55 protein-coding genes, 1 tRNA gene and 1 pseudogene (1 of these 57 only partly in view) are annotated in these 57,129 nt (G+C 56.8%); 29 read left to right on the forward strand and 28 right to left on the reverse strand.

What is annotated here, in order from left to right:
* Positions 1 to 221 (forward strand): hypothetical protein (locus HK28_RS14265; protein ID WP_233140411.1); only part of this gene is annotated, 221 nt, incomplete at its 5' end.
* Positions 222 to 670: 449 nt separating this feature from the next.
* Here HK28_RS14265 and HK28_RS07215 read toward each other — a convergent pair.
* Positions 671 to 874 carry a hypothetical protein gene (locus HK28_RS07215; RefSeq protein ID WP_086643929.1) on the reverse strand — a complete coding sequence of 68 codons (204 nt, stop codon included), beginning with the start codon at positions 872 to 874 and terminating at the stop codon, positions 671 to 673.
* Between the two features lie 233 nt (positions 875 to 1,107).
* Between HK28_RS07215 and HK28_RS07220 the strand changes: the two genes are divergently transcribed.
* Positions 1,108 to 2,385, forward strand: a complete 1,278-nt coding sequence (locus HK28_RS07220; RefSeq protein ID WP_086643930.1) for a L,D-transpeptidase family protein — start codon at positions 1,108 to 1,110, stop codon at positions 2,383 to 2,385.
* Positions 2,386 to 2,704: 319 nt separating this feature from the next.
* Here HK28_RS07220 and HK28_RS07230 read toward each other — a convergent pair whose 3' ends face one another.
* On the reverse strand, positions 2,705 to 3,610 hold the full coding sequence (locus HK28_RS07230; RefSeq protein WP_086643932.1) for an NAD(P)/FAD-dependent oxidoreductase: 906 nt from the start codon (positions 3,608 to 3,610) through the stop codon (positions 2,705 to 2,707).
* Entirely contained in the window at positions 3,600 to 4,064 is a 465-nt protein-coding gene (locus HK28_RS07235) for an Rrf2 family transcriptional regulator (RefSeq protein ID WP_086643933.1), read from the reverse strand. The genes HK28_RS07230 and HK28_RS07235 overlap by 11 nt, the downstream gene beginning before the upstream one ends.
* A gap of 489 nt (positions 4,065 to 4,553) precedes the next feature.
* Between HK28_RS07235 and HK28_RS07240 the strand changes: the two genes are divergently transcribed.
* The 3 genes from HK28_RS07240 (at position 4,554) to prpB (ending at position 8,220) form a co-directional block, all read left to right on the forward strand.
* Positions 4,554 to 6,068 carry an MmgE/PrpD family protein gene (locus HK28_RS07240; RefSeq protein ID WP_086643934.1) on the forward strand — a complete coding sequence of 505 codons (1,515 nt, stop codon included), beginning with the start codon at positions 4,554 to 4,556 and terminating at the stop codon, positions 6,066 to 6,068.
* 71 nt (positions 6,069 to 6,139) lie between these two features.
* Complete coding sequence (gene prpC, locus HK28_RS07245) at positions 6,140 to 7,309, forward strand: 2-methylcitrate synthase (protein WP_086643935.1); 1,170 nt, start codon at positions 6,140 to 6,142, stop codon at positions 7,307 to 7,309.
* On the forward strand, positions 7,306 to 8,220 hold the full coding sequence (gene prpB, locus HK28_RS07250) for a methylisocitrate lyase (RefSeq protein WP_086643936.1): 915 nt from the start codon (positions 7,306 to 7,308) through the stop codon (positions 8,218 to 8,220). The genes prpC and prpB overlap by 4 nt, the downstream gene beginning before the upstream one ends.
* Positions 8,221 to 8,626: 406 nt before the next feature.
* Here prpB and HK28_RS07255 read toward each other — a convergent pair whose 3' ends face one another.
* Genes HK28_RS07255 through msrB form a run of 4 tightly spaced genes read right to left on the reverse strand, consistent with a single transcriptional unit; the run spans position 8,627 to position 11,006 of the window.
* Positions 8,627 to 9,268, reverse strand: a complete 642-nt coding sequence (locus tag HK28_RS07255; RefSeq protein WP_086643937.1) for an NrsF family protein — start codon at positions 9,266 to 9,268, stop codon at positions 8,627 to 8,629.
* A complete protein-coding gene (locus HK28_RS07260; protein ID WP_233140412.1) occupies positions 9,258 to 9,788 on the reverse strand; it encodes a sigma-70 family RNA polymerase sigma factor in 531 nt (176 codons plus the stop codon). The genes HK28_RS07255 and HK28_RS07260 overlap by 11 nt, the downstream gene beginning before the upstream one ends.
* A 39-nt stretch (positions 9,789 to 9,827) precedes the next feature.
* Positions 9,828 to 10,529, reverse strand: a complete 702-nt coding sequence (gene msrA / locus HK28_RS07265; RefSeq protein ID WP_086643939.1) for a peptide-methionine (S)-S-oxide reductase MsrA — start codon at positions 10,527 to 10,529, stop codon at positions 9,828 to 9,830.
* Positions 10,530 to 10,541: 12 nt separating this feature from the next.
* Positions 10,542 to 11,006: a peptide-methionine (R)-S-oxide reductase MsrB gene (gene msrB, locus HK28_RS07270; RefSeq protein WP_086643940.1), complete on the reverse strand. Its 465-nt coding sequence runs from the start codon at positions 11,004 to 11,006 to the stop codon at positions 10,542 to 10,544.
* A 157-nt stretch (positions 11,007 to 11,163) separates the two neighbouring features.
* Here msrB and HK28_RS07275 point away from each other — a divergent pair, with 157 nt between their 5' ends.
* The 5 genes from HK28_RS07275 (at position 11,164) to HK28_RS07295 (ending at position 14,679) form a co-directional block, all read left to right on the forward strand.
* A complete protein-coding gene (locus HK28_RS07275; protein WP_086643941.1) occupies positions 11,164 to 11,787 on the forward strand; it encodes a cytochrome b/b6 domain-containing protein in 624 nt (207 codons plus the stop codon).
* Positions 11,784 to 12,533, forward strand: coding sequence for a molybdopterin-dependent oxidoreductase (locus HK28_RS07280; protein ID WP_086643942.1), 750 nt, complete (start codon positions 11,784 to 11,786; stop codon positions 12,531 to 12,533). Before HK28_RS07275 ends, HK28_RS07280 begins: the two co-directional genes overlap by 4 nt.
* A gap of 98 nt (positions 12,534 to 12,631) precedes the next feature.
* Entirely contained in the window at positions 12,632 to 12,967 is a 336-nt protein-coding gene (locus tag HK28_RS07285) for a hypothetical protein (RefSeq protein ID WP_086643943.1), read from the forward strand.
* 72 nt (positions 12,968 to 13,039) lie between these two features.
* Complete coding sequence (locus HK28_RS07290) at positions 13,040 to 14,119, forward strand: catalase family peroxidase (protein ID WP_086643944.1); 1,080 nt, start codon at positions 13,040 to 13,042, stop codon at positions 14,117 to 14,119.
* Between the two features lie 2 nt (positions 14,120 to 14,121).
* Positions 14,122 to 14,679, forward strand: a complete 558-nt coding sequence (locus HK28_RS07295; protein ID WP_086643945.1) for a cytochrome b — start codon at positions 14,122 to 14,124, stop codon at positions 14,677 to 14,679.
* A gap of 135 nt (positions 14,680 to 14,814) precedes the next feature.
* Here HK28_RS07295 and HK28_RS07300 read toward each other — a convergent pair whose 3' ends face one another.
* The 7 genes from HK28_RS07300 to HK28_RS07330 form a co-directional block, all read right to left on the reverse strand.
* Positions 14,815 to 15,927: an S-(hydroxymethyl)glutathione dehydrogenase/class III alcohol dehydrogenase gene (locus tag HK28_RS07300; RefSeq protein WP_086643946.1), complete on the reverse strand. Its 1,113-nt coding sequence runs from the start codon at positions 15,925 to 15,927 to the stop codon at positions 14,815 to 14,817.
* A 61-nt stretch (positions 15,928 to 15,988) separates the two neighbouring features.
* Complete coding sequence (gene frmR / locus HK28_RS07305) at positions 15,989 to 16,264, reverse strand: formaldehyde-responsive transcriptional repressor FrmR (RefSeq protein ID WP_086643947.1); 276 nt, start codon at positions 16,262 to 16,264, stop codon at positions 15,989 to 15,991.
* 819 nt (positions 16,265 to 17,083) lie between these two features.
* Complete coding sequence (locus HK28_RS07310) at positions 17,084 to 18,220, reverse strand: Gfo/Idh/MocA family protein (RefSeq protein ID WP_086643948.1); 1,137 nt, start codon at positions 18,218 to 18,220, stop codon at positions 17,084 to 17,086.
* A gap of 6 nt (positions 18,221 to 18,226) precedes the next feature.
* Positions 18,227 to 19,282, reverse strand: a complete 1,056-nt coding sequence (locus HK28_RS07315) for a sugar phosphate isomerase/epimerase (protein ID WP_086643949.1) — start codon at positions 19,280 to 19,282, stop codon at positions 18,227 to 18,229.
* A gap of 799 nt (positions 19,283 to 20,081) precedes the next feature.
* Positions 20,082 to 23,060, reverse strand: a complete 2,979-nt coding sequence (locus HK28_RS07320; protein ID WP_233140413.1) for a glycosyltransferase — start codon at positions 23,058 to 23,060, stop codon at positions 20,082 to 20,084.
* 134 nt (positions 23,061 to 23,194) lie between these two features.
* Positions 23,195 to 23,692, reverse strand: a complete 498-nt coding sequence (locus HK28_RS07325) for a protein-export chaperone SecB (RefSeq protein ID WP_086643951.1) — start codon at positions 23,690 to 23,692, stop codon at positions 23,195 to 23,197.
* A 97-nt stretch (positions 23,693 to 23,789) separates the two neighbouring features.
* Entirely contained in the window at positions 23,790 to 24,095 is a 306-nt protein-coding gene (locus HK28_RS07330; protein WP_086643952.1) for a hypothetical protein, read from the reverse strand.
* 180 nt (positions 24,096 to 24,275) lie between these two features.
* On the opposite strand from HK28_RS07330, the gene HK28_RS07335 reads away from it, so the two are divergent.
* The 6 genes and pseudogenes from HK28_RS07335 to HK28_RS07355 all read left to right on the forward strand — a co-directional run bounded on the left by HK28_RS07335 (position 24,276) and on the right by HK28_RS07355 (position 28,026).
* On the forward strand, positions 24,276 to 24,623 hold the full coding sequence (locus tag HK28_RS07335; protein ID WP_086643953.1) for a lipopolysaccharide assembly protein LapA domain-containing protein: 348 nt from the start codon (positions 24,276 to 24,278) through the stop codon (positions 24,621 to 24,623).
* 13 nt (positions 24,624 to 24,636) lie between these two features.
* Positions 24,637 to 25,344 (forward strand): orotidine-5'-phosphate decarboxylase, encoded by a 708-nt coding sequence (gene pyrF / locus HK28_RS07340; RefSeq protein WP_086643954.1) that lies wholly within the window; start codon positions 24,637 to 24,639, stop codon positions 25,342 to 25,344.
* Positions 25,341 to 26,030, forward strand: a complete 690-nt coding sequence (locus HK28_RS07345; protein WP_086643955.1) for a phosphoribosylanthranilate isomerase — start codon at positions 25,341 to 25,343, stop codon at positions 26,028 to 26,030. Before pyrF ends, HK28_RS07345 begins: the two co-directional genes overlap by 4 nt.
* Before the next feature lie 13 nt (positions 26,031 to 26,043).
* Positions 26,044 to 26,134, forward strand: a tRNA-Ser gene (locus HK28_RS07350).
* 86 nt (positions 26,135 to 26,220) lie between these two features.
* Positions 26,221 to 26,400: pseudogene (locus HK28_RS14490) on the forward strand (DUF6538 domain-containing protein); the annotation flags it as partial.
* A 15-nt stretch (positions 26,401 to 26,415) separates the two neighbouring features.
* Entirely contained in the window at positions 26,416 to 28,026 is a 1,611-nt protein-coding gene (locus tag HK28_RS07355; protein WP_158093415.1) for a tyrosine-type recombinase/integrase, read from the forward strand.
* A gap of 80 nt (positions 28,027 to 28,106) precedes the next feature.
* On the opposite strand, the gene HK28_RS07360 is transcribed toward HK28_RS07355, so the two are convergent.
* From HK28_RS07360 to HK28_RS13755, 6 genes are all read right to left on the reverse strand, one after another.
* Entirely contained in the window at positions 28,107 to 31,568 is a 3,462-nt protein-coding gene (locus HK28_RS07360; RefSeq protein ID WP_086643957.1) for a tape measure protein, read from the reverse strand.
* On the reverse strand, positions 31,565 to 31,969 hold the full coding sequence (locus HK28_RS07365) for a hypothetical protein (protein ID WP_086643958.1): 405 nt from the start codon (positions 31,967 to 31,969) through the stop codon (positions 31,565 to 31,567). Before HK28_RS07365 ends, HK28_RS07360 begins: the two co-directional genes overlap by 4 nt.
* Before the next feature lie 466 nt (positions 31,970 to 32,435).
* Positions 32,436 to 32,687: a hypothetical protein gene (locus tag HK28_RS07375; protein WP_086643960.1), complete on the reverse strand. Its 252-nt coding sequence runs from the start codon at positions 32,685 to 32,687 to the stop codon at positions 32,436 to 32,438.
* Complete coding sequence (locus HK28_RS07380) at positions 32,684 to 33,052, reverse strand: hypothetical protein (RefSeq protein WP_143217355.1); 369 nt, start codon at positions 33,050 to 33,052, stop codon at positions 32,684 to 32,686. Before HK28_RS07380 ends, HK28_RS07375 begins: the two co-directional genes overlap by 4 nt.
* Before the next feature lie 34 nt (positions 33,053 to 33,086).
* The gene (locus HK28_RS07385; protein WP_086643962.1) at positions 33,087 to 34,685 is read right to left on the reverse strand and encodes a hypothetical protein; all 1,599 of its coding nucleotides are present in this window, start codon (positions 34,683 to 34,685) and stop codon (positions 33,087 to 33,089) included.
* Positions 34,686 to 35,053: 368 nt separating this feature from the next.
* Positions 35,054 to 35,671, reverse strand: a complete 618-nt coding sequence (locus HK28_RS13755; RefSeq protein WP_143217356.1) for a hypothetical protein — start codon at positions 35,669 to 35,671, stop codon at positions 35,054 to 35,056.
* 435 nt (positions 35,672 to 36,106) lie between these two features.
* Between HK28_RS13755 and HK28_RS07395 the strand changes: the two genes are divergently transcribed.
* Complete coding sequence (locus tag HK28_RS07395; protein WP_086643964.1) at positions 36,107 to 36,766, forward strand: recombinase family protein; 660 nt, start codon at positions 36,107 to 36,109, stop codon at positions 36,764 to 36,766.
* 109 nt (positions 36,767 to 36,875) lie between these two features.
* Here the strand turns inward: HK28_RS07395 and HK28_RS07400 are convergent, their stop codons facing one another.
* Positions 36,876 to 37,271: a hypothetical protein gene (locus HK28_RS07400; protein ID WP_086643965.1), complete on the reverse strand. Its 396-nt coding sequence runs from the start codon at positions 37,269 to 37,271 to the stop codon at positions 36,876 to 36,878.
* Positions 37,272 to 37,316: 45 nt separating this feature from the next.
* Positions 37,317 to 37,694 carry a hypothetical protein gene (locus HK28_RS07405; protein WP_086643966.1) on the reverse strand — a complete coding sequence of 126 codons (378 nt, stop codon included), beginning with the start codon at positions 37,692 to 37,694 and terminating at the stop codon, positions 37,317 to 37,319.
* Between the two features lie 89 nt (positions 37,695 to 37,783).
* On the opposite strand from HK28_RS07405, the gene HK28_RS07410 reads away from it, so the two are divergent.
* Positions 37,784 to 38,284: a hypothetical protein gene (locus tag HK28_RS07410; protein WP_086643967.1), complete on the forward strand. Its 501-nt coding sequence runs from the start codon at positions 37,784 to 37,786 to the stop codon at positions 38,282 to 38,284.
* 30 nt (positions 38,285 to 38,314) lie between these two features.
* On the opposite strand, the gene HK28_RS07415 is transcribed toward HK28_RS07410, so the two are convergent.
* Positions 38,315 to 38,653, reverse strand: coding sequence for a DUF1493 family protein (locus HK28_RS07415; protein WP_086643968.1), 339 nt, complete (start codon positions 38,651 to 38,653; stop codon positions 38,315 to 38,317).
* Between the two features lie 284 nt (positions 38,654 to 38,937).
* Here HK28_RS07415 and HK28_RS07420 point away from each other — a divergent pair, with 284 nt between their 5' ends.
* Complete coding sequence (locus tag HK28_RS07420) at positions 38,938 to 39,525, forward strand: peptidoglycan-binding protein (RefSeq protein WP_143217357.1); 588 nt, start codon at positions 38,938 to 38,940, stop codon at positions 39,523 to 39,525.
* On the opposite strand, the gene HK28_RS07425 is transcribed toward HK28_RS07420, so the two are convergent.
* The gene (locus tag HK28_RS07425; protein WP_086643970.1) at positions 39,500 to 39,967 is read right to left on the reverse strand and encodes a hypothetical protein; all 468 of its coding nucleotides are present in this window, start codon (positions 39,965 to 39,967) and stop codon (positions 39,500 to 39,502) included. The genes HK28_RS07420 and HK28_RS07425 overlap by 26 nt on opposite strands.
* A gap of 781 nt (positions 39,968 to 40,748) precedes the next feature.
* On the opposite strand from HK28_RS07425, the gene HK28_RS13760 reads away from it, so the two are divergent.
* Positions 40,749 to 41,222: a hypothetical protein gene (locus HK28_RS13760; protein ID WP_143217358.1), complete on the forward strand. Its 474-nt coding sequence runs from the start codon at positions 40,749 to 40,751 to the stop codon at positions 41,220 to 41,222.
* A gap of 99 nt (positions 41,223 to 41,321) precedes the next feature.
* On the opposite strand, the gene HK28_RS07435 is transcribed toward HK28_RS13760, so the two are convergent.
* Complete coding sequence (locus HK28_RS07435; RefSeq protein ID WP_086643972.1) at positions 41,322 to 42,161, reverse strand: TIR domain-containing protein; 840 nt, start codon at positions 42,159 to 42,161, stop codon at positions 41,322 to 41,324.
* A 1,261-nt stretch (positions 42,162 to 43,422) separates the two neighbouring features.
* Here HK28_RS07435 and HK28_RS07445 point away from each other — a divergent pair.
* Positions 43,423 to 45,744: a TonB-dependent siderophore receptor gene (locus HK28_RS07445; protein ID WP_143217359.1), complete on the forward strand. Its 2,322-nt coding sequence runs from the start codon at positions 43,423 to 43,425 to the stop codon at positions 45,742 to 45,744.
* 111 nt (positions 45,745 to 45,855) lie between these two features.
* Here the strand turns inward: HK28_RS07445 and HK28_RS07450 are convergent, their stop codons facing one another.
* The 3 genes from HK28_RS07450 to HK28_RS07460 all read right to left on the reverse strand — a co-directional run bounded on the left by HK28_RS07450 (position 45,856) and on the right by HK28_RS07460 (position 48,494).
* The gene (locus HK28_RS07450) at positions 45,856 to 46,272 is read right to left on the reverse strand and encodes a VOC family protein (RefSeq protein ID WP_086643975.1); all 417 of its coding nucleotides are present in this window, start codon (positions 46,270 to 46,272) and stop codon (positions 45,856 to 45,858) included.
* Positions 46,273 to 46,337: 65 nt separating this feature from the next.
* Positions 46,338 to 47,267, reverse strand: a complete 930-nt coding sequence (locus tag HK28_RS07455; RefSeq protein WP_086643976.1) for a LysR family transcriptional regulator — start codon at positions 47,265 to 47,267, stop codon at positions 46,338 to 46,340.
* 9 nt (positions 47,268 to 47,276) lie between these two features.
* Positions 47,277 to 48,494 carry a Xaa-Pro peptidase family protein gene (locus tag HK28_RS07460; RefSeq protein WP_086643977.1) on the reverse strand — a complete coding sequence of 406 codons (1,218 nt, stop codon included), beginning with the start codon at positions 48,492 to 48,494 and terminating at the stop codon, positions 47,277 to 47,279.
* Between the two features lie 139 nt (positions 48,495 to 48,633).
* Between HK28_RS07460 and HK28_RS07465 the strand changes: the two genes are divergently transcribed.
* The 8 genes from HK28_RS07465 to HK28_RS07500 all read left to right on the forward strand — a co-directional run.
* Entirely contained in the window at positions 48,634 to 49,308 is a 675-nt protein-coding gene (locus HK28_RS07465; protein ID WP_158093416.1) for a GntR family transcriptional regulator, read from the forward strand.
* Positions 49,301 to 49,996, forward strand: a complete 696-nt coding sequence (locus tag HK28_RS07470) for a type 1 glutamine amidotransferase (protein ID WP_198945831.1) — start codon at positions 49,301 to 49,303, stop codon at positions 49,994 to 49,996. The genes HK28_RS07465 and HK28_RS07470 overlap by 8 nt, the downstream gene beginning before the upstream one ends.
* Entirely contained in the window at positions 49,993 to 51,027 is a 1,035-nt protein-coding gene (locus HK28_RS07475; protein ID WP_086643980.1) for an ABC transporter substrate-binding protein, read from the forward strand. Before HK28_RS07470 ends, HK28_RS07475 begins: the two co-directional genes overlap by 4 nt.
* Positions 51,027 to 52,196 (forward strand): Xaa-Pro peptidase family protein, encoded by a 1,170-nt coding sequence (locus tag HK28_RS07480; protein ID WP_086643981.1) that lies wholly within the window; start codon positions 51,027 to 51,029, stop codon positions 52,194 to 52,196. The genes HK28_RS07475 and HK28_RS07480 overlap by 1 nt, the downstream gene beginning before the upstream one ends.
* A complete protein-coding gene (locus HK28_RS07485) occupies positions 52,193 to 53,854 on the forward strand; it encodes an ABC transporter permease subunit (protein WP_086643982.1) in 1,662 nt (553 codons plus the stop codon). Before HK28_RS07480 ends, HK28_RS07485 begins: the two co-directional genes overlap by 4 nt.
* Positions 53,851 to 54,846 carry an ABC transporter ATP-binding protein gene (locus HK28_RS07490; RefSeq protein ID WP_086643983.1) on the forward strand — a complete coding sequence of 332 codons (996 nt, stop codon included), beginning with the start codon at positions 53,851 to 53,853 and terminating at the stop codon, positions 54,844 to 54,846. Before HK28_RS07485 ends, HK28_RS07490 begins: the two co-directional genes overlap by 4 nt.
* Before the next feature lie 134 nt (positions 54,847 to 54,980).
* Entirely contained in the window at positions 54,981 to 56,255 is a 1,275-nt protein-coding gene (locus HK28_RS07495; RefSeq protein ID WP_233140414.1) for a Zn-dependent hydrolase, read from the forward strand.
* A gap of 33 nt (positions 56,256 to 56,288) precedes the next feature.
* Positions 56,289 to 57,129, forward strand: partial view of a CapA family protein gene (locus HK28_RS07500; protein WP_086643985.1) — the 5' portion only. It continues 476 nt past the right edge of the window; the window shows 841 of its 1,317 coding nt (coding positions 1–841); it begins with the start codon at positions 56,289 to 56,291; the stop codon falls past the right edge of the window.

The following is a 57,129-nucleotide window of genomic DNA, read 5'->3' on the forward strand; positions in this document are numbered from 1 at the left end:
CACAACCTCTCGCTCAATTCAATACATTAATAGGTCCTGAACCTAGCCGGGTGACCAACGAACGTTATGAATCCGGTGTTCGCGCGGTATTTGCGTATGACCGCCGATTTGTTTCACGACCGATAATTCTGCCGACACGGTTAACACGCGGCGATGAATTTATACACGACGTCAACTCGCAAAGCGTCAGACTTCGTAGCGACACGGGTTATTTTACATGAGTTTGGGGCAGCCTTAACGCGCCTCGAATTTCGAGACGAGGAAACATTAATAATACAACCGCGTCCATAGGGACTGCCGGATTGGTCACCAAAACAGCGTTGTATTCCGCAGCAATGATACGGAAAAAATCAAACAAACCAGAACTCAAGACGAGACGACCGCCAACATGAGAGGGGGACGTCAACGGGCAAACAATAGTGGTTGTCTCGCAAAGCGATGATTGCGGCCACCATAGTCGCGGGGATGCACCAGGTAAACTCGATGGCTTACGAGCCACAACCGACAACAATTTAATGCACATTCGAAACAAACGATTGCAACGCGAAAGAGGCCCCAAAATTGGGGCCTCTTCCTGTTCAAACAGTCTTTGCTTTCAGTTCAATCCAACTCCCGCGACGCATGGGCCGCAATCAGCTTTTATTCAGACTGAACGACAGCCAAGCCGTTATCAGCCACGCGCTGCGGGAACAGCCGGGGCAGGAGCCGGAGCAGGAGCCGGCGCAGGCGGCGGAGCAGCCTCGACGGGGGCAGGAGCCGGCGGCGGCGTGTCGTCGGAGCAGGCCGCGAGCAGGGCAAGCGGGAGGGCGACAGCGGCGGCGGCCACCTTGCGCGTCAGTTTATGCCGGGCCGACATTTCAGAACGAGCGAACATCCGTTACTCCTTGGAGTGAATCTATGGGTGACCTGCGGATTTAGGAGCGACTCTTGGTAAAAAGTCAAACTACGATTTGTGTAGAGCGCCAGAAACAGGCGAATGCTCCGCTAAGATCGCCGAGCAGGCCATCTGACCGCTGTATTCCCGACTCTCCTCCCCGCTCACTGCTCCCAATATTTTTGAAGGCGTTCCGATACGCACGACGTAGTCCGAGCCTGATCGTGCTCGCTATGGCGTGGACGCTAGTCGCCTGCAGCACCATGCCTCAGCACGCCGATACGGAACTTGGGAACCGAATTGACGCTCCAGTCGGAGTGACCGTCGCCGGTGAGAAGCTGGATACGGAGCTGCTGCGCAGCTTCTATTCGCGCCATGATTTCGAAGCCGTGTGGCCTTCGCATGAAATGCAAGCGAACAAACTGGTTGAGGCCATCCTTCACGCTGGGGATCAGGGGCTGGATCCGGAATTGTTTCACGCATCTGCGCTGAAACATGCCGCGACGTTAACTCCGACCGATCGCGATCTGCTCTTGTCTGACGCATTCCTGTCCTACGCGGACGCGCTTGCCCGAGGCGTCGTGCACGTAGATCATCGAAAGGATTACGAGGCGCTTGCCCCGGAGCCGGTCGATGTGGCCGCGGAGCTTGACCGGGTGATGGACAGCAGCGACCCCGCAGCTGCAATCAACGCCCTTGCTCCGACAACGCGAGACTACTTGACCCTACGCAAAGCTCTACAAAAATGTCGTGCAAGCGGAGCCCGTGCAGCGTCGACCTGCCAACACAAAATCGCAGTGAATCTTGAGCGCCTTCGCTGGCTGCCACGGTCGTTGCCGCGTAACCGCGCCTGGGTAAACGTAGCTGCAGAGCAGCTTATTTTATACCGCAACGACAGACCGGTCTTCACAACCAGAATCGTTGTAGGCGAGGATATCGAGCGCAACCAAAGCCCCGAATTTCATACGGCGATCGACGCTTTCTGGGTAAATCCCCCTTGGGTCATCCCTGCGGATATCGCAAAACGGGAGATCATGCCGAAGATCAGCCGTGACCCGAATTATCTGAAGCGCAACAAGATGGTCATGCTCTCCAATGGAGAAATCGAACAGCTTCCCGGCCCGGAGGCTGGACTCGGACAACTCATGTTCAACATGCCGAACCGATTTGACGTATATCTGCATGACACGCCGGACCGATATATTTTCAATCGAGACAACCGGCGTCTGAGCCATGGCTGCATTCGCGTGCAGAATCCTCGGGACTTCGCCGCTCTGCTCATGGAACAACCCGTCGAAAAAATCGACGAGGAAATCGCGACAGGAACGACAACCAAGAAGAGCCTGCCGGAGCCAATGCCGGTATTCGTGGTCTATCTTACCGCTTTTGCGGACGCCGCCGGAAAGCTGCAACTTGTGCCTGATTTTTACAATCGAGATAATGCAATCTGGCGAGATCTTCAGCCCCGCCCACGCAAACGAAACCACACAATGCACGGAGCGAAGGTTTGACATTTTTATGATTTTATCAAATTCGAGCGCATATCCGGCGCCGATTAACGGCGCATCGCCTGCGGAAGCCTGTAGAGCTTAACCGACGCAAACGCTTACCAGCGAACGTATCTTACTGCGTGCCTGCGCACGAAAAATCGGATATTCGGCGTGAGGATCGTCCTCGAACCTCGGCCTCGCCGCAGGCGCAGGCGCAGACAGCGATTCATCGATTTTGAAAATACACCGCATTTTGTTCAAAAAAGCATCAGACAGCATTGTAGCCACTTCACTCCATCTCCAATTAGAACAAACGATTCTACGCCTACTTCGAACTCCCCTACGCGAGTGGAGCAAAAACAAGGGATTGATGTAAGAAAATGCCAGCGGTTACACCATCAGCGGCGGCCCAGCTGGCATTATGCGGAACTCGAGCGATATCACCCGCAGCGTAGACGCCAAGCACTGAGGTCTGCTTCTTTTCATCCGTCCGAATGACAGGACCCAGTGGACAGTCATCCATCACGCAACCAAGTTGTTGCGCGATCGGGCTATTCAGCCGCCATCGAGGCATCACATACAGCGCGTCAATGAGGCTTTCTTCACCGCCAAGCAATGACAGCGAATGCAACTCCCCCTGCTCAGCATTGAGCTTGCCTATCTGCTCTGCTTTGACCGAAACCTTCCGCCTTGCCAACTGCTCCAATGCGGAGACATCCAACTCACTGCTTCCGTCAAGGTAGAGGGTAGTCTGTCCCCAATCGGCGATAAGAAGCGCCTGATGGACCGACATCGTCGATGAATAGAGAACGCCCAGGCGCTTTTCCGCAAACTCATACCCGTGGCAATATGGACAGTGGAGCACACTGCGTCCCCAGCATTCCGCCAGTCCATCTATAGTCGGCAACAAATCGGAAATACCAAAAGCAAGCACCAGCTTTGACGCTGACAGCGTCTCTCCGTCGCGCGCCGTCACTTCAAACCCTTCTGGAATTGCCCGCGCGGCCTGCGCTTCCCCGCCAATCATGCGTGTCGTTGGATAACGCCGCACCTGGGCCATCGCAGCGTCGATCATAGTGGAAGGTCTGACGCCATCCTGACCAAAGAAACCGTGTGAAGCAGAGGCGAAACGGTTGCGTGGCCCGCCAGAGTCGATGACGCAAACCCGCCTGCGCGCGCGTGCAATATGGATCGCCGCAGAGAGACCAGCAAAACTTCCGCCTATGACAATCGCATCAAATTGCATGACTCTGCTCCAGATCAATAATTTTTCCGCTCGCTAACATGCGGGCATGAAAATCTTCCCTGAGTTGCGCCAGCGTTACAGCCCCAAATCGGTCAAGCAGCAGAGCCTTCGCCTCTTCCAATGCCCGCCCGAGCGCGGCGTTTACAGACTGCTCCACCAGACACTCCGGCGATTCCGTTCTGTTTCCAATGCTGAACAACTGCGGAGCGCCCAGAGAGTCGTAGACGTCGCGAAGTGTGATTTCCGTCAGTGGCCGAGCAATCTTCCACCCACCGCCATGCCCCTTTTCCGAACGCACGAAACCCGCATCACGTAATCCGGATAGAATTCTTCTGATCACGACGGGGTTGGTGTGCATTGCTCGCGCCATGAGTTCTGATGTCACGGCACTCTCCATCTCCGCCATGTGGAGCAGGACGTGAAGGATCCCAGAGAGCTTGCTATCACGTTTCATGCAACAATATATGTTGCATGAATTTTGCAGAGTCAAATGCGGTGCTCAGCCCGCAAGCCCCTCCCTCGATTTCGTGGATCTTCCAGGGATCACGTTCAACAGCGCCGTGATGCATGGCTGAGGCGGTAAGGGCACCCATGCAAGAGGCCGCCTATTGAGACGAGCCCTTTAGCCGAGGACGCCTCTCTCCCGTCTATGGTCACGACGCAGTTCATAGTGAAGCGTCCCGATCAAGAAACGATCAGGATCAATTCTCGAAAATTCTATCTGCGCGAATAAATTAATAAAATATGTGACTGCAAGATAATATTTTCAAATCACACCGCAACCGTGTGAAATAACGCCTTTCAAATGCCAAGTCGCGCAAATTCACCACTTTCGCAAAATTTGCAAAACAGACGCCGTTCCTCGCCCGAATTCGCTCGGTTGGCCATAGTCGAATTCGTCCGACCCGCCATACTCCGCCATGTTTTCTCAGACGAGGCCAACATGCATAGTTACGACATCAAGGTGCACCCCGAGAAAGATCGACTTCCGCGCGAGCAGCAACTCGCCTGGCGTATCGCCGAAGTCGCAGCCGATCCGGTCGCCGTGGAGTCTGCGGTCACCGAGATGATCATCAACCGCGTGATCGACAACGCATCGGTGGCGATCGCTTCGGTCAATCGTCACTCCGTGATGAGCGCTCGGGCCGAGGCTCTGGCGCACCAACGCCCGGGTGGGGCGACGGTGTTCGGTTGCGGGCCGGATGTGCGCGTGCACGCCGAATGGGCGGCGTGGGCCAACGGCACCGCCGTGCGTGAACTGGATTTTCACGACACCTTCCTTGCCGCCGAATACTCTCATCCGGGCGACAACATTCCCGGTATTCTGGCGGTCGCCCAACAGTGTCAGCGTTCGGGCAAGGATCTGATTCGCGGCATAGCCACCGGCTATGAAATTCAGATCGATCTCGTGCGCGGGATCTGCCTTCACAAGCACAAGATCGACCACGTGGCGCATGTCGGTCCGTCGGTCGCCGCCGGCATTGGGGCGTTATTGGGCCTCCCGAACGAGACGATCTACCAGGCGGTGCAGCATGGTCTGCACGTGACGACGGCGACCCGCCAGAGCCGCAAAGGAGAGATATCGTCATGGAAGGCCTATGCCCCGTCTCACGCGGGCAAAATGGCCGTCGAGGCTGTCGACCGCGCCATGCTGGGCGAGACGTCCCCCAGCCCTATCTACGAAGGCGAAGACGGCGTCATCGCCTGGATGCTGGACGGCGCGGATGCGCATTACGTCGTTCGCCTGCCCGAGAAAGGCGAAGCAAAACGTGCGATACTCGATAGCTACACGAAAGAGCATTCGGCCGAATATCAAAGCCAGGCCCTCATCGATCTGGCGTTCAGGCTTGGCAAGCAGGTCGGGAACTGGGACGACGTGAAAGACGTCCTGATCGAGACGAGCCATCACACGCACTACGTCATCGGCACCGGCTCCAACGATCCACAGAAATTCGACCCTACCGCTTCGCGCGAAACGCTTGATCACTCGATCATGTATATCGTCGCGGTCGCTCTGCAGGACGGCGTCTGGCACCATGTAAAATCCTACGCCCCCGAACGCGCGGCCCGCGCAGACACTGTGCGTCTGTGGAAGAAAATCCATACGGTCGAACGTCCCGAGTGGACCGAGCGCTACCACTCGACGGATCCGAACGTGAAGGCCTTTGGCGGTCGCATCACCATCACCTTTGACGATGGCTCCGTCCTGTCTGACGAGCTCGCCGTCGCCAATGCGCATCCTCTGGGCGCCACACCATGGATGCGTCCCGATTATATAAAGAAATTCCGCACTCTGACGGACGGAGTTCTCGATCCGAAGGAAATCGAGCGCTTTCTCGACGTAGCCCAGCGTCTGCCGGAATTGAGTGCGAAGGAGCTTTACGAGCTTGAAATTTCTTTGCCGGACGGGAAGCTCAAGAAAAACCCGAGAACCGGCATCTTCGGATTTGGGCAGTAATTACGTCGCGGGCCACGACCGAAAACGGGCGCTCGCAAGGGATCGAAAAAGAAAAAGGGGGACAAGCCGTCATGACGCAAACCTCTGAAGCAAAGCGTCCGAAAAAATCCGTGGCCCTGTCAGGCGTCACCGCCGGGACCACGGCGTTGTGCACCGTCGGACACAGCGGGAACGACCTGCACTACCGCGGGTATGATATAAAGGACCTCGCGGAGAACTGCGAGTATGAGGAGGTCGCGCATCTTCTCATACACGGTCATCTGCCAGACCCGGCTGAACTCTCCGCCTACAAGGCGCAACTCCGCTCTCTGCGAGGATTGCCGGATAATGTGAAGCGCACGCTGGAACAGATTCCGGCGGCCGCGCATCCCATGGATGTGATGCGGTCCGGCCTTTCCGCATTCGGGTGCGTTCTGCCCGAACGTCGGGATCAGAACCCTGTCGGCGCCCAAGAGATCGCCGATCGCTGCATCGCCTCGCTCGGTTCGATTCTTCTCTACTGGCATCACTTCGCGACCAACGGGCGGCGGATCGAGGTTGAGACCGACGATGACAGTGTGGGCGGCCATTTTCTTCACCTGCTCCATGGCGAAAAACCGCCAGAGGAATGGGTGAAGGCGATGCACGTCTCTCTCATTCTTTATGCCGAACATGAGTTCAACGCCTCGACCTTTACATGTCGGGTGATCGCCGGAACGGGTTCCGATATCTATTCCGCACTGTGCGGCGGCGTCGGCGCGCTGCGGGGTCCCAAGCATGGAGGAGCGAATGAGGTCGCGCTGGAGATACAGCAGCGTTACCAGACGCCGGACGAGGCTGAGGCGGACATTCGCAAGCGCGTCGAAAACCGTGAGGTTGTCATCGGTTTTGGACACCCGGTCTACACGATCGCCGATCCGCGCAACGAGATCATAAAGCGCACGGCATACGCCCTGTCGCGCACGCATGGCTCGATGCGTCTTTACAACGTCGCCGAACGGCTTGAGTCCGTCATGGCCGAAACCAAGAAGATGTTTCCGAACCTCGACTGGTTCAGCGCTGTTTCCTACAACATGATGCGTATTCCGACGGCGATGTTTACGCCTATTTTTGTGATCGCCCGTTCCGCCGGGTGGAGCGCGCATGTAATCGAGCAGCGTCAGGACGGCAAGATCATTCGCCCGTCCGCAGAGTATGTCGGACCAGACGACCGACCGTTCGTTCATATCCACCGGCGCGGCAATCGGGAGCAAGCAGCATGACATATCTGATCGGAAGCGAACGCGCGACCATCTCGGCGGGGAGGAAATTTCGCGAACTCCTGAACGCTCCGGGCATCCTCCGGCTACCGGGCGCTCACAACGGACAAGCCGCTCTTCAGGCGAGAGACGCGGGGTTCGACGCTCTGTATCTTTCGGGCGCGGCGATGACCGCCAGCATGGGCCTGCCGGATCTGGGAATCATCACGGTCGATCAGGTCACATTCTTTATCAAACAAATCGTGCACGCCTCCAATCTGCCGCTTCTGGTCGATGGCGACACCGGCTACGGCGAGACGCTGAACGTCATGAACATGGTTCGCGCATTCGAAGACGCCGGAGCCGGAGCCGTGCATCTGGAAGACCAGTTGCTGCCGAAAAAATGTGGGCATTTAAACGATAAAAAGCTCGCCACCCCGCACGATATGGCGATGAAAGTCAGCGCTGCACGCAAGGCCGCGCAGGATATTGTCGTGATAGCGCGTACGGACGCTGCGGCGAGCGAGGGAATGGATGGCGCTGTCGACCGGGCCAAGCTCTACATCGAAGCTGGCGCGGACGCGATTTTCCCGGAGGCCCTGACAAACGCGGAAATGTTCCGGGAATTCGCCAGACGCATGCCGGGCGTGAAACTTCTGGCCAACATGACAGAGTTCGGACGAACGCCGTTCTACACGGCAAGCGAATTCGAAGACATGGGCTACAGCATGGTGATCTGGCCGGTCAGCTCGCTACGCGTGGCGAACAAGGCGCAGGCCGATCTTTATGAAACAATCATGCGGGATGGAGGCACGGAAGCGATGCTCAGCCGCATGCAGACCCGCGAAGAACTATACAAGACGCTTCGTTATCATGATTACGAGGCGCTCGATAAAAGCATCGTCGAGACCGTCCTGCCGTCCGTAGACGCCTAGGGACTGGATATCTCGCGTACGCAGGTAAAAAACGCTGATACGACGACCGGGAGACATTGCATCGCGCGGCGGCGCCTGCGGGGCGGCCAGCGAAAAGTTGGCTATAAGACCAGTGTGTTGGAAATCTCCTTCAAAAGCGCAACATTACAAAATTCTGGCTTTGCTGCACCGGGCGAACGACCTCCGAAACGGAGCCAGTTCGTCCGGAACGGCAGTCACAGGCTCAACAACCTTACAATCCGCCAGACTACACAAATTGACTCGAAATTTCGCCCTGCCGAAGACGCCCCCCTACCTCGCATCAAGAAGCCCGCAGATGCGTCAACGATATGGGCGTTTCTATTCCCATGAAATACATCTTGCCTGGAGCGGTCAGGATAGCACTACCGGCAATCCGTTCTCGCTGCTACCAGCGCGTGAGCCACGGCAGCGCCAACCGGGTGACAAGCGAGACGACGCCACACCCAAGAGAATACCAGACCGCCACGTAGAGCGGATCGTCGAATGGGCATGCCATGACGAAGGCCAGCGCTCCCCAGGCGGCTGCAGCTGAACCAGCCGCCCATGCCGTACCACGCGGATCGACCGAGGCGCCTCGCCGGACGATTACGCCGAGCGCCAGCGCCACCGGCAGAGACAACTCGATGATCTTCCGCGCACAACGCAACCCATGTACCGGGTCCAGACGCCGCCACAGGACAATCGGGCCGACCTGAGCCGCATCGATCACCCATCCTGCGGCCAGAGCCGCGAGCACGACGTAGCCGAGCGCACGCAAACCTGGGCGTGGCGAGCGTGTCGGGTTGAGCGAGCGCAGCGTCGTCGTCGCGCCGATCACCATAATCACGGTCAGGCTTGCCGTCTTCCACCAGAAACTTGGCATACCCATTGCACGCGGCATATCCGGGCGCATCCAGCCCAGCGACAGCAGGACGACGATTTCGACAACGCAGAGCAATGCGAGAATCAGGGCTGCGCGGCGTGGGCTCTGCCGTCTGACGGGTTGCAATTCGGCCGTCAGGCGGCCGATCAGGGGGTCAGTCGACATCGGCGCCTCGCATCACTACATCGCTCAGCCGTCCCAGGCCTCGGTGAATGTTGACCTTCACCAACGCAGCGGATTGTCCGGTCCGCCTTGCGGCTTCCTCAATACTGAAGCCCTGAAGCTTCACCAGACGAATGACTTCGGCCTGAGCCGGTTTGAGCCGCGTGAGCAAGCGTTCCAGAGCATGCGCCGCCGTGACGGCGTTCTCATGGTCCATGACTGGTAGGTCGTCATTGAGAGACGTCATGTCCACCCGTCGCATCGCACGCAAACGGTCGATCCATTTATAGCGCGCGATCGCCGCGATCCATGGAGCAAAACCTTGCGCTGGGTCGAACGTGTGCCGCTTTTCATGAACCGCCAGCAGCGTATCCTGCACTGCGTCATCGACCATAGAGGGCGGCAGGCGCCTCTGGAAATAACGGCGTAGCCATGCCGACGCCTCGCGCAACACGTGGCGATAGGCGTCGGCGTCGCCATTCTGGGCGGCAGCCATCCACCGGCTCCAGTCAGCTTCGGTCACACAGCCTCCTGAATCTGGCGCGCAGCTCTTCCTGCCACGCTATCCGGCTCCGGCCAAGGTCAGGACTGGATCGTCCCGGTATACGGAACCGAACAGAGACTTGAGAGCAGCCACGCGCGGGGCGTCGTAGGCGGCGATGTAAGGGTTGTACGGATAGCGCGCGGCGAAATTCTGATGCTCGACCTCCGCCGGGTAAAACCCTTTGTCGGGCGCTACAGCGGTAGCAATTGGACCGGAAAAGGCGTGCGCGGCTTCAAGCTGGGCTATGTAGGCGCGTGCGATCACTGCCTGTTCCCGCGTTCGAGCGAAGAGAACCGAGCGGTACTGGCTGCCCTCATCGGGAAACTGGCCGTCCGCCTGCGTCGGATCCAGCGCCACTGAAAAAAAGACGCGCAGGAGGGCGCTGTAGCTCACCTGCGCAGGGTCGTATTCAACTTCGACGAATTCCGCGTGGCCTGTGCCACCGCCGCTGACAACATCGTACTCGGCCGTGCTGCGCGACCCACCGTCATACCCCACGCGCGTCGCAGTAACGCCACGCACGTGCTGGAACACGCTCTGCACGCCCCAGAAGCACCCCCCGGCGAACACCGCCGTTTCATGCCGCCCATCCGTTACGGACGTTTCTTTAAGAACAGGCGCCGGAAGCAAGATCGCCGAGCGCTCAGCCGCAGCCTGACACGCTGCGCCGAACAGTGTCGTGACCAGAATGGGAAAGACCCAGAATGTGGAGGTTTTCATGGAGACGATCCCTCAGGCCGGGGTGAAGGAGAGGGCCACGCCGTTCGTGCAATAACGCAGACCCGTCGGAGCCGGCCCGTCATCGAAAACATGACCAAGATGACCGCCGCACGTGGCGCACAGAACCTCCGTGCGTTCCATTCCCAGAGAGTCATCGGCGTGTTCCTGCACTGCTCGCGGCAATGCGCGAGTAAAGCTGGGCCAACCAGTGCCGCTATCGAACTTTGCTGCGGCGTCGAAGACCGCCGTAGCGCAACCGATGCAGGAAAAACGCCCCGGCCTGTGCTCGTCCAGGAGCGGGCTGGACCAGGGGGCTTCGGTGCCCGCTTCGCGCAACGCGTTGTATTGGGCGGATGTGAGAGCCCGGCGCCATTCGGCGTCGGTTCGCGTAACCGGAAAATGTGTCTGAGCGCGGCTGGCCTCGCCTGCGACCGACAATATCGCAGCAGCAAGGAGGAACTGGCGTCGAGCGAACATGGCGGGTCTCCGTCCATTCGGTAAGTGACGCTGCGTTCTTCGACAGATCGCGTCGACCGGTTACACCTTCGGCAACCACTTATTTTTTCGCGCGACGTAACCTTTCGGTCGCGCCCGACGAACGTGCGATCATGGCATCTGTGAAAGTTTTCCCGGTATGGCGCATCGCCCTCGTTCGCCGTCGCTCGTTACCCGCATCACGCATTGGGTCGGCGCCCTGTCCATGCTCGTAATGATCGGCAGCGGCTGGCAGATCTACAATGCTTCTCCGCTTCTGCCCTTCATCTTTCCTGCATGGGCGACATTGGGCGGATGGCTCGGCGGCGGAATTGCGTGGCATTTCGCCGCGATGTGGTCGCTGATGGGTAGCGGAGCTGTCTACCTGATCCACGGCATGGCGTCGGGGCGTCTGCGCCGTGACCTGCGGCCTCGCGCCGCGCATTTGCTGCTGCGCGATCTCGGGCTGGCCGCCCGCTTACGCCTGACACATGCACCCGCAACATACAACGCCATACAGCGCCTGCTGTACAGCTGCGTTTTGGGCGTCGTCATACTGGCGGTCGCAACGGGACTGTCTATCTGGAAACCCGTGCAACTTGGTTTTCTGGCGTGGGCTTTTGGCGGCTACGACATCGCCCGATGTCTGCATTTCGCATTGATGTGCCTGATCGTCGGTTTCCTGATCGTGCATGTCTGCCTCGCTTTGATCGTGCCTTCGACACTGTTTGGCATGGTGTTTGGGCGGCGCGTTATTGTGATCGACGAGGACGAATCCTCATGAAACGTCCAACGATCGATCATAGCCTCATCGCCTCGGAGTTACGGCGCGTAGAGAGACGATTCATGCTGAAAAGCGCGTTGTCGCTGGGCGGGCTGGCGATGCTGTCAGGCTGCGCGATCGACGACGAACCATCCGTCGAAAAGGCGCTGGCCACGATCATGGGGTTTACCGATCGTGTTCAGGCCATGATATTCAGCCGCAACCGGCTGGCCCGCGAATTCTCTACCGCGCAAATAACGCGTCCGTTTCCATTCAACGCCTATTATGATCAGGACGACATTCGCGTCGTCGATGAAACACGCTGGCGATTGGAGGTTTCCGGTCTGGTTTCTGACAAGCGCCCCTGGTCTTTGGCGCAGTTCCGGGCTCTTGAACAGCAGCGACAAATCACACGCCACATTTGCGTCGAGGGGTGGAGCGCTATCGGTTCATGGTCAGGCGTGCGGCTCTCAGCATTTCTTCAACATATTGGAGCGGACACACGGGCCAAATACGTCAAATTCGGGTGCTTCGACGATTATTCGACCAGCATCGATATGGAGACCGCCCTGCATCCTCAGACGATCATGGTTCTGGATTTCGACGACGCGTCTCTTCCGCCTGCCTATGGCGCGCCTATGAAGATCAGGATTCCAACCAAGTTGGGCTACAAAAATCCGAAATATCTCGCGTCGGTAGAAGTCACAAATATTTTCCCTGGTGGATACTGGGAGAATCAAGGTTACGACTGGTTTGGAGGATCATAAAAATATTCCTGTAACCCGATGCCTCCGCCATTCGAAGAGTATCATACGGGAGAGGGCGAACGCTTTCTCTCACGCAAAACCTGCCACGGAGAAAAAACATGTCTTTCCGTTCACTCGTTCTGGCAACGGCCGCTTCTTCGATTTTCGCGTTGGGCGGCGTCGCTCACGCACAAACCCCGGCTGCTGCTGCCCCCATGTCTCCCGGAACCGTGATTCCTGACGGCGCGACGACTGGCAACATGGCGCGATCCAAAATAATGCCTGCCGGAGTTGGACACATGAGTATGGCGGGCGACGCTTCGCACGAGCATATGTCACCGAATAACAGCATGGCGAAAATGCATGCAGGAATGATGATGAAGAAAGATGCGGCGCCTCCTGCTCCAAGCATATTGAATACGCACGACGAGAAATCAAACAGTTCGGAAAAATAATTTTCTTAAAAAAATTCTCTTCGAAATCTTGCCTTGTGTTTTTTCAGAATCGCCTGCAGGAGCAGATCGTCCATGTCACTGATACGGCAGAAAGCAACAGAAAAAGGAAATCTTGGGCGCGTCGGTATTGTCATCGGCGTTCCTGTTGCTCTTGCGTTCGCCTTTATCGCCGCCGCCGGCTGGTTCACCCCCGATCGCCTGACGCCGGCCACGGTTGTGCGCACGTTTGACAGTGTTGACGGTCCACACCCCGGTTTTCGTCGCAATCACGCAAAAGGCGTTTGCGTGAGCGGATGGTTCGAGGGAAGCGGCCAGGCCTCTCCTTACTCCAGCGCCGCGTTGTTCAGGGTGGAGCGCTCTCCAGTCATCGGACGCTTCGCGCTGGCGGGCGGACAGCCCTATCAAGACGACGCGCCAGACAAAGTGCGCAGTCTCGCCCTTCGGATCATGCCCGCCAACGGCGGCGAGTGGCGTATGGGCGTGAACGATATTCCGGTATTCCTCTTTCGCAATGCGCGTGATTTCAACTCGTTCCTGATCGCCTCCCTTCCGGAAGCGACAACGCGCAAGCCGGACCCCGCTCGTATCGGCGCGTTTCTGGCCGCGCACCCCGAAACGGCTCGCGCGCTCAGCCAGATAAAACAGCGCTCCCTATCGTCGGGCTTCGCCAACGACGCCTATAACAGCCTTGACACCTTCCTATTCGTCAACGCGGGCGGGCAAGCGACGCCTGTGCGCTGGACAATGGAGCCGGAGCAGCCTGCTCCAGCGCAGAATAGCGTCAAGACCGGTCGCGATTACCTGTTCGACGACCTTACGGCGACATTGGCCGAGCATCCATTGCGGTGGAAGTTGATGATCGTTCTTGGACAACCTGGAGATCCTACGGCTGATCCCACTGTCGCATGGCCTGTCGGGCGAACACGCATCGACGCAGGGACGCTTGTTCTCGACAAGGCGGAAGGCGAGGATGGCGGACCATGTACAGGCATCACGTTCGATCCCCTGATCTTGCCTGAGGGTATAACTCCTTCCGACGATCCGATCCCCGCCGCACGTTCGGCTGTCTACGCCCGTTCTTTCACAGCACGGTCAGGCGAGACGAAGGCGCCCAGCGCGATCAATCTAAATTCCACCCGGAGCGGAAAATAGTCATGTCTGAAAGAAAATATTTCTCCCCGCTCGCACGGGGACTACACTGGGCCATGGCGCTGATGATTCTCGCTATGTTGTTCATCGGCGTCGCCATGGTCGCCAGCACGGGCCCGGCGTATCATCGCCTTGTCGGACTCCACCGTCCTCTGGGAATAGCGATTCTGGCTCTGGCTTTTTTACGGCTGGTCAACCGCGTCGCATCCGGCGCGCCGCCACTGCCGACGACGCTGCCCCAAGGGATACGCATCCTCGCAGGAAGCTCGCAGGTCGCGCTTTATCTGCTGATGATCGCCCTGCCGCTGGTCGGATGGGCCATGCTGTCCGCAGGAGATTATCCAGTTTCGATGACAAGCGGCGTCACCTTGCCTCCGATCGTGTCGCCCGACCCTGCTCTGTACGCTTCCTTGAGGGGGCTTCATACGTGGTTGGCGCTAGGACTGTTCGGCGTAATCCTCGCACATATCACTGGGGCGCTTGTTCATGGTCTCCTGCTCAGGGACGGCGTATTTCAAGCTATGTTATGGAGGCGTCCGCAGGCCTCAACACGGATTGAGTAAAGCATAGAGAACATACTTTACCATATTATGATTTTTATTTTTAAAAACTGAACTTTTATAAAATATCTATACTTGTCGAGTTTATCGCTGAGAGCCAAAGCTCTCAGCGAATTCAGACTCTATGCCCCTGATGCGTTATTCGTAATGAACGACGGATCTGATGGACTTCCCTTCATGCATAAGACGGAAGGCGTCGTTGATGTCGTTCAGAGGCATCGTGTGGGTGACGAAGGGTTCCAACTGGATATCACCCCGCATCGCGTCCTCGACCATTCCCGGCAGTTGACTACGGCCCTTGACGCCTCCGAACGCAGATCCTTTCCACACTCGTCCTGTGACGAGTTGGAACGGACGCGTCGCTATTTCCTGCCCGGCCCCAGCCACGCCGATGACGATGGACTGACCCCACCCACGGTGCGCGCTTTCAAGCGCCGCGCGCATGACGTTGACGTTCCCGATGCATTCAAACGTGTGATCGACGCCCCAGGTCGTCATCTCTACGAGAACCTGCTGGATAGGTTTTTCATAATCCTTGGGGTTCAGAAAATCAGTGGCGCCGAAAGCGGCCGCTAGTTCGAATTTGTCAGGATTGGTGTCAATCGCAAAAATGCGGCCCGCTTTCGCCTGCCGAGCGCCCTGAATAACGGCGAGACCGATCCCACCTAGCCCGAATACGGCCACTGTGTCGCCCGGTTGAACCTTCGCCGTGTTGTGCACCGCACCGATCCCTGTCGTCACGCCGCAGCCTAGAAGGCAAACATGCCCCGGATTGGCCTGCGGGTTGATTTTTGCGAGAGAAACCTCAGCGACGACCGTGTACTCGCTGAAGGTCGAGCATCCCATGTAATGATAGACCGGTTGCCCCTTGTAGGAGAAACGGCTTGTCCCGTCGGGCATAACTCCCTTTCCCTGTGTCGCTCTGACCGAAACGCACAGATTCGTCTTGCCTGATTTACAAAACAGGCACTCGCCGCATTCCGCCGTATACAGTGGGATGACGTGATCGCCCGGCGCCACGCTGGAAACCCCCTCACCCACTTCCACTACGACGCCGGCGCCCTCGTGGCCCAGAACTGCAGGGAAAAGTCCCTCAGGATCGTCGCCAGACAGGGTGAAAGCGTCCGTGTGACAGACGCCAGTATGAGTGATCTTCACCAGCACCTCGCCCGCACGCGGCGGATCCACGTCAATTTCGACGATCTCAAGGGGCTTGCCTGCCTCGAACGCAACGGCTGCTCGTGATTTCACTTCGACATTCCTTTCGATAACCCGACGACTAAGCGCATCCAGACAGAAGCGTTTCCAACGCTTATCGTAAATACGATCTGACCAGCGCAATCACGTCATCAATTGATCGCTCGGCCACACCATGACTTGCGTCCGTACGAGAAAACTCTTCACGCAGATGACTTTCCAAAACACTGGACATCAGACCATTGACCGCCCCTCTGACGGCCGCCAACTGCTGCAGAACTGGTCCGCATTCCCTTCCCTGCTCCAACGCGCTCTCCAGAGCGTCAAGCTGGCCTCGGATTCGCCTTACTCTTGCAAGAGCGCGTTTTTTCTCCGCGGGGCTGTGTGGCATAGAGCGCCTTCCGGTACTGGGTAGGAGTATATAAAGAGAGACCAACGTGGACGGCAAGCGTCATTTTGACTACTTCACGATGTCATTACACGGGGAGTCTATCTCTGGTGTTGGGCACGGCTGCAAATAGCCATTACGTCGTGCCGCACAGTGGACGGCACGGGGCTATCCGGCGCATGATTTCGGCGATCGTCCACTCTCGAGTTAAAATTCGCAACCTAAGCAAGACGTCTGCCACGAGAATATTACGAAAAAACCAGCCCGACTCTACGTTATTCAATAACTATGCGATAAAATTCACTGAATACATAAGACGTAATCAATATGCATTATTGATTATTTTTATAGGGACGAAAATTTTAATTTTACAACATTACTATAGATAAATTTTCTATTGCTACTAAAAAAAGACCGGCAGAAATCTGTCCGTATGAGATCAGGTCAACGCTGCAAGCCTTGCCCGCGACGCAAGATTTAGACCCGACCTCATACGCCAGTCGGTACCAAAGCACATTTACTTTTCGCGTTTTGGCAGCTTAGTAATCAGCTACCCCCGACACCATGTAAGGACACTTCTCCGGTAAGCATCGCTTACCGGAGACCGCGCCCCACCGCATCGCCACCCTGCAGGCCATCCAAATGAAAACTGCAACGATCCAGAGAGCAATAGGACGAGAGGGCACAAACGGTTCTATCGCTCTGAACGCATTCGACGTGCTTCAGAGCCACGTCTGGCCGAGAACACAATCCGACACACCTTCCTCCGACGCCTGAGAAAAACGTCTCCGTCCGAGCGTCATCTCGCACCCGTTCGTCGGGTTACATCTCGACCCAGATATTACCCTTTTCAGCCGACGTCAAACTCGCATCGATGAACCGCATGCCCCTGACGCCCGCATCAATCCCCGAAATCTCTCCGACTTCCGTTTCCGAAGACGCTGGCAAACCCTCTGAACGTATCAAACTGGCGGCGTCGCGATATAATTGTGCGAACGCCTCGTAGAATCCCTCAGGATGCCCAGTCGGCAAACTGCCCTCTCCGGGCTGCTCGCCCCTTCTCATCAACCGCTCACACCCACCGGCGTCGGCCAACAAGAACTGGTTCGGTGTTTCCTGCGCCCAGGACAACGCCCCCTTCTCGCCGCAAACACGCAGGGTCAATGCATTACGGGCCCCCAACGTGACCTGACTGCACCACAAAGAACCGGTGGCCCCATTGGCAAACTTCAGCAACATACGCGCATCATCATTGACTACGCGATTTCCCACCGGCGGCGCCGTCATGGCCAACAGAGATTCACAGTGTTGACCCGACACATATTCCGCCAGGTGAAACGCGTGGGTGCCAATATCGCCGACGGCGCCGCCACGGCCGCCTTTGGACGGGTCAGTCCGCCATTCCGCCTGCTTGTTACCTGCGTCCTCGATCGACGTCGCCAGCCAATCTTGCAAATATTCGACGGTAACCGAACGTATGCGTCCCAGCACTCCCTCGGCGATCATTCGTCGCGCCTTACGGATCATCGGATACGCTGAATAGGTATGGGTCAGAACAAAAATCACGTTCCGCCGCTCAAGCGTCGCTTGCAGTGCATCGATCCCGTCCCACGTGGCCGCCAGCGGCTTGTCACAAATGACGTGGACACCCTGTTCAGCGAACGCCTGCGCAACAGGAACGTGCAGAAAATTCGGCGTAACAACTGATACGGCGTCGAGCCCGATCTTCGCCACGTCCCGCGCCATATCCCTGTAGTCGACGTAACACCATTCAGGAGCAATCCCTATCGACGCAGCGCTTTGCCGTGCTCGTTCTGGATTGGATGAAAAACACCCGGCAACGAGGTCGAAATCTCCGGAAAGGCGGGCGGCGGCACGATGCACCGCGCCAATAAAGGCTCCCTGACCGCCACCAACCATGCCCAGACGTAATGGTCGCTGATAACCCTGTAATTCCATGACCTGTCACCCCACGCCGAGAATTCGTGCCGTATCCTGCGCCGACAACTGAACGCCTGCGAAATCGTCAAACGATTTCTGCGTCGCGTCGATAATATGACCGGCTATTAACCCTGCTCCTTCTCGCGCTCCTGCCTCAGGGCTTTTGATACAGCATTCCCACTCCAGCACAGCCCATCCATCGAAACCATACTGCGTCAGTTTCGAAAAGATCGCTTTGAAATCCACTTGTCCATCACCGATCGACCGGAAGCGCCCTGCACGATTGACCCATCCTTCGTAACCGCCATAGACGCCCTGATCGGCAGTTGGGCGAAATTCTGCGTCTTTCACGTGGAACATCTTTATTCTGTCGCGCCACTTATCGATAAACGCCAGATAGTCGAGCTGTTGAAGGACAAAATGGCTTGGGTCGAACAGGATGTTACAGCGACGATGGCCATTCACTTCTTTCAGGAACCTTTCGAAAGATGCGCCATCATGCAGATCCTCTCCGGGATGCAATTCGAAGCACAGATCGACACCTGCCTCGTCAAACTGGTCCAGAACAGGCCTCCACCGCTTACCAAGCTCACTGAACGCCGTCTCGATCAGACCGGCCGGGCGTTGCGGCCAAGGATACAGATACGGCCATGCCAATGCGCCGGAAAACGTTGCGTGCGCCGTGAGCCCCAGACGACGGGACGCCTGAGCGGCGAGTTTCAACTGGCCTGCCGCCCATTGTTGCGTCGCGACCCGATCCCCCCGCACCGCCTCAGGGGCGAACGGCGCAAACAGCTCGTCATAAGCGGGATGAACTGCAAGCAACTGTCCCTGGATATGCGTGGAAAGCTCCGTAATCTCGACCCCGACTGCATCCAGAACGCCGCGAACCTGATTGCAATATTCGTCGCTATCCGCCGCCGCCTGCAAATCGAAAATCGACGGCGTATTCGTCGGAATCTGAATACCTTTGTATCCCTGCTTCGCCGCCCATTCAGCCAGGCCTTCGAGGCTATTGAACGGTGTAGATTCCCCGATGAACTGGGCAAGAAAAATGGCAGGACCTTTAATTGTCCGCATGATCAGCCCCCTTCCCGCAACAACTTTGTCTCCAATCGACGCTTACTCTCGCTGTCGAGAACGAGCTTCTCACCGCCCGGTCAACCTCAGAAATCAGCCGGACCGACTCGTCAGTTCGTAGAGCGAAAGGAGATTCTTTTATCAAGAACATATCTTTTCCAGATGCCGTCAACAATTCTGGCGCCACAGCGACGCCACATGGGGCGACGGGCGCCCACATACTTCAAGAGGAGACATATTTATATCCATCACATGAACGACGCCGATACGATTCGCGCAAAGCTGCGGAGCATTTGGATTATCCGCACATTCCATATCAGACAACCTAAACTGGCCCCTAAACCCACTGCGTCTTGGAAGATAGTATCCAGAACGTAACGTGTTTCGCGTTCCATTTTGACCCATGCTTTCGCACGCGGATAAAGCCTCGAACTGACACAGGTTCCACCTCCTGTGTGAGCGACTGGATCCACCGGAAGAAGAAGGCGCAAGCGGTTGTCCGATTCTGCCAACCGTCCTGCGCCACGAATCACACGAGCGGACTTATCGTCCAGATCCACGAGAACACCCGAAATTCATCTATATCTCGAGAATGGCCACGGCCGTAAAATTATTCCGATCCAGTTTCTTTCAGCCGCTGGCAATCAGTGCTGGCCGCCGGAACAGCTGGCGCTCTGATAAACGCTCACAAAACACCCAAGCCAAGCAATCAAAATTTCAACGCGGGATTTCAAAGGAAAAATTCGATCCCTGAATATTATACCAACAAGTTTATCGATAGCACCAATGCGTCCCTCAGCTATGCCTGCGGCGTGCTGGCTGCAAAAACACGTTGCAGAATTGCATTAAGGCGCACCGTGTATGATTTTTCGCTGTTCTCGTCTTCAAGCGCACGCAAGGCGCCCGTGCGCACCGCGCTCCAGAACTCTTCGTCGGCATACAAGGACGCAACGCGCGAGGCGAACCGGGACGGGTCATCGACCGGACCAGAAACGATTTCCAGACCGTCGCGCCAGCCGAGTTGACGGCAGAGAAGATCGGACGCGACAACAGGAAGGCCGTAGGAAGCCGCCTCATGCACCTTATAGGGCACGCCTCCCGCAAAGCGTGTAGGCGCCACGAAGATCTTGTGAGAAGCGTAAAGCGGCGCGACATCATCGACCGCGCCCAACAATTCGACGCCGGGGAACGCGCCGAGCGAGCTCAGATCGACGCCTGCCCCCCGGTATCCCGCAACAGTGAGGCGTATGTCAGCCCCTGACGCTTCACGCACCAGCGGCAGTACATGCTGGATAAACCAGACGAGACTATCGTGATTCGGCGATCCAGTTTCATGCATCGCCCCGACAAACAATAAATCGCGCCGTTCCGTCCAATTCGCGGGAGTAGGGCGGACTGGCTGCATGTGCCCCAGCTCCATGACATTGGCGTATCCCGCTTGTCTGATCGCGCTGGCGTCCAGCGCGCTGGTGGCGACGACAGCCTGACACAACCATGCGTGCGTCAGTTCAGCCGACACAGCGTCCGCCACCGACGATGATTGGGGTTCGCCTGCCAACTGCGCACGAAGAGCGGTTCTCGGCGCGTCCAGCGCCTCCGTATCAAGCACAATTCCATTCATAGGCAAGCCAGCCGCATGCGCCAGCAGAATTGGCGCCAGACGTTCGAGATTGTGGGTGCGGCCGACCCAAACACAATCGAAAACGCCGCTCCGCTCGGTCAGGAGTCTGTCGAAATCTTTCAACTCCAGGCCGTTAAGAACCTCAACATCGGATGGAAATTCAGCGAGAATCTTGGAAAGCGGTTCGGTGGCTGAGTAAATCGGCGCCACAGTCACTTGATGACCGAGACGGCTCATCGCGCGCACGATATCGTTCGAACGCACGAACCCAGAGCCAAGCCCGCGACATGGCACTTTGTCTTCGACAAATAGAATACGTTTGCGCGACAACGCCCCCAAACGCGCCCTGGTGCGAAGAGACGGCGCGGGCGGCGGTAAAGTCAGAAAACGCTCAGCATGACGGCTGCGCAGGGTGGCGCGATCCGACGCTTCCAACGTGACGTCTTCCGACGCGACGATGTCCACCGAGGCGAACATCTCAGGTTCGTAAAGAGTGATGGCGTCAAGCGCTGCCGCCCGCAACCCAAGATCGACGATCGCTGCAGCCGGAGAGCCATACGCCCTGTCGAAACCATTCAGCGCGCCAAGCAACGCCCGGTCGACCATCAGGCAGGGCGTCGAACCGCAGGAAACTTCCCGCGAGAAACACGCCTCCGGCGTTTCGGGCGGAGCGCCTTCAAGATAACGCTCAAGCGAGGCGTCACGCCAAAGGATGGCCCCGGCCTCCAGCAACCGGCCATCCGGCCGAACGGCGCGCCCGGTGACAAGACCAACCCGTTTTCGTCCAGATCCTCCGACCGCATCGAAATGGCTCAGCGCCGCCTGAACGGCCCCATGCCCCATCTGGACGCCCTGCCCTAGCCAGAGCGCCACCTGCGCCGTCAGATATGGCAACGCCGACGCCATGGCGTCGGCGTGGGTGGCGCCACTTTCCAGCCTGATGACCCGAGCGCCGATAATGAATTGCTCTATACGCGCCGTGTCGTCCCGGGAGCCTGCGTCGACAATCACCAGTTCGGTAGGCTTATGAAATGTGCAACGTAATGCGGAAAGGGCGGCGAGCGTCTGGGGAAACCTGTTGCGCACGTGCACGACGACGCTTAACTGAGGCGTTCCACTGAAAGAAAAATCCAGCGGACGTCGCGCAAGAAGCGCAATCAGCGCCTCGGCGCGACACGCCGCGAGATGCTCATACTCACCTTGATCGAGCGACGGCAGTGACTGAACCTGGGTCTCGCGGCGCGAAATCCAGTGGGCGAACGCGTCCCGAACCAGACCACGCTCAATGTCTTCGCGTACAGACCCGGAGTGAAAATACGCCTCAAGATCGATTTCCGGATGCGGACGCCGCCGCTCAAGACAGCCGAAACGAACGAAATGCTCATAACCCGATCGAAAATTTCCGGCCGCCACGGCTTCGCCGATATCCGGGTAGAGATCGAGATAGAAACTTTCGGAAAACCATGGGAGCGCCGAGAACTGGCCGGGCGTGCGGTTGGTCAGGAAATGCTGCAACGCGCTTTGAAACAGGCCATCCCGCAGGGCCTTTCTGACTGCGGGATACGTCTCAAGATACCATGGAGCGTCAAAATACCACGACGTGCGACGAACATCAGCTTCCTGCGGAGCAGCCAGCAATGTGGCGAAAGCGCCTGTTTCGGGAATGGAGGACGCCGGATGCAACTCGTTGTCGGGCAGCGGCGACGGCGCGAGAAGTGAGTCGTTGTAAAAGAGCTGCGGATCGAAGAAGGGGCTGCCGGACCGAAACTCCCGGTCGCCCGTTCGCAGGTAATGATCGTAGCCGTTGAGCGCCCCCGAACGATCGAGGGTCGCGCGCGTCAGATCCGGGTAGCGGGACAGATACCAGGGCTCCGAAAACAGCCCGTTCGGCGACCGGTCTTCGTGACCGTATTGCGAGTAATGGTCAAAGCCTGAGACAAAGCCATTCTGGCGAATAGCCTCTTCAATGTCAGGATAGGCGCCGCGATACCACAGCTCATCGAAATACTTGTTGGGCGACAGTCCGCGCGCGGCGCCTTCATTCCGATAATGCGCCTCCAGCGCGCCGCTGTCGGCGGCGGCCAGTTCTCCAAGCTCGGAAGCGTAACGGGCGCGGTACCAGTCGGCGTCAAAGCTGGACCAGACTGGCGTCTTCAAGGACTCCGGCGGCACTTTACCTCACCTTGCCTGAAAGTAGGCTGTGGCGATGCGTCGACTTGCAGGGTCAGATAGACGCCCCGAGTGAACATCGCCGCAGTCAACGCGATCACGCCTGACGTTACCAGCAGGCGCTACGACTGGGCGCGACGGGTCCGCCACAGCGCCACGAAATCGATCTGCTGTAAAATGACGGGCAGGAATCCGGCTTCGCGAGTGAGATCGGCAAGGTAGTTGCGGGCGGCGGGAAACAACATTCTCGGCGCCTCCACCAGCAGCAACGGCTCAAAAGTCTCGGCTGTGGAGTTTCGCAAAGAAAACAGTCCGGCGTAGACGATCCTGGCATTGAACAATGCGACAGGCTGCTGCCCTTCCGCAGGTGGCTCGCCCACCCCTTCGCAGCGTAGCACCAACTCGACTTCGAAGTCGGGAGAGTTCTCACCGATCTGTTTGGCGCCGACGTCCAGTTGCAGCGTCGTGTGCGGGCGCTGGGGCGGTCGAGTGTGGATCAGTGGCGCGTTGTGGACGTCGAATGTGACGGAGCGGACATACTGCACACCCATAAGAATGGACGGACCAGTCTGCTGCTGGGCGCTGCCCGCGACTGACTCCATCGTGTTAGCATCGACCATCTTGAAGAACACGCTCCGTTTCGATGTATACCTTACAAAGGGTTCCGTAGCAGACATCGCGCGTATGAGCGAGTGCGGCGGTCAGCGAAGACCGTTTTCAGGCGAAGCGTCCATGCAACACGCCAAGAGCTGGCATCGGCTTCCACCCCTTTGGCAACTCGGCGCGGTGAATCGGCGCGATATGATAGGTCGGCGCCGGGTCCGGAGATTGCTCGAGAAAATGAGCGTAGGCGCGGACCTGATCACGCCGCCAGGCGCAGTCCGTCAGGGCGGCTTCGCGCGTCGGATAGATATTCGCCACTTTTCGCGTGCGCCCGATCAGAGCGACGACGGCCCACATTCCATCCCGCGTATTTTCACCCCGTTTCCTGCCCGGCAAATCGAATGGCAGAATGGTAGTCATCGGTCGGGGCGATCCTTTCCAACCCGGGGGGACACGCCTTCTGACGGCGTTCCGTCACGACACCATGCACGGCGACCCGATGCAAGATTTGCCCGTCCAATTGACAGAACGCGGCCGATGGCCGAGCCATCAACCAGCGCTTTCCTTGCTCCGGGCGCAGCGTGACGTTAGGAACAGATCATGATCCGCCTTATTCTTATAATACCATTTCTGCTGGCGCTGATCCTCTTCGCCGCCAGCAATCAGGACTCCCTCCAGATGTGGCTCCTGACATACGGGTGGTCGTCGTCTGTCGGAATCGTGGCGTTAATCGTCGCCGCCATATCGTTTTTGCTCGGCGCGTTCTCCGTATGGGTCGTGGAACTGGCCCAGCGGCGGCGTGCGCGAAAAGCGGAAGCACAAATCCGTGAGCTGAACGCCACGCTGGCGCAGCGCGACGCCGAACTTGCGCAGCTTCGTCGGGACGCAGTTATGGTCCCGCCGATTTCCGAGACGCCCCACACCAGCCTGCCGCCGCAGCCGCTCTGAAAGCGAAACGCAGATGACCGATCGACAGACCGGGCTGATCGTCGCCCTGGACACGCGTGACCCGACGCAGGCGGAGCGCTGGGCGCAAGCGGTTACGCCCCACGCCTCGGTCATAAAACTTGGACTCGAATTCGCCTATGCGGCGGGCTTCGACGCCGTCGCGCGACTTGCCGCTGGGCGGGCGCTCTTCCTCGACCTCAAGCTGCATGACATCCCCAATACAGTCGGCGCAGCTGTCGGCAGTCTGACGAGTCTGAAGCCGGCCATGCTGACGATTCATGCAAGCGGCGGAAGCGCTATGGTCGCCGCCGCCAGCGCGGCGCGAAATGACGCATTTGACACTGGGACGCGGCCGCTGCTGCTCGCGGTCACGGTCCTGACCAGCCTGGACGACGCAGCACTTGCAGAAACCGGCGTTGCGGGCGGCGCACGGGCGCAGGTGCTGCGGTTGGCCGAACTCGCGCTGCGCAACGGGGCGGACGGCCTTGTCTGTTCAGCTCACGAGCTGGAAGCCCTGCGTCGCGAACTCGGCGAGTCTCCTGTATTGGTGACGCCCGGCATCCGCCCCGCAGGCGCTGCGGCGGGCGATCAGAAGCGCGTCATGACGCCGGGAGAGGCCCGCAGGGCCGGCGCCGACTGGATCGTGGTCGGCCGCCCCATCACTGGCGCAGATGACCCGGCCGCCGCCGCCGCCGCCATAGCGGCAGAACTGACGTCGTGAGCGGCACAGTCGGCGTCAAGATTTGCGGGTTGACTGAAGAGGTCGGGGTCGCCGCCTGCATAGACTGTCGCGCCGACTGGATCGGTTTCAACTTCTTCAGCCGGTCCCCACGTTACGTGACGCCCGAGCGTGCGCGAGAACTGGCCGCCATCGTGAAGGCCTCCGCGTTTCAGCCCGTCATCGTCGGATTGTTCGTCGAACCGTCCGAGCAGGAAATAGAGCGGGCGCTTGCTCATGCGCCCCTAGCCGCCCTGCAGCTATACGCCTCGCCCGAGCGTGCCCTCGTCCTGAGGGAGCGGTTTGGCCTGCCGACCTGGCTGTCTTGTCCGGTGTCGGATGCCGCCGACCTGCCAGCCGAGGGACGATTCGAGCGACTTGTCGTCGAATCCCGCCCTCCGAAAGACGCGACGCGCCCCGGCGGCAATGGCGTCGCGTTCCCGTGGGCGATTACAGCCGACTGGGCCGCGCCATCGCCCTGGATGCTGGCTGGCGGCCTGCGGCCGGAGACCGTCGCCCAGGCTATCGCTGAAAGCGGCGCGGTCGCAGTGGACGTCGCCTCCGGCGTCGAGCGCTCTCCGGGCGTCAAGGACCCTCATGCGATCCGGCGCTTCATTGCGGCCGCGCGCAACGAGAATGCGACCGGAAGCGCTTTCCCTCTTGAGTCTCGTGGAGATGCTGCTATCTAGCCTTGCCGACGCCGGAGAGATGGCCGAGCGGCTTAAGGCGCACGCTTGGAAAGCGTGTGTGCGTTAATAGCGTACCGTGGGTTCGAATCCCACTCTCTCCGCCAGATACGACATACCTAACTGATTGAAATCATTGTTTTAGGCGTTCAGTTCGCGTTGTGCCGATTGTAGCACCGGACTGTAGCACCAGATGCCTGTCGGATCGTTCGTTTACCGTCGCGGCGACACCTATTCGTTTCGTTGTAAGGTGCCTGCAAACCTCCGTTCCAAGGGGGTTAGACGGGAGGTCTTGTTCGCCCTTGGAACGAGGGATCGGGACGTTGCTCGACTACTCTGCGCTGCGGTAGGGCTACGGCTCGGACAGGTCTGGCGGGATGTCGAGCGCGTGGCGGATTACAAACAGGTAGAGACGCTGATCCGGGACTGGTTCAAAAGGGCCTTGGCTAAGGCGTGGCACGACAACTTTCTTGATCCCGAACGCCACGCAATCCCCGCCGATTGGACATCTGCGACTGGCGAATGGCATCCCCTGTCGCAGGATGACAGAGCGCGCATGTTGGCTGATTATGCCGATCACTTTGAGCGGCAAGTCGAAGAAGGCGACATCGGTCCGGCGAACTATCGGAAAGAAGCACGACGATTAGCCGACGCGGGATCGGTCCCACTGGATAGTCGCGAGGTTGAGGTGGTCGCCGGTCAGATGCTTTCGGGCGATGCGGCGATTGCCAACGCTACCGCCCGCTGGGCGACTGGCGAGACGGATTATCAGCCGGTGTGGGGGCCTGAACTGCCGGAGACCATGTTTCCTCGATTGGTGAAAGAGGTTGATTCCGACACTTCGCGTCGGCAGCGCAAGACGCGTTCAGTGCCGAAACACGGCGTCGATGCCGCCGGGCTGACGATCTCACAGGCTTTCGAGCGCTATGTGAACGAGCGCAAGCCGAAACCGGCCACGATCACTGGGTATCGAACAAGCGTTCAGCGTTTCGTCGACATCATCGGCGACAAGGATGTCGCCCATGTTACAAAGCGGGATATAGCGGCCTTTAAAGATGCGTTACTGGGCTTCCCGAAGGTGCTGAAGGCTGCCGATCGGGGCTTATCGGCGCGCAGCGTGATCGACCGCTACAAGGATCGACCGGAGGCGCAACGGCTGTCTGCCGTGACGATTAACGCGAAGCATATCTCGGGCGTGTCGGTATCGCTGCAATGGGCCTCGGAGAATGGCTATATCGACACTGTGGTATCGCGCGGGGTGCGCGCAAAAGGACCGAAAAAGTCCAAGAAGGACGAGAGGCTGCCATACAGTATCGTGGATCTGAACACGATATTTAGCCTTCCGGTCTATACAGAAGGTTATCGTCCCATCGGCGGAGCGGGCGAAGCAGCCGTGTGGGTGCCGTTACTCGCACTGTTTACCGGCGCGCGATTGGATGAGATTGGCTCATTGAAGGTCGAGCACGTCACGAAAATAAGCGGTATCGATCTGATCCTGATCGACGACGGCAAGACTGACAACGCCTATCGTAAAGTTCCGATTCACGACGAACTAAAGCGCTTAGGATTCTTGCGCTATGTCGACGGACGGCGGAGCACTTCGAAGGGAACTGATAAGCTATTTCCACTTATGCGCGTGGGAAGCTCGAAGAAAGACAGCACGGCGTTCTCTCAATGGTGGGGTCGTTACGCGCGCGCGGTGGTGCCTGACAAGCGGAAGGTGTTTCACTCATTCCGGCATACGGTGAAGCGGACATTGCGGAACGCCAGCGTTGAAAAGCCACTTCGCGACGCCCTCATGGGGCACGAAACTGACGACGTGGCTGAAGATTACGGTCTGGATGAAGACGGCATCGGATACGAGATTGAGAATCTGCACAAAGCAATACAGAAGATACGGTATCCCGGCCTAGAGATTATAATTGCCACGGCCCCTGCTTCAAAACGCAAAAGGTATCGGCGGTATACGCCAAAGAGGTCACGCTCTGACAGGCCGTGAAACCAAAGGTTCGGAGGGCCATCGGCAGAAACGGCGAACTCCGCGACATCGTCCACGGAGCCCACAATCAGGGTTACTAATCAGCCACTTTTAAGCACGTTGCGAAGATTGCCGGGTCTCGTGGCGTGCTTGATGACCGTATCGATCACCCAAGCGTCGCCGTCGAATTTTGGCGTGCCGCTCTGAACCTTCATATCCTGTCCAGTGGTGTTGGAGACGTTCATTGTGATCTTCGGGGCTGATGACGTTGCGGGCTGTGCCTGCATGGCGGGAGCGTTCGCATTTGCTGCCCCGGCATACGCTGCGGCGATATCCTGTTGAGACTGATACGCCGATCCCATTGCCGCCATCTGGCCACGGGTGAAGACGCCCTCGCCCCGTTGCAGGATCGCCGGGATTTCGTTTCCGGCGATGCCGCCGGTGTGATAGCGCGTCGCCTTATCGAACAGGCCAGACGGAACCACGCGGGTGAAGGTCTGCTCGCCCATGCCCACGATGCCGCCGGTGTGGAAACCCGACACGAGCGAGCCGACGCCGCTAAAGTCTGACAGGTCGCCAGCCTGCGCTGCTCCGAACGCACTTGTCGCGGTTTTTCCAAGCCCGAACAGACTTAGCAGGCCGCTCCCGCTATCGCCGCTCGTGCTTCCGCCCCCAAGCATTTTTAAGAGCGGCGACATCGCAAGCTTAATCGCGATTGCGTCGATCTCCTTCATGACGGACTGGCCGAAGCTTCTCCACGAGGCCGTTCCGCTCGCAAGTTGCGTTGAAAGCGTGTCGGCGAAGTCGCTGGCGAAAGTGGCGGTCGCCTGATCCATTTCGTCTGTTACGTCGCTCCACTGGCGCCCCAGCTTGGCAGTTGCGCCCTCCGTCTGCCGATTTACCTCGGCGATCTTCGCCCGGATGAAATCGGCGGTTTCGGCAGTAAGCTGCTGCCGCTCCCCGTTATCGGTCACGAATTTATCGATAGAGGATTGAAGCGCCGACGCCTCGTAAGTGACTGTATCCTGAGCGGCCTTCCTGCGTCCTGCGGCGCTGTCGTCCCAGCTTTTTAGAATGTCGGCTGCCGCCTCCCTGTTCGCATTCACCTGCTGACGAACCAACGCCAGCCCCTCGGCGGCATACGCTTGATCTGCGGCCTGTGACGCCTGGACTCCCGTTTGCGTGGATGTGGGGTCTTGCCGGGCGGCGGCGACGAGTTCCGCCTGCTGGCGCTTCATGCGATCAAGCTGCTTCTGGAACGACGCTTGTGGACCCTCTGATAGCTCAAATGCTGCGCTGGCCGCGTCCTGCTGCGCCTTCGTGACGTTCGCTTGCAGTGCGGCAAGCGCCTGTTGCGCCTGTTCGAAACGCTTCTGTGCAGCGGTGGCCTGATCCAATTTGGCGGCAAGGTCCATGATCTGCGCCGATTGGGCCTTCAACGGCGCACCGGCGGTCTTGAGCTTTTCAGCCCATTTCGCGGTCTCGGTCCCGCCGCCCGTCATGCTCGCGTTAAGCTCTGCGAGGCGTGCTTTCAGTTCTGTGACAGCATTCGTGGCTGCGCCTGCGGCCTTGGCGCCTCGATTCATAGCGTCGATGCGTGCTGCGGCACTCTCTTTATCGAAAAGCTGATCGGCCTCGGCGCTGGCCGCTGCTCCTGTGCCGTTCTGGCGGGTAAAATCTTCCTTGTCATACTGAGCCTGTAGCAAACCGGCGCTTAGCCCATTGTCCTGTCTCTGGCGGGCCTGAGTGAGCGCAAGGCGGCGTGTCGCGTTCCTGACGGCGTCTTGCCCATTGGCCGCGCCGATACCGTCCAGCGACGTTTGCAGGGCCTTGCGCTGGGCGTCTGTGAGATTGCGGCCCTGTCCAGATTGATCGGCAGGATCGGCTTTTAAGTTCGCAGCGACCATTGCAGCCTGAAAACCACCCTGAGCGCGGGCCGATGCTTCGACAAGCTGATGGTTCAAGTCGGCTATCGCTGCTGCGGCTGGTGTCGCTCTCTGGCGAAGCAAATCCAGCACTTGCGAGGCACGCAAAACCCCATCGTTATACGGGATAGTCACGTCGTGGCCGGTTTGGATGGCTTGGTTTAATTTCTGGATCAGTCCGGCGCTGTCGTCGTGACTGAAACCAAGCGTCTTTACCGCTGCCGATAGCGCGTCGGCTGCTTCCGACGCCTCGTGTTGCTGCTTCGCGGTTGCTGCCGCCGCCGCATCGGCAGCTTTGTCGGCGTCTGCTTGGGCTTGAAGCTGTGTGATCAGGCTCTTCGTGGCGGCGATGCGCTCATTCAAAACTGTTCCCGTGCTGCCAATCTCTGGCGTGTCGCTGGCGAACATATTGAATGCTGGCTGATTCTTCTGTTGCGCTTGAAGGTCCGCAAGCTGTTGTTTTGCCCGTTCTAGCTGGGTTGAGACGGTGCTTGTCATGTCGTCTGCGGCCCGCTGCGCCAGCTTGGCGATACCCTGATCGAATGAGGCGAGAAGCTGGCTTAAACCTAGCTTCTGGTCCAGTTCGGCTCGAAACTGGTCCAGCGCCGTGGACATGTTTTGACGGGCTGCTTGGAGCGACACGGGTAGGTCGTTGAACTGCTTTTGGACCCTTGCGCCCATCGTCTCGACGGCCTGAGCGACCGTCTCGGTATCCAGCTTCCCGGCGTGCGCCATTTCTTCGAGCTGGCCGACTGTGACGTGCAGTGAATCGGCCAACGCTTTTCCGAGCGGCGGCATATCCTGCATGACCACTTTTAGCTGACGCATATTGACGTTGCCGGTGGCCATCCCCTCCGCCAGTTCGCGAAAAGCGCGGTTGGCTGCGGCGCTTGTCGTGCCGGATACGTGCGCGAGAGTCGAAAGTGTCGTCGTGAAATCGACAATCTGCTCGCGGGACTGGCCGACGCCGCTTAACGCGATCTGGAAATTCGTGAAGCTCTTCACAAGCTCGCCGGTATCGATACCCGTCTGGACTGCGCCCCTCTCCAACGCATCAAAGGTCTCGGCAGCGACGTTTCTGGACGTGCCGAGAACTGCTTGAATGCGGCTGACGGACTGGGTGTAGGCGTCGCCTGCTTCGATCAGGGCTGCAACCTGCTCCTTCGCGCCTTCGATAACCTTTTCGAACGCATCTGCGGCGAGCGTGGCGGCGGTGAAGCCTGTCGCTAGGCTCGCTACGTTCGCCAGTGACGCACCTAGTCCAGATGAAGCGCCGGATGTGGCCGTTGAGGCTTTGGGGGCCGTTGTGGTGGCTGTGGCGGGCCTTGTGGCGGCGCTTGCCTGTGCAGAGGCGGCATTGTTGATCGCCGCTGCGGCCTTCTGCGCGGCTTGGGCCGTGGCGTCTGCCTGTCTCTGAAGCGCCGCGAGTTGATCGGTGCTTTTCTGTGTTGCCGCGCTCATGCTTGTCATGCCTGAAGCGCGAGACATGGCGGCGTTAAGATCATTTACCGACGCTGCTGCGGCTTTGGCGCTGGCCGAAAGCGTCTTGATTGATCCATCGGCCTTTATGATCTTCGTGACGAAGGTTCCGTCCCCGTTAAGCTCAAGGTCAACGGATAGCGTGCCGATGCTGGTCATTGCGGACGCCCTCCAAAAGCCCCGAGGTGTGGCGCTGAGGCATCCCCGGCGCGCTGCACGTAAGTCCTACCCGGAGGGGTTCGAAACAGCCCAACGGCCTTTTCTGCCGCGTCTTTGGCCACTGCATGAACAACGGCGCAGGCCAGACGCGATCCCGCATCGGCCTTTGCGCAGATGCCGCGCCACCAGTCGTCTTTGCGCCAGACTAGCGCGCCGTCCTGTGTGACAAGGGCGACATATGGCCGACGTAGCAATGTTGCGAAGACGACTTCAGCATCGTCAGACACGCGGATACGGTTTTTGATGCGGGCCAGAGCCAAGAAAGGCCCCATTTGCTCCGGCGCGAGTAGCAGCGGCTCGTTGTGTTTGGACTCGATCCGTCCAGTCGGTGAATTTTGCATGATGATTTCCCTGAAAATAGGTGATCTTTTCAGAGAAATTATAGCACATAACTGGGTTATTTGCATTTTCTATCTGTGCCACACTGACGGCCAATCTTGGGGCTACAGGTGGGCTACAATATGGCTACGGGTAAGAAAAAGCCCGCTTCGAGCGGGTTATGTTCGTGGCGGTTCCATTGGTGCGACCTCTCAGTTCGGAAGGACGATAATCTGCGTGCCATCCCCTACCAAAGAAAAGGACCGCTCTTCGCCGTCCAGATTCACCCCAGAGGTGACATCCACCCCGTTTATCTTGCGGTATCGCAGTGTCCCCCGCACTCTTGCAGACTCTACGGCGTCGGCGACTTTTGAGTAATCAGAAATAAACCACGATTGGCGTGACATGCTATTATCTCCGGTTGATGGCCAATCGTAGGTAAATCAGCCTCGATTCGTCAATCGGATATTTCAAAAAGTTGCTTTGTAGTTAGCGATAGATAACTAACGGCGTAGCATCTTCCGCGAGGTAGAGATCAAGGGTCTCGCAATACCATATGGCTATTGCGCCATCCCCAAATTCAAATTCGTGGACGATGAAAAACAGGCCACCAACCGCCACGAACCGGGAGAAGTAACGGGCCTTCCTCGCAGAAACCATGAGATTGAACCGGCTATCATCGCTGATCACATGCTGGGGAAAGCTTTCTCGGCGCTCAATCACTGCCGGGACGGCGCTCAATGGGCTGCCCCGGCATACATGAGGGAAACCCCGAGGTCGCCAAAAAACAGGGCGGCCCGCGCCAGTTCTCTCTTATCTTCGATAGCAAACAATTCTGCCCTTAAAGTTGACTCATCCCACGCGAAGCCTCGCCCATCGGGAATGCCGTCAATCTCTGCGATCTCAGCGATCACATGCGGCTGGTCGTTGAGATTACAGTGATGGAGGTCAACGATTCCCCAAATGAGGCTTTCGCTACGGGTCGTGGTTATGTCCCGCGCCATACGCAGCATCTCCGGCATATTGTGCGCCGGGATAAAATGCGTCGCGTCATCCGGCGCACCAGTTGGGTTAGGAAGCAGCGAGTCTCCACCGTCTTGAATCATGATTACCCCCCTATCTGGTTGAGAGATAATTATATCACGATTCGCAGATTTCCGCCATTTCTAAAGGCATTTTCGTCCTGCCAACGGGTGTTGTTCCGTCATCCGGCGCATAACGTTTGGGTCTAGGATATATCAACGCCGAAGTCCGCTCCGCCATCTTTGCGATACGGCGAGTCTCGATTATCGTGTTTGCGATGATATCGGGATCGGCCCGCCCTGCATCCGACCTAGCGGCTGTGTGGGCCTTTCGTGACAACGATACGCAGCGCGTCGGTCTATTGCCGGACTGCTTTTGAAGGTCTGTTTTCAGGCGGCCTTGTTCCGACATGTCCTGAGACGTGATTGGCGATCCGTCCTTGCGCCTGCCCATAACAAAGCTTGGGTCGATGCTTTTGGACAGGTATTGTTGAACGCGGGGAATAACATCATGACGGAGTATAGGCGCTTCGCCTGCGATCCAGAAAGGGAGGTCATTTGGGCATACGGAAAGCAGGCGCAGATACAGGGAGTCGGCTGTTTCCCGCGCCTTGAATGGGATGCCCTTGTCTGTCGCAAGCTGTTTAAGCCTTACTGAACAGCGCTTGGCCAGACGACTGCGTATCGTGGCCGTGATGGTTGAGTAGTCGCCGGGGGGTAAATGCAAGGCCATATGACAATGCAGCCCCTTTCCTCCGGCATGGTCGTTTTCAAGCATGCTGACGGAGAACGTCGATGTGCTGGTATGATGACGGATCGCATCACGAATGGTCTTGCGTATCACGGAATCCGTGACGCCCTCATCAAGCCGGGTTAGGTTGTAAGCCAGAACCTGATTTGCAGGCTCTGCCGATTCCAAGCTGCCTTCGACCGCACGAAGAAGTCTCTCCACCTGGGTTGCAGGTGTGTATGTTCGTGGTGTGTGGACTCGTGGTTTGTAGCTTCTAGGTCTGTGGCTTGCAGGTTGCGAGTTGGGTTCTGCCTCTAACTCTGACTCTGTCGCCCCATATGTCTCTACCTTCTTCATATGGTCTTTAGGATAGTGAGAGTCCTTATGGTCTTTAGTATCTATATTCCTAAAGGACTCTTTTAAGCCTCCCTTCGCGGCGCAATCGGCCATTTCGCTAGGCACTTTGTCCGACTGCGGTTTTTCTGCGGTGGCTGATGGTCTCGGCTGCGATTTCAATTGGTGAAAAACTGCACCCTTGCTCACTTCGTGAGGGGAATTTGCATCCTCGGCTGGCGCAATTTCAATTGGTGAGAAATTACATACCCCGGCTTCCTCGACGGCGTGCTTCACTCCGTCTGAACTCATGTCGGGAAGCTCGGCGATGATCGCGGCCGCATCTGCATCGGTCATCAACCGGCGCGAGGAATTGCTTGCTGGCTTGATTACGGATGCAATGAGCGCCTCGATATCGGCGGATGACTTGTGGAGATATGGCCGCCACACGCTCCCCGGCACCCCGGTTTCCTTCGCCCAATCGCAAAAGCTGTCTGCGACGATCTCCATGGCCGCATCGGCGTCACCCATACGTGCATGAGCTTCCCTCACCTGATCGGTGACGATCTCCTTAAAATATGCATGTTCTTCCGGCTGCTCCGCCTTGATGTAGGCAGACAGTCGGGCAAGGAACTCTGTGGCAGATACTTTCATTGGTGGTCTGGGGGTCAGAAGGTTGCGGCGGAAGCTTGCGGGCTCAGTTCGGTCTGGGCTGTATCGGATCGGAGATGTTCGCCTCAGCGAAGGACGCGGCTGGTTCGACCGCCGCGCCCCCCGCCTCGGGCAAGCTCCTGACCTTCCGGGCCAGACAATTATTTTAACAGCTCGAATGCGTGGATTCTACAAAATTCGATCCAGTCGGGTATTTTGCCGGATTTTGGAACGTGTGGCCCCGTATATATTGGCAGGGGGTTAACGGGGCGGTGATTGCTGGATTTCGGAAAGCCGGGCCGTCACAGACTGCTATGGATGGAGGGTTTTTCCAAAAAATCTAAGACTTCGTCTTTTTTGATACATCCACGTTATTCGTCAGACTCGACGACAAGCTCGCCCTCGGCAGACTCGTCAGCCAAGCTCTCTTTCATCAAAGCAAGGTCCGCGTCATCCAAGTCGCCGTTTTCTGCGCGCTGGCGGCGTCGCATGTCGGCCACTTCCTCGTCGCTGATCGTTCTGACGACAAGCTCGGGAATGATGATATCTGCGGCCTGCTTGCTTACCTCAAGAACCTCCGCGCCAGTGCGGATAAGGTTGCGTAATGCCTCCGCACCGGCGCTTAATGCGCGTATGGCCTTGGCGTCCGGTGCCGGGTTCGACATCTCGCTCCTCAGTCGCGCTTGCAGTGCTTGCGTGTCGGCCCAAGCTGTTTGTCGCCAGTGTCGAGTTGCCGCTTCACGGTCGGCGACGTCAGGGATTGTCGCTATAGCGACGCTTGGGACTGGTGATGTGCTGGCCGATCCAGTTGGCGACGCGGCGATAGCCTTGCGGCGTCTCTCAAGAGCCGCTGGTAGATGCGTCGCGACGGATCGCTCTGAGACGCCAAGCTTAGCGGCGATCTCGGTTTGGGTGTGGCCACGGCTATTCAGTTCGGCTGCTTCATCCCACGAGGCCGTATTGGCTCGGTTGTAAGATCGCTTGCTCATGGCGTTTCTGGTCCTGCAAAGGTTGTGGTGCTGGTTCTATTATACCACGTAAAATAGTGAATTAATTTCACGATCTGGCTTCTGCCTGATCGATTGCAGATTCAGGGATGGCGGAAAGGCACGATGCGTCGTGCCGCTCTTCTATCCTTCACGACAAAACGGCGACCGTATTTCGCTTCTGCCTGATCGATGCCCTCGCCCCATCCTCCATGACCGATGAATGACCCCTCCGGTGATGAGCATGACGCCTTTCCGACGACGGTATCTCCCGGTGGCGACGATCTCGGCCTGATTTGGCGCTTCCTATTTTCCCGTCTCATTGTCGTGTCTGAAATCTATTTTTTGCGTGCGTCTCGGTGGCTTCCAGTGTCGTCCGATGCGTGTATAAACATTGGCAACGAAGGTAGTCTGAATTTATACGGGTGTGGATAACTTATGGCTGACGGTCGGTTCATCGCTTACTATCGTGTTTCGACGGATCGGCAGGGCCGCTCGGGTCTTGGGTTAGACGCTCAACGCAAGGCGGTGACGGATTATCTCAACGGTGGCTCGTGGTCGCTGGTCGGTGAGTTCACGGACGTTGAGAGCGGCAAGAACAATGATCGTCCTGAATTGGCGAAGGCGATTGAGCTTTCCCGACTGACTGGCGCGAGGCTGATTATCGCCAAACTGGATCGCCTGTCGCGAAATGCGGCGTTCCTGATCAATATGAGGGATGCCGGGGTTCAGTTCATCGCTGCGGACATGCCGGAGGCGAACGCCTTCACGGTTGGCATCATGGCGCTGGTGGCTCAACAAGAGCGTGAAGCTATCTCAGCACGAACGAAAGCGGCGCTTGCTGCGGCGAAGGAACGCGGGACGGCTTTAGGTGGCTGGCGTGGAGGCCCGAAGGTTGATTCTGCGCTTGGCCGCGAAACCCAGGTATCGAAGGCCGATGCATTCGCGGCGCGTGTGATGCCCGTCATACGTGAGATGCAAGGTCAGGGTATGAGCTTGCGAGCGATTGCTGCCGGACTGACTGAGCGCGGAATTATGACGGCTAGGGGCGGTGCGTGGAGTGCTGCGAGTGTGAGGAATGTGTTGTCCAGACTATGAAGTGACACCGATCAATCTGGATTGGTATTTTTCGACGCTCGTCATGGATATTCATAAGCGGCTGGCTTCCCTCACGCGTCGAAGCTAATGGGGGAACTCGCACTCATAGCTACTCGACATTTTTCGGATCAAAAGGGCGCACATAAATCCAGTAAGACCGACGGTGGCCGACGGTTTCATCAAACTTTCTCATATGTAGTCGGGCAAATGATTTCTCGGGTTTCGTTAAATTGTAGTTTTCTGAACAATTGGAGAACGTAATTTTATCAAGCCTTAGGCCATTAAAATCTATATGTTTACTGAAGAAAACGTCAATGAAGTTGTCGTGTAATTCAATTTTTGCACCCAAGAGCAATTTCTTTTTGTCCCCCTTCGAGTGCGTCACAATATTTTCGCTAATTATCACGCATTCAAGTAGGATTTTGTCGTTTTCGTCGGTTTTCCAAATTTTAACTTTATCAAACTCAGAGGCCGTGTCGCTGTGGTCGAGATTGTTTGTCGTCATGCTCCTATCGTAACACAGAAATCCCGTCGGAAGTAATATCTGAGATTAAGGCGTAGGCCCCTTCTCTTTTGGGTCCATCATCTGAGACGGGCCAAGCTGATCCGCAACAAACACTCTAACGCCGCTTCCCGAGCATTCCTCTGTAGTGACGTCGTTTTGTGTGATGACTTTGATCGTCTCGCCATTAGGGCGCTTGAAGGTCAGTAGGTAAACCTCTCGCGCCGTATCCTTGTCGAACTTCTGAAACGCCAGAAGTTCGTGCGTCACGTTCGGAGTCCCAAGCTCGCCCTGCGTGATCTTCCCCGCGTTTTTGAGCTTCGTAGCCGCAATCGTCTCGGGCCAGTGCGAACACGGCACGAGGCTTCCAGCATGCGCTGCGCCGCTTATTGTGGCTACCAACAAGCCTGTAAGAACGCCCCTCATTGTATGGTAGGCTCCGGCTAGGTTTGACACTGGCGTATTTTTTAGACCTTGCTGATCGCCTGAAAGCAGACAACGGGCAAGATGGGCGTATGACCAGTTTAAGACGCATCGGCGCTATAATCGCAGCACTAGGAACGCCGCTGACGCTGCCGACTGTTGTCATGGCGCAAGCTACTGATCCTGCATTGGGTCCACGCACGGAAGTAACGGCGACCATACGCCTTCCCACGTCATCACTGATCTTTGAGGGTGAGGGGTTACAGGCCCTCGACGACTCAGGACACTTCGCAATCGGCGTCCATCTGCCGCAAAAGGGACTTCGGGCAGAAGAGTGTGACACGCCTTTCCTGACCATCGGCATGGGGACGATCAATAAGCTTCCGGGAGAGTGGGACGACAATGATCGGGCGGCGATCCAGCGTAGCGCCAAAGCCTATCAGGCGCTGACGCATCCGACCTCGAAGACGGTCACGATCAAACTACGGAACTTCTCTGAATACCTGGGTGTGAGTCGCTTCGACGTGGACGCTAAACTATGCATTCTCTCGATTGACGACACAGACGACGCGGTGACGCCCGCTCTGAAATAGCACGCTCCGAAAACCCCAGCATCCACCGCCTTAGTCGTCCCAAACGCCTGTCGATGCGGATTGCGCCAACATACCGACAGTGAGAGGTTTAGGCTCAGCCTTCGGGCGCTTCCTGTTGAGTAAGCCGAACAGAAGTGCGCCGATGACGCCCTCGCCTTCTTCCGGGAAATACTCCCCAAGGCAGAACCCGTCATCCTTGACGCGAAAGCGCTCGAAATAGCGGCGCATCAGGTCTCCGGCGTCGTCGTTATACATTCGAAGATCGCCCCGAAGCGCGGTGGCCTCGGTCAATTCGCGTGGCTTCGGCCCCGGCACTTGCTCGGAGACGAATGACAGGACTTCAGATAGCGCGTCCTCGTAGCGTTTCACCTACTATCTGACCTTCCGGATGAACGTGGCATTACAGCCCCCGCCTGATTTCAAATCGACTTCAATAACGCCGCTCGTCTCGACGACATAGCCGATGCTTGGAATCGCTCGCCCCACCTATAGCAAGGTTGTCGTGAACGCTGTCGAAGCGATAACCTTAATTATTAGATTACACTGGATCGTCGCCCATGCACTGTATCGATTACATGCTTCTTCGCCGCCTCGTCCCGCATTACCGGGGCGACAAAGCCGCGCGACAAGAGGCGAATTTGCGGCTTCTGGCGATGTATCTCGATCCGACGCTTGATTCGTGGGGCGTGGATACTCGTCTGCGTAAGGCGCATTTTCTCGGCCAAACTTCCGTAGAAAGCTGGGATTTCTGCGATCTCGAAGAAGAGGCCAGCGGTAGCGCCTACGAAGGCCGCCGCGACCTTGGCAACACTCAACCCGGCGATGGCGAGAGATACAAGGGACGCGGGCTTATACAGGTCACTGGTCGCTACAACTATGGACAGACGAGCGGCAGAGTTAAGGCGTATGACATCCAGCGGCGCAGCGCAGAACAGTTCAAAGATAATCGCGGGCCGCTATGTGTTTTGCCAGATGTCGATTTCGTTGGACGTCCCAAGGATTTGGCGACGCTGCCTATGGCGATCACCGCCTCATGCGCATTTTGGAAACGCTACAATCTAAATAGATACGCCGATGCGGATAACTCATTCGCCGTCACCTACCTGATCAACACAGTTGGCGATCAGAAAGTGAAGCGGAAGCAGAGGACTGAGGACGCAAAGCGACTACTGCTCGAACCTGAAGCGCGTGAGATCAAGGGCGCTTTTCAAAGCGCTACCTTATCTGGATCACGGTCTTGAAATGACCTCCGGCTCCGCGCCCTGTCGTCAGGCACATGATATATTTCCCTGACGTCGGGAGGATCGTATGAGCCTCTTTTTCCTCCGTGCCGTCGTCCAGACCCGGCAGAGACTTTCCCGTCAGCCCGTAAACCCCGGTTATCTCATTCCTCGCCGGTTTGTATCCCGGCTCGAATACCGAAAGGTAGACGTTCTGCTCTGGTCCATCGTCTAACGTCGTGTCTAACCGCTGTCCCTTGCGCGCAATGAACGTGTAACAGGCGTATTCGCCCCGGATGATCGTCCGCTCGATAGTAGCTTGGCTGGTGTGCGGCTTGAACTGGATCGGATACGAGACCCGAGCATCTGGAAGGCCCGGAGGTCGATCCGGCGCTTCCTGTGCAAAGCTGGTCGTAGTGCAAAGTAAACAACCGATCAGAGGCAGGAGAAGCAGCTTGTCCATAGCCCGACACTCGCACGGATCAAAGGGGGGCGGAAGCGGGCATCTGAGGCACGCTCCCCCCTCCGGCAAGCGTTGACAACGCGCCCGCGTGAAGCATCCTAGAAATCCACCAGCGGCTTGTTACGCTGGCTTGTAGCACCAACCGTTTCGGATGACTCGAATTATCTTTCTAAGACTTTGATTTCAATAGCTATTTTGTTGACTTTGAGCGGCGTCCCACTCTCTCCGCCATTCCATCGACTAAACCCTTGGAATCGTTAAATTTTATTAGCCCAAAATTCTGAGTTGGAGAGCGATTCTGGAGTAGTCTTTTGGAGAAGGCAAGCCCAGAGTTCTTATTAGGGTCCGGAGCCGGCCAGACCTCCTTCCATGAGGGAGGGAAAAACCTCGTAGGCATTTTTTGCCTTATCAATCTTAATCGATTCAGGGTGATTCGGGTCAGAGTTGATACCTCCGAGTTTAGTCATGGGGTCACCCTTGATGCCTCACGTCGCCCTCAGAGTGCCTTTGCAGAGAAAGACGAACCTAGGGCCATTGTAGCAAAGTGGGATGGTGTCGCTCGCGTCTGCCGTGTCCCAAAGGGGCAAGCCCTGCTCCTTTTAGTCGCAGGGTTCCGAAGGTCGCTGAGCCGGATGTCAGAGCGTAAGAACATAATATTTCGCAGTAAGTCACGCCATGCTGAAAATGCGCAGGCCTCAATCGCGTTCGCGGTTTCCTCATATAATAAATAGTGGCATTCAAATTGCGGTGTAACCTAACCAAAGAAGGATTTAGGTCAAAGATGTCTCACAAGCCCCTGACTGCATGGCGATGCGACAAATGCGGAGAGCGTGTGGATGAAAAAAATGGTTGGTTAGAGTGGGAAGCAGGAGAAAATTACGGTCCGAGGAATTTCAAAATCGTACACAACCAAAAAAAATGTTGTTTCCACGATGCTTCAAAAGACAGAAAAGATAATCATTTGCGCGACTATCTTGGCACGGATGGTCGAGAATTACTTTTAACGATTTTGTATCCAGGTGATTTTTTCGTAAAAAATTTCACTCAAGGGGAGTGGGATTCCCCTGATATTCCTCAATTCACCGAAATTCTTCGTCGACTTCATGTTTCTTACTACGAGGAGGCTCGTCCTTATTTGAGTCAAGCATACTCGAATTATGAAATGGACGGTGCAAACGAAGGTACAATCACCAGTTCCAGTTTTTGTGAACGAATTTTTTCCAAATACAAAGACAGCGACGACGTCTTGGTATAGATTTTACTTTGATGGGCTCCTCAGTGTTTCAGGAGCCCGTTTTATAAAAATGAATCCATACCCAACGAGTGAGTTCAAAGAGAAGGTCTCATAATAAATTCAGCGAACTCTATTCATATCTATAACAAAGCCGACCGCCTGAAGTTCACGACAAACTATATATTTCCACGTACCACCCTTATCCATATCCGTGTAAACAATCCCGCTAATATCGGAGGGGGTTTCAACATCCCCTTTTTTCAAGGCGCATACGTGTCTACGCCCCAATTTTGCGGTCAGATATCCATGCTCAAAAATAACATTCTGGCGCGCTCGTGGTTGTTCTGCCACTTCGGAGGACATGCGTCCCAAGTCGCATGGAGTGTATAAAATTATAGCAAATCCACAATCGGTTTCGTCCTCGATTTTTTCAATTATAGTTTTACCGGAATTTATTTGTTCATGTAATATTACAGCATCCAAGCCCAGCGCTTCAATCAACCTAGCAACTTCCGTTTTTGCAAGGTCATCGCGTCCGTGAACAATAAAAATCCTTTTTGAAGAAGGGTTAATCGGCTTCGTCTTTTTACCCTCACTCGTATCTGAAAATAGGGATTTTTTAACGGAGTCAAAAACAGATATAGTTATGTCGTCTAATCCGTTACTGGATCGAACTATTGATTCCGATGTAATGACTACAACTACACCGGAACCAAGACGAGAATACGCCTCATCTACAAGAAACTTGATGGGTCTTGTGGATTTTTTTATGGATATCCCCCTTATATTAGATTTTTCAATAAAATTGCCTTCGAAATGAATTTCTTGATTTTTTAGGTAAGGCCTGACAACATTTTCTTCAATATTACCCAGATTAGTTTCATCGTATTGAATGTAGGTACGGTAATCGTCTGATTGGGACAGCTTTTCTTTTGTTTGCACAATAACAAAATAGTACATTTAATTACTCCTCAGCTCTCAAGAGGGGCAAGGAAGCCCAGATAGCCATTTTTAATGTTTCCGTTTTTGCCACTGGTAAGAGCAATCAACAAGGTACAGGTCAGACCGCGAATCAGACAAATTATGAAACGTCCCAAAATCATCTGCTTGTGAGACAGGCGATGTCATCTTATTTTCTGCGCATTCTTCTCCGGGCGTCCTAGCTCGCTATATCGTTTCGTCATGGAAGCTGCACTGGCGATCGTGGCGTGAACCTTTAGCAAACCAGCTCCAACTCAACAGTTATCCGCTCGCAGATTACGTTGCTTTCGAACTCAGTGACTCTTTCTCGAGCGCGTCTCTCCGCATCCCCAGAGCAACGCCACTAGCGCATGTCTCAGAGATTTTTTTTATTTTCACGTAATTTCCGATGCGACGGTATGGTTTGGGCCACCCGCCCCTCCGGATCGTGACCGTCGGGCTGGCAAGTAAGCTGCGCATAGCCGCTTGCTCATAGAAACCGTGTTGTATCGTTATCGCGTAGGCATTCCATTCCATTACATCAGAACAAACAAAGAATGTCGCCGCAGTGCAGGCATGATCGTCCGAATTCGGGTTGCGTCAATAATCCCTTATAATATCGATTTGATCGAAGAATTAATTGGAAAATAAAAAACCACAATATTCAAAAAAATCTTACGACAAACAAAAAATAAATTGCATAATTTAAATAAATATAAAAAATATCGGAATAATTACTTTCAAATTGGATTTATTCAGGGGCACTGCAGACGCCAAGGAAACTCCGAGTTGACAGCTTTCACAATCGTCCAATTCGAACCTGCCATCATCGAAACTCACCACCGATATATCGCAAACCTCAGTTGGCCACATCTTCCAACGAAAGCGTCGCCGCAAGAATTCTTTGGCATTGAAGACACAATTTCTGGGCTTCAATGTGTTGCGGTTTCGCAATAAACACCACATCCAGCTGACCCCATATCAACCCGCCATTGTTTCGGGCGAGGCGACCTCTGGTCATTCCACAACTCAGCGCCGCGTTCATGCTCCGCGCATACCCGGGAAGGGGATAGAAGTGACGCCTAGTCCTAAAAGTTATCTACCGCATACCCTCATCGCGACATCCCTCATCACGGTCTATGCCTCGTCACCGCTTCTCGCTGCAACAAACAGTGCAGAGACCAACGCCAGACTTCACGGCTCCGCCCAAAAGATAGTTACCGGAACGCCCGCATCCGCTCCCGCACGCCCCACAAGGCGCTTGACTGCTCCAGCGGCCGGTGCGCGTCGTTCCTCCACATCCTCCCCGAACGAAATGGTGGTGGTCACCGGCAACCGAAATGTCGCCCGCAAAGTGACCGACAACATCGCGCCGATCGACGTCATCACATCGCAGACTCTGCTTTCAACCGGCATGCCGGATCTTGGCTCGGCTCTGATTAACGTCAATCCAGCCATCAACATGCAGGACCATCAGACCGACCAGGGAGCGTTGAGTTCTTCGATCCGGATGCGTGGCCTTGATCCTGATCAGGTCCTCATACTGATAGACGGAAAGCGTCGCCATACGACGGCGAACATCAACTCGGACAAAGGTCCCGATTCCGGGGAAACACCCGTCGACATCGACATGATCCCGGTCGCCATGATCGACCACATCGAGGTTCTGAGAGACGGCGCCGCGGCGCAATACGGCTCTGACGCAATCGCGGGCGTCGTGAATATCATCTTGAAAAAAGGTCCCAAAGGCGGGTCTGAACAGGGGCTGGTCGGCGCAAACTACGCGGGTGACGGTTTCACTTATCTGCTGCGTGGCGACCATGGCTTCAAATGGGGCAGCGACGGCTTTGTACGTATGGCTTTTGAGTTCAAGCACAATGACCTGACCTCACACGATCTGGTCGACAGCCGCACGGGCCGCAAAGATTTCCATCAGCTGGGCGAGCCTGATCAGACGCGCGAAAATTTCGCGATCAACTGGGGCAAGCCCATTCTCCACGACAAGGCCTATTTCTACGGCAACGTCATCTACGGCCATCGTCACGCAGAATCTCCACAGTTCTTCCGTACCGCGACACAGACGCCGCTGCCCAGCTATTATCCCTGGGGCTTTGATCCTGTCGACACATCGGAAGAAAACGACTTTGCCGCCACGGTAGGCGTCAAGGGCGACGATTTTCTCGGCTTTGGCTGGGATTTAAGCAGCACCTACGGCGAAGATATATTCAATATCAATCAGACGAATTCCGCCAATTTGAGTTATCTGGCGACTTACGGCTACACGCCCACCAACTTTCACCTGCGTGGACTGACCTCCACGCAGTGGACCAATAATCTCGACTTCAAGCGATCCATTCCGGTCGGCCATCTCATGGCGGGACCGATCAACGTCGCTTTCGGCGCTGAACACCGCATGGAAAGCTATCGGATGAGCGCGGGCGACCCTGCATCTTACTACGGAGCCGGATCTCAGGCACTCGTCGGATTGTCACCGACAAATGCAGGCATCTGGTATCGCGATGTCTACGCAGGGTATCTTGATGTCGACATGCAACCGATCAAGCATCTTGACGTCGATATCGCGGGACGCTTCGAGCACTATACGGACGCAGGCGACGCCAAGACTGGAAAGATTGCCGCGCGCTACGATTTCACGCCACAATTCGCCATCCGTGGCGCGATCAGCACCGGATTTCGCGCCCCGACGCTCGCTGAAGAGCATTATGCGACCCTCGGTGTAGCCCCCACCTACGCTGGCGGTCAGCTCGCGGTGAACTCCGCGGCTGCACGGCAGTTGGGCGCAGTGCCGCTTACGCCCGAATATTCGACAAATGCGAGCGGCGGCGTCGTCATTCGACCGATCAAAAACTTCAATATTACGGCGGACGTCTATCAGATTAACATTCGCGACCGGATTGTGAACGGCGGAACATACTCCGGCGAACAGGCCGTGAACGCAATTGAAGCGTCAGGCATTCAGGTGCCCTCGTCCATCGCGGCAAGCGCCGTGACAGCGAGCTATTACTCCAACGGCGCGAGCACCAGAACGCAGGGACTGGATATCGTATCCAACTATCATCTCGATATGAAAAAGAACGGAGTGCTCGACCTCAATCTTGGGATCGATCTCAACCGCACCACGCTAACGCACCTTGGAAATGACACCAACGGCAATCCGTTGCTCAATGCGCAGCGAATCTCCTATCTCACAAGCAATACGCCGCGCAGCAAGATCATCATGGGCGCGCATTGGAAACGCGACAAGTTCGACGTCATGCTTCAGGAAATGCGTTGGGGCCAGACGAAAGACATGATGACCTACCAGTCAGGTCCTTATGCATACTCTTCCACCCATTTCTTCCAGTTTATCAACCCCCCGGTGTGGACGACGAACATTGAGTTTGGTTATCAGGTTCTCCCTCGCGTACATCTCGCTGTAGGCGCAAACAACCTGACAAACCGGATGCCGAAAAAACTGCCCATGGACGGTCGCTATTACAACGCCGAGGCTTACGACGTTTACGCAAGCCAGATCGGTTTCAATGGTGGCTACTACTACTTCCGGGTGAACGCGACTTACTGATCAACGCCCATCTCTGAATGAAGAAACGGCCGCATCGAAATCGATGCGGCCGTTTTTCTTTAGTATCAGCCGGAGAACAAGGCGAATTCTACCGGATCCGCCTTACGAAGATCAGCGTGCAAACAGCGCGCTATCATCCTTGAATGCCTTGAATTCAAGGGCATTTCCCGCAGGGTCGAAGACGAACATCGTAGCCTGCTCGCCCGGCTGCCCAACGAACCGAACCTGAGGCTCCATTCCAAAGCGAACGTCTGCAGCCTTCAGCCGTCCGGCCAACGCTTCCCACTCCGACATCTCGAGGACTGCGCCAAAATGCGGGATTGGAACATTGTGACCGTCAACCGCTCCACCCCCGGCAGCTTTGCATGCGTCCGGGACAAGATGCGTAACGATTTGATTCCCGTAGAGATCGAAATCAATCCAGGTCGCGCTGCTACGACCTTCGGGGCAGGCCAGGACTTTGCCATAAAAGGTTCGCGCTGCGTCAAGATCATCGACAGCAAAAGCAAGATGAAATGGTCTGGACATCGTTTTCCTACGTCAATTTGGGCGCCATTTTGCGCCACAGGAACCAAAGGGAAGTTTTTCTCTTCTCAGAGAGAAGCCGACCTTACGTTCCCAATTTCGGAATGCAGGGTGCCGCGCGCTCTAGGCACAGTAACGCCGTCGTCGAATGCTCGAAGCAGGCGTTTGATCAGGCGCTCGCGTGGCGACAAAGCCCCCCAGATAAGCCCGATTCTTCTTTGCGGCGCGGGCGACGGAAGCGAAATCTTGCGCAACCGCAATCCTGCTGGCCAAGGCGGGGCCCAATCTGGAACCAGCGATGCACCGATGCCTTCATTCACCATAATGGCGATTGATTCCAGAGAATCGAGTTCGATCTGTTCATGCGGACGCAAATTGTGCCGGGTCATATAACTGTCGGCCAGACGGCCACTCCAGTGATTGCGACCATACCGGATGAAGTTGTTGCTGCGCAGGATCTCGAACGGATCGTCGGAAGGCTCTTCTGGGGGCGCGATGACGATCATTCGTTCCGTACGGATTGTACGAAATTCGTAGGTTTTTGAAAGGTCGAAGGGTGGCTCCACGATGAACGCGGCGTCGAGGCTGCCTTCCTGCACCATGGCGAGCAACTGTGCGGAAGATCCTGGGACAATATGAAAGTCGATACCCGGAAACTGCTGCACGAACCGACGCAAGACGCCCGGCAGGAGGCCGGTGACCATTGTAGGAATGGCGCCAACGCGCAACCTGCCGACAGGCCGGTCCAGCGCCGCTATGCTGCGCAGGTCATTGACCTGCCCCACGATCACCCGAGCCTGCTCGACAATCGCCGCTGCGTTTATGGTCGGCTGCACCGTTCTTCCGTTGCGCTGCAGCAACGTATGACCGATCTCGGCTTCCAGCGCATTGATACGTTGGGCGACAGCAGCCGGCGTCACGTTGAGCGTGCGCGCAGCCTCCGCCAGCGAACCGCGCTCAACGACAACGAGAAATGTCTCCAGAAATCGGGTATCCATCAGCAGTCCTTATTTCCGGAACAGGCGCGGCGTGATCGTACTTAATCTCTCCGGCGGCCCTGACTCATTGATGACGAATGTCTCGCCCACTCCCGCCGCGAGACCGCTGTCGGCATCTCCGAGCATGATATGCACAAAGAGGACCATACCCGCTTCAAGCAGGAGCGGATTGCCGGAGTAGATCATCGGAGGCGCGTCCATCCAGGTCGGGCGGAACGTTGCGCCAAGCGAGTAGCCGCAAGCCGAATAACGCGCGGTGCGATAACCGCCACGATCCAGTCCTGCGCGATGCACGTCATCGAGATGGCCGATCGGCGTGCCCGCACGGGCCGCGTCCATCACCTCGGCGAGAGTCTCCACCGTGCAGGCATGCATGCGCTCTGCGGCAGGCAGGGACGCGCCGATGGCGACCGTGTGCTCGATACAGACATTATACCGCTGAAAGGACGCCCCTAATTCCAAAATAAGCTGATCCTGATCAGCAAGCTGGCGCGCGCCTCCGAATCCTCGACCATAGATTGCCCGCGGCCCACTATTCACCATCGGGCCACCGGCCGGCATGTCGCCGCCGCCCGCCAGCATGGCGCGCACTCCTTCGGCGGTGACGAGGGAGTCCATAATTCCCGGCCCGGCACGCTCGACCATCGCGATCACCGCATCGTCAGCCAGCCTGCTGGCCTTGCGCACCATGGAAAGCTCTGCTGGCGATTTACGCAAACGCAGAGTGCGGACGATGTCCGAGGCGTCCTCGAGAAGGAAACGCTCTCCAAGCTCCGAGCGCACGCGCTCCCAGTTGGCGCCTGTCAAGCCATAGGTTGCAAGCTCGACCCCAATCCGCTCCCCGGACAGGCCCAGTTCCGCCAGCAACCGTCCGACTTCGCCAGCCGGGTTTTCATCGACCGCATTAAACCAGAGCGCGACATTTTCGTAGAGCGACCCCGCGAGCGCCTGCGCCTGATCCGGACGGCGGGTAAGCAGGACCGCGGCCCGGCCGTCGGCGGTAATGACGCCACATTGAAAGAAGACATAACCCGCAGTGTCAAAACCGGTCAGATAGAGGTGACTTTCCTGAGCGAACACGAGCAACGCGCCCAGCCCTCGGGCCCGAAGCGCGGCGCCGGTGCGCGATAGGCGCTCCGCGTGCTCTTGCGGATGAAAGCTCAGACTGACCTTTCGACCACTCCCCGTTTCACCCACAAACCCGCGTGCGGTATCGATGTCGGACACGCTTAATTACTCCCAATATCAGCTTCGAGGACGGGAGCTTCCATGCTCCACCGCGCTGTCGGTTTGATCCGGTGTTCCGTCGAACGACCATTGGTATACCACTTGCACATCGACTTGTCATGTTGCTATCGTAATGGTCATGGATTTATTCCCACCCTCGGAAGGCGCAGCCCCGGACTCACTCGCGCGGACGGCCTACACCCGCCTGCTGTCGTTACTGCTCAGTGGCGAACTCGCGCCTGGCGACCTGATTCAGGAGCGACGCCTCGCAGACTGGCAGGAGCTTTCTCGTACGCCAGTTCGCGACGCCCTGAACCGACTGGAGGCGGAGCGGCTACTTACGCGCAAGGGGCGCCACCTCTTCGTCGCAACGATCTCCGTACGTGAGATCATCGACATCCTTCATGCGCGCCGTCTGCTGGAAGGCGAAGCGGCCCGGATCGCCGCGACCAAAATGGATCAGCATCAGGTCACTGCGATCCGTACCGCCGTGCAGGAGATGACTGACGCCGGAGACGTGGAAGACGAACAACATTGGCGCGTGGACGATATGCTTCATCTCGGAATAGCCGACGCGGCCGAAAACGGAGAAATTCGTCGTATGATCGGCGCCTTGCGCCAACGCACGCGGATGTTCGGCCTACGCCGCATTCCCGGCAGGTTCGACATCGGGCGTCTGGAACATCTGCGCATACTCGATGCGATCGAAGCGCGGAACCCGGCCGCCGCAGCGCAGGCCATGTGCGATCACATCGACCACGCGCAACAGGCGATCGTCGCATTGCTGCAGCAATCAGGGGGCCACGGTGGCTAAACTTCTCTATCTGGCCAATGGCGCCAAAAAATACGCCCCTGGCCGTCTGGATCAATTTTTTGAACGGCAGAATCTTTCAGTCGACGTTTTTTGGGCGTTCAACAACGAGTTCCCTGAATCACTTGATGAATATGAAGGAATTTTTCTCTCGGGCAGTCCCCATGGCGCTTACGAGGATATCCCCTTCATCCACCGCGAGCACGATCTGATCCGCGAGGGCGCCGCACGCAACATACCCATGCTGGGCCTCTGCTTTGGCCACCAGATTCTCGCCTCCGCACTTTGCGGACGCGAGCAGGTGTTTCGCAGGGAAAGCTGTGAAGTCGGCTACAAATGGCTCGATGTCCATGCACCCGCCGAGCGGGACCTTTTGTGTGGCGGTTTCAACAAAACCACGCATATGTTTGTCTGGCATAATGACGAAGTTCGCGCCGGACACCCCAATATGCAGATTATTGCTTCATCGGATGTTTGTCCCAACCACATCTGGCGCTTTCGAGATCAGCCAATCTGGGGGGTGCAGGGACACCCTGAAATCCCGATGGCTGACGCCCGTGAGTGGTTCGAAAGCGTTCGCAGTCGTCTCGAACACGACGGCGCCAACATCGAGGACTTGCTGGCGCAAGCGAGTGACGCAGACGACGGAAAGACCATGCTGAGCCGCTTTGCGAAGCTTCTTCACGGATGAAGGGTTTTCGGGCCCTCCTTTCCGCTTGCCTGCTTGTCTGGGCCATGCCGGCCGCCGGCTCCGATCTGGTGTTCACCAGTTGGGGCGGCGCCTATCAGGATGCAGTCCGGGACGCGTGGCTTACACCATTCAGCAAGGCAAGCGGCATTTCCGTTCTCGAAGATACCGGCCCTGCCCTCGCTAAAATTCGTCTGATGGTCGAAACCGGGTCGGTGACGTGGGACGTAGTCGCAACCAGCGGCTCAGGGTTCGCCATGGGTTCGCGACTGGGTCTATTCGAACGCATCACCGACACGATGGTCGATCAAAGCCATATCATTCCGGGAGCACGAAACCCCTACGGCGTACCATCGGAAATTTTTGCGACGGTTGTGGGGTATTCCACACGCACTTTTCCACAGGACCCGCCGCGAAATTTTGCAGACTTCTGGAATACTAGGAAATACCCGGGAGAACGCCTTCTACCCGCACTTCCGACTGGCGTTCTGGAGGCTGCATTGCTGGCGGACGGGGTGAAAAAGGAAGACGTTTACCCGCTACTCTCCTCGGACACTGGCCTCAACCGCGCGATAGAAAAAATTCGCGAAATTCGGCCATATGTCAGCTTCTGGTGGTCCTCCGCCGCACAGGTCGTCCAGGCGCTGGCCAGTGGAGATGGCGTAATGGCGCTTGGTTGGAGCGGCAGGTTTCAAGACGGAATCGACGCCGGGCTGCCGATCGCCATGGCTTGGGACCAGAGCATCATGCAGGTTGGCTATTTCATGATCCTGAAAGGCGCGCCGGATCGCGACAACGCGCTTGCGTTGCTACGATATATTTCCTCAGCGGACGCTCAATCCCGCCTCAGCAAATACATTGCCTATGGCCCGACAAGAACCGACGCATTGTCGATGATACCGACTTCTCGACTCCAACGTCTCCCATCCACACCCGAGAGGCTTGAAAAAGGCTTGCTGATAGACAGCAACTGGTGGGCGGAGCACGGGCGCAGGGCGACGGAACTCTACACAAGCGTCATGGAAGGAAGCTGATGACAAACTATTCGCCACCAGCGGTTGGGGGTGCGTCAGGCGAAATTACGCCCGCATTTTCGCGCGCGGAATATATGAGCCGCCTTGCTGGCGTCCAGGCGGACATCCGGGCGGGGGGCCACGACGCTCTGCTGCTATTCATTCCAGAGTCGGTCACCTGGTTGACTGGATTTTATACGCGCGCCTACAGCAGTTTCCAGTTTGTGATTGTTCCGGCAGACGGAGAGCCAACCGTCATATGCAGGGATATGGAACAGTATTACCTCGACCGTAGCAGCATCTTTCAAAAACGTGCCGTTTGGACAGATAGCGACGAACCTCTCTCCGTGGGGCTCTTCGCTATTCAGAGAGCCGTGGGTAAACGCCCTAAACTCGCCGTGGAACTCTCGGCCTGGACTCTCAGCGCGGCAAGGTATCGCGCGCTTATCGAAGCATTTCCGGATGCCGTGATTAGCGACGCATCTTCGCTCATTTCCACGAAACGCCTCATCAAATCCCCTGCCGAGATCGAGTATCAGCGCAAGGCCGGGCAAGCTGCGGCGGCTGGCATGCAAGCCGCCGCAGCGGCAGCCTGCGCCGGAGCGAGTGAGCGCGATCTCGCAGCCGCGATCTGCTCCGCGATGATCACGAGCGGCAGCGATAGTCCTGGCCCAGGCGTTCTTTCCTCCGGAGAGAGAGCTTACCATCTGCACGGCGCGTATGGCGACCGCATGCTCGAGGTGGGCGATATTGTTCAACTTGAAGCCATGGCCTGCGTCCGACAATATCACGCGCGCTTCATGCGGCCGATCTCGGTTGGTCCCGCCCGCGAGGATACCCTACGTGCGGTCGAAAAACTCGTGGCCATTCAGGACGCCGCCCTTGCAGTGGTTGCGCCCGATGTAGAAGCGAGCGTGCCCGATGCTATTTATCGCGAGGGCGTTCTCTCCTCCGGACTCGCAAAAAAATACACCAACAAGACTTTCTATTCCGTCGGTCTGCTTTTTCCACCTGCAGGCGGAGAAAACCTGGAGGCGACGCCGCAGAGCGCCTGGCGGTTCAAAGCAGGTATGGTTTTCCATAGCTACGTGCTTGCTGGAAATCTTGGCATGTCCGAAACAATCGCCATTACAGACACCGGATACGAGCGGCTTACAACCTTCCCTCGCCAGTTGCTAACCAGCGGATGAAAGCTCAACGCCCGAAGGAAAACAGGCGGCTCGCGCTTGCAACGGCGCCGCTGGTTCTGTTCCTGCTGCTGTTCTTCGCGTATCCTGTCGCACGCCTCTGCGTCCTTAGCTTCGCAGACCCCGAGGGGCCGCTGGCAAGTTACGCGCGCCTGCTTTCTGTTCCGGCCTACCGCGCCGGTCTTGTGGCGACATTCGGCATATCGTCCCTGGTCACGATCCTTTCCGTGTTGTGCGCCTATCCTGTGGCCTACCTTATGGCCAGCGTCCGTCCACGCCTTGCCGCGCTACTCGGCCTATGCGTGCTTCTACCATTCTGGACGAGTTCGCTCGTGCGCACCACAGCATGGATAATCCTCCTGCAACGCTACGGCGTTATCAACAGTCTGCTGCTTCACGCCGGGCTGATCCGGTCGCCCATTTCATTCATCTACAATCTTTCTGGCGTGCTCATTGGCATGACCCACGTGCTCATGCCCTTTGTCGTATTGCCGCTCTATGGCGCATTTCGCGGCCTGGACCGCAGTCAACTGGACGCGGCAGAAGGTCTCGGCGGGTCGTGGTTCAAAATCATCGGTCGGCTTGTTCTTCCACTCACTTCGCGCGCTGCATGCTCAGGGGCGGCGATCGTTTTTATGAGCGCTCTCGGCTACTACGTCACGCCAGCCCTCATGGGCGGGGCTCGCGAGACGATGGCGGCGCAACTCATCGCTTTCAACGTCGAAGATCAACTGGACTGGCCAATGGCTGGCGCATTTTCCAGTATCATTGTGGCGGCGTCTGTCATGATTTTTGCGTGCGCCCAGCGATTGAGCGGTCCGGGTGGACTGTTTGGCGGCCCTGTGAAAGCGACACAGGCGACCCGCAGCAACGTCGTAATCCGGCGATCTCCCCTCGATTGGGGCGTCGCCGCATGCGGTGCTGCTCTACTCTTCTTCCTCATACTTCCTCTTCTGATCATTGCGCCGATGAGCTTTGGCGCATCGCCATTTATGTCCTTTCCACCCGAGCACCTTACCTGGCGGTGGTACCACCAAGTTTTTACGCGCCCCCAGTGGCGCGCGGCTCTATGGAACTCTCTCCAGATCGGAATGATCGCTGTTACAGGAGCGACTATCCTTGGTTCTCTTGCTGCGGTTGGTCTCGACGCCTTGCACGGACGCGTCCGCACTGCCGCAGAAATGCTGATCATCATGCCGATGATCGCTCCGGCAATCGCTCTTGCGATAGGGCTCTATTACGAATTTGCGCCCCTGCACCTGCTGTCCGGGCATTGGGGACTGGGACTGGGCCACATTGTTCTCGCATCTCCGTTTGTATTCATCGCGGTCCGCAGCGCCTTGCAACGTTTTGACCCCACGCTACTCGACGCGGCGACGGGCCTAGGAGCAGGTCCTCTGCGCATCACATATCGCGTTTTACTGCCCGCCATCGCGCCGGGCGTCGCCGCTGGCGCTATTTTTGCTTTTGTCACCAGCTTTGATGACGTGGTGCTGGCGCTCTTCCTGACAGACGTACGCAGTCGCACCCTACCCCGCCTTATTTACGAAAACGTATCACAGGACATTAACCCCACAGTCGCCGTAGTATCGACCCTGGTAGCGTTAGCAACTCTGCTGGTTCTCTCGATCAATCTCCTGCTCACGAAGTCAAAATCATGAATTCTTCCTTCTCAGGCAAGCCGGTCGCTCTCAACCAGGTAAGAAAATCTTACAACGGAACTGAAATACTCAAGAATATTTCGCTCGATATTTCGGCCGGAAGGTTTTGCACGTTTCTTGGCGCCTCCGGATCCGGCAAGAGCACTCTGCTCAAGATCATTGCAGGTTTCGAACACGCAGATTCCGGAGAAATAAGTATTGGTGGTCGGAACATGGCCCAGGTTCCAGCTCGCCGACGAAATATCGGGATGGTATTCCAGAATTACGCCCTGTTTCCTAATATGAGCGTCGCTCAAAATATCGCTTTTGGACTTGAGACGCGTCGCGTATCCCGGAATGAAACGAGAGCGCGCGTTAATGAAATGCTGGAGATCATCGGACTTTCTGGCTTTGGTGAGCGTCTGCCCTCAGAACTTTCCGGCGGGCAGCAGCAACGCGTGGCGCTCGCCCGGGCGATGGTCATTCGACCTGACGTGCTGCTTATGGATGAACCCCTTGGCGCGCTTGACCGCGTGATCCGACAATCGTTGCAAACGCAGATAAAAGATATTCAACGTAGTTTCGGCATCACAATTTTGTTCGTCACTCACGATCAGGAAGAAGCCCTGCATATGTCGGATGACGTAGTGATCATGAGAGATGGTATGATCGAGCAGATCGGGTCGCCGCAAGATCTTTATGCCCGCCCGGTTAACCGCTTCGTTGGATCATTCCTTGGCGATTGCAATTTCATTTCGCGCAACGGAAAGGAATACGCGATACGTCCGGAGGCCACATATATTGGAGACGCCTCGAATGGTCGCGATCACATCCTTGACGGCGTGCTTTCTCAAATCGTTTTTTTGGGTGGTCGCGAAAAACTGACCGTCATGGTGGGCGACATGAACTTCACGGCCATCCGAAACGTGAGCAATACAAACGAACCTATCTTGCCAGGCTCGCCGATCCGTATCGGTTTTTCTTTACGTGACGCGACGGCCCTTGCAAAATGACCACCCCCCTTTAGATACATAAAATGTGAAGTATGAATTTATAAAATGGCGTTTGAAGACGCTGGCGGCAACGTCATACAACCAGCATCGCGGTTTTCTCACGTGAGTAACGCGCCAAGAACTGCCAGAGGAACATGATGGCACACGAAGCGCCCTGGCGTACGGAACCTGATTTTGCGCTCGCGCAATCGCTTTTCGATACCTTCCAAACTATTGGCTTTGACGGACGTGGCATTACGCGCGCCTCCTACGGCGAAGGCGAAGAGCGCGCGCACAACCATGTCCGCTCCGTTGCTGCCGATTTGGGTCTTGAAGTTCGTACCGATTGGGCGATGAATCTCTATGTGACCCTTCCCGGTCGCGATCGCAGCCTACCGGCCGTCATGACAGGCTCTCATCTGGACTCCGTTCCAGTGGGCGGCAATTTCGACGGCGCAGCAGGCGTCGCGGCTGGCCTGTCGGTTTTGTCCGGCTGGGTGCGCGAAGGCGCAACGCCTTCCCGCGACGTTACGCTGATGGCGATCCGCGCCGAAGAAAGCGCCTGGTTCCCTGTCTCCTACATAGGATCCAAGGCCGCGTTCGGACTACTTGATGCAGCCGCATTGCAGGCAAGGCGGACAGATACACGCCGTACCCTGGCCGAGCATATCGCTGAAGCAGGCGGAGACCCCGAAGCATTCAAACAGCCAGGCCTTGATCCAAAGCAGATCGATTGTTTCGTCGAATTGCATATCGAGCAAGGGCCGACGCTCATCGGGAAGAATGCACAAGTAGGGATCGTCACGGGCATTTGCGGCAGTTCACGCTATCGACACGCCGAGGTCCATGGCGTTTGGGCTCATTCGGGCGCTACTCCGCGAGCTTATCGCCATGACGCAGTCATCGGCGCTACACGTCTGGTCGAGCGCCTTCATCGCGAGTGGTTGGAAATCGAAGCCGATGGCGGAGAAATGACCTTGACATTCGGCGTCTTCCAAACTGATCCGACCCAGGCAGATTTCAGCACAATCGCAGGCAAGGTTGGTCTGTCGATTGATGTCCGTTCACGGTTTCCCGAACTTCTGAGCAAAATGAATGCGCGTATTCTTGATATCGCACAACAGATCGCCATGGATAATGACGTCGAAATCAAGCTCGGCCCCCATACCGGAAGCACACCGGCTCAGATGGATGACACAATTCTCAAAGATATCATGACACTGGCAAGAAATTCTGAAATTTCCGCGATTGCCATGCCTAGCGGAGCTGGTCATGATTCGGCGATTTTCGCCGACCTGGGCGTGCCTACGGCCATGTTGTTTGTACGTAACCAGAACGGAAGTCACAATCCGGATGAAGCCATGGATTTCGAGGATTTCAAGGCCGGCTCGAGACTATTGTCTCAAATTCTGGCTAACAGATCAGCTTGACGCAAAATTCATTTCGACTGGAACTAAGGAACTATGAAGCTTTCTCTTACAGGCGACAGCATTCTGTTTCGCCGACTAAATAGCGTGACTGACCCAACAATTTCTCCATTGTTCGATATCATTCGCAGATGCGACGTTTCTTTCACCAACCTTGAGTTGGTCCCCAACGATTTCGAAGGAGATCCGGCGCTCGACCATGGCGGCACGCATTTCGGCGCTCGGTCGTGGGTACTAGACGAACTCCAGAATGCAGGGTTCGATCTGTTTGCTGCCGCGACAAATCATAGTCTTGATTACGGTATCTCTGGTCTGCGTAAATCAATAGCTGAACTTGAGAAGCGGAACCTCTGCTACGCGGGCATTGGGGCGAATCTTGAAGAAGCACGGCGCCCGACTTACTTCACTCACCCCACCGGCACCGTGTCCATGATCTCCTGCGTCTCCACATTTGCTCGTGGACAGGAAGCCGCGCCTCAGACGACGATCATGGCCGGACGCCCGGGCGTCAATCCGCTTCATTTCAATACCGCACACCACGTCACTGGCGCCGAAATGGAGCAATTGCAGTCGATCTATTCACGTTTGGGACTTGCGCGTGATCGTGAGCAAAAGATTCAGCTTGGCTTCGCCTTTCCCGCACCCGAGAACACTCTCAGCTTCGGAAATACAACCTTCACATTAGCCGACGTGACACGCACGCATACGACAGCAAATGAAAGTGATATTAGCGATATTTGCAGGTGGGTGCGCGAAGCTCGGCTTGTTTCGGATACCGTTGTGGTGAGCTTGCATGCTCATGAAAGCGGATATAACACGGCTGGAGAGTTGGATGTTGAAATTCCGGCGCCCTTTCTATCTGTGTTCGCCCGCCGAG

The sequence above is a fragment of the Acetobacter sp. DsW_063 genome (assembly GCF_002153745.1).
Lineage (GTDB): Bacteria > Pseudomonadota > Alphaproteobacteria > Acetobacterales > Acetobacteraceae > Acetobacter.

What these genes read in the sequence shown, in the direction of transcription:
- HK28_RS07215 (WP_086643929.1), bottom strand. Translation starts at nt 874, where the DNA reads ATGTTCGCTCGTTCTGAAATGTCGGCCCGGCATAAACTGACGCGCAAG.
- HK28_RS07220 (WP_086643930.1), top strand. Translation starts at nt 1,108, where the DNA reads ATGGCGTGGACGCTAGTCGCCTGCAGCACCATGCCTCAGCACGCCGAT.
- HK28_RS07230 (WP_086643932.1), bottom strand. Translation starts at nt 3,610, where the DNA reads ATGCAATTTGATGCGATTGTCATAGGCGGAAGTTTTGCTGGTCTCTCT.
- HK28_RS07235 (WP_086643933.1), bottom strand. Translation starts at nt 4,064, where the DNA reads ATGAAACGTGATAGCAAGCTCTCTGGGATCCTTCACGTCCTGCTCCAC.
- HK28_RS07240 (WP_086643934.1), top strand. Translation starts at nt 4,554, where the DNA reads ATGCATAGTTACGACATCAAGGTGCACCCCGAGAAAGATCGACTTCCG.
- prpC (WP_086643935.1), top strand. Translation starts at nt 6,140, where the DNA reads ATGACGCAAACCTCTGAAGCAAAGCGTCCGAAAAAATCCGTGGCCCTG.
- prpB (WP_086643936.1), top strand. Translation starts at nt 7,306, where the DNA reads ATGACATATCTGATCGGAAGCGAACGCGCGACCATCTCGGCGGGGAGG.
- HK28_RS07255 (WP_086643937.1), bottom strand. Translation starts at nt 9,268, where the DNA reads ATGTCGACTGACCCCCTGATCGGCCGCCTGACGGCCGAATTGCAACCC.
- msrA (WP_086643939.1), bottom strand. Translation starts at nt 10,529, where the DNA reads ATGAAAACCTCCACATTCTGGGTCTTTCCCATTCTGGTCACGACACTG.
- msrB (WP_086643940.1), bottom strand. Translation starts at nt 11,006, where the DNA reads ATGTTCGCTCGACGCCAGTTCCTCCTTGCTGCTGCGATATTGTCGGTC.
- HK28_RS07275 (WP_086643941.1), top strand. Translation starts at nt 11,164, where the DNA reads ATGGCGCATCGCCCTCGTTCGCCGTCGCTCGTTACCCGCATCACGCAT.
- HK28_RS07280 (WP_086643942.1), top strand. Translation starts at nt 11,784, where the DNA reads ATGAAACGTCCAACGATCGATCATAGCCTCATCGCCTCGGAGTTACGG.
- HK28_RS07285 (WP_086643943.1), top strand. Translation starts at nt 12,632, where the DNA reads ATGTCTTTCCGTTCACTCGTTCTGGCAACGGCCGCTTCTTCGATTTTC.
- HK28_RS07290 (WP_086643944.1), top strand. Translation starts at nt 13,040, where the DNA reads ATGTCACTGATACGGCAGAAAGCAACAGAAAAAGGAAATCTTGGGCGC.
- HK28_RS07295 (WP_086643945.1), top strand. Translation starts at nt 14,122, where the DNA reads ATGTCTGAAAGAAAATATTTCTCCCCGCTCGCACGGGGACTACACTGG.
- frmR (WP_086643947.1), bottom strand. Translation starts at nt 16,264, where the DNA reads ATGCCACACAGCCCCGCGGAGAAAAAACGCGCTCTTGCAAGAGTAAGG.
- HK28_RS07310 (WP_086643948.1), bottom strand. Translation starts at nt 18,220, where the DNA reads ATGGAATTACAGGGTTATCAGCGACCATTACGTCTGGGCATGGTTGGT.
- HK28_RS07315 (WP_086643949.1), bottom strand. Translation starts at nt 19,282, where the DNA reads ATGCGGACAATTAAAGGTCCTGCCATTTTTCTTGCCCAGTTCATCGGG.
- HK28_RS07325 (WP_086643951.1), bottom strand. Translation starts at nt 23,692, where the DNA reads ATGGTCGATGCTAACACGATGGAGTCAGTCGCGGGCAGCGCCCAGCAG.
- HK28_RS07330 (WP_086643952.1), bottom strand. Translation starts at nt 24,095, where the DNA reads ATGACTACCATTCTGCCATTCGATTTGCCGGGCAGGAAACGGGGTGAA.
- HK28_RS07335 (WP_086643953.1), top strand. Translation starts at nt 24,276, where the DNA reads ATGATCCGCCTTATTCTTATAATACCATTTCTGCTGGCGCTGATCCTC.
- pyrF (WP_086643954.1), top strand. Translation starts at nt 24,637, where the DNA reads ATGACCGATCGACAGACCGGGCTGATCGTCGCCCTGGACACGCGTGAC.
- HK28_RS07360 (WP_086643957.1), bottom strand. Translation starts at nt 31,568, where the DNA reads ATGACCAGCATCGGCACGCTATCCGTTGACCTTGAGCTTAACGGGGAC.
- HK28_RS07365 (WP_086643958.1), bottom strand. Translation starts at nt 31,969, where the DNA reads ATGCAAAATTCACCGACTGGACGGATCGAGTCCAAACACAACGAGCCG.
- HK28_RS07380 (WP_143217355.1), bottom strand. Translation starts at nt 33,052, where the DNA reads ATGATTCAAGACGGTGGAGACTCGCTGCTTCCTAACCCAACTGGTGCG.
- HK28_RS07385 (WP_086643962.1), bottom strand. Translation starts at nt 34,685, where the DNA reads ATGAAAGTATCTGCCACAGAGTTCCTTGCCCGACTGTCTGCCTACATC.
- HK28_RS13755 (WP_143217356.1), bottom strand. Translation starts at nt 35,671, where the DNA reads ATGAGCAAGCGATCTTACAACCGAGCCAATACGGCCTCGTGGGATGAA.
- HK28_RS07395 (WP_086643964.1), top strand. Translation starts at nt 36,107, where the DNA reads ATGGCTGACGGTCGGTTCATCGCTTACTATCGTGTTTCGACGGATCGG.
- HK28_RS07400 (WP_086643965.1), bottom strand. Translation starts at nt 37,271, where the DNA reads ATGACGACAAACAATCTCGACCACAGCGACACGGCCTCTGAGTTTGAT.
- HK28_RS07405 (WP_086643966.1), bottom strand. Translation starts at nt 37,694, where the DNA reads ATGAGGGGCGTTCTTACAGGCTTGTTGGTAGCCACAATAAGCGGCGCA.
- HK28_RS07410 (WP_086643967.1), top strand. Translation starts at nt 37,784, where the DNA reads ATGACCAGTTTAAGACGCATCGGCGCTATAATCGCAGCACTAGGAACG.
- HK28_RS07420 (WP_143217357.1), top strand. Translation starts at nt 38,938, where the DNA reads ATGTATCTCGATCCGACGCTTGATTCGTGGGGCGTGGATACTCGTCTG.
- HK28_RS07425 (WP_086643970.1), bottom strand. Translation starts at nt 39,967, where the DNA reads ATGGACAAGCTGCTTCTCCTGCCTCTGATCGGTTGTTTACTTTGCACT.
- HK28_RS13760 (WP_143217358.1), top strand. Translation starts at nt 40,749, where the DNA reads ATGTCTCACAAGCCCCTGACTGCATGGCGATGCGACAAATGCGGAGAG.
- HK28_RS07435 (WP_086643972.1), bottom strand. Translation starts at nt 42,161, where the DNA reads ATGTACTATTTTGTTATTGTGCAAACAAAAGAAAAGCTGTCCCAATCA.
- HK28_RS07450 (WP_086643975.1), bottom strand. Translation starts at nt 46,272, where the DNA reads ATGTCCAGACCATTTCATCTTGCTTTTGCTGTCGATGATCTTGACGCA.
- HK28_RS07455 (WP_086643976.1), bottom strand. Translation starts at nt 47,267, where the DNA reads ATGGATACCCGATTTCTGGAGACATTTCTCGTTGTCGTTGAGCGCGGT.
- HK28_RS07465 (WP_158093416.1), top strand. Translation starts at nt 48,634, where the DNA reads ATGGATTTATTCCCACCCTCGGAAGGCGCAGCCCCGGACTCACTCGCG.
- HK28_RS07475 (WP_086643980.1), top strand. Translation starts at nt 49,993, where the DNA reads ATGAAGGGTTTTCGGGCCCTCCTTTCCGCTTGCCTGCTTGTCTGGGCC.
- HK28_RS07480 (WP_086643981.1), top strand. Translation starts at nt 51,027, where the DNA reads ATGACAAACTATTCGCCACCAGCGGTTGGGGGTGCGTCAGGCGAAATT.
- HK28_RS07485 (WP_086643982.1), top strand. Translation starts at nt 52,193, where the DNA reads ATGAAAGCTCAACGCCCGAAGGAAAACAGGCGGCTCGCGCTTGCAACG.
- HK28_RS07490 (WP_086643983.1), top strand. Translation starts at nt 53,851, where the DNA reads ATGAATTCTTCCTTCTCAGGCAAGCCGGTCGCTCTCAACCAGGTAAGA.
- HK28_RS07495 (WP_233140414.1), top strand. Translation starts at nt 54,981, where the DNA reads ATGATGGCACACGAAGCGCCCTGGCGTACGGAACCTGATTTTGCGCTC.